Origin of the sequence: Planococcus wigleyi (genome assembly GCF_014836985.1) — a bacterium.
Classification (GTDB): domain Bacteria; phylum Bacillota; class Bacilli; order Bacillales_A; family Planococcaceae; genus Planococcus; species Planococcus notacanthi.
In genome coordinates this window covers 172,720-230,390 of the sequence record NZ_JACSPU010000005.1, presented here as the reverse complement: position 1 = coordinate 230,390, position 57,671 = coordinate 172,720, and the positions used below count along the sequence as shown (strand labels likewise).

The 57,671-nt window shown below is 45.9% G+C and carries 48 protein-coding genes and 1 pseudogene (2 of these 49 only partly in view); 36 read left to right on the top strand and 13 right to left on the bottom strand.

Annotation, left to right across the window (positions count from 1 at the left end):
* Positions 1 to 664, bottom strand: partial view of a YitT family protein gene (locus H9630_RS14860; protein WP_191716281.1) — the 5' portion only. 212 nt of this gene lie to the left of the window's left edge; 664 of the gene's 876 nt are visible here — the first part of the coding sequence; the start codon lies at positions 662 to 664; the stop codon falls past the left edge of the window.
* 397 nt (positions 665 to 1,061) lie between these two features.
* Here H9630_RS14860 and H9630_RS14855 point away from each other — a divergent pair, with 397 nt between their 5' ends.
* A complete protein-coding gene (locus tag H9630_RS14855; RefSeq protein ID WP_191716280.1) occupies positions 1,062 to 1,610 on the top strand; it encodes a flavodoxin family protein in 549 nt (182 codons plus the stop codon).
* 306 nt (positions 1,611 to 1,916) lie between these two features.
* The gene (nadX, locus tag H9630_RS14850) at positions 1,917 to 2,696 is read left to right on the top strand and encodes an aspartate dehydrogenase (RefSeq protein ID WP_191716279.1); all 780 of its coding nucleotides are present in this window, start codon (positions 1,917 to 1,919) and stop codon (positions 2,694 to 2,696) included.
* Positions 2,697 to 2,819: 123 nt separating this feature from the next.
* Here the strand turns inward: nadX and H9630_RS14845 are convergent, their stop codons facing one another.
* Entirely contained in the window at positions 2,820 to 3,524 is a 705-nt protein-coding gene (locus tag H9630_RS14845; protein WP_191716278.1) for an IclR family transcriptional regulator, read from the bottom strand.
* A gap of 105 nt (positions 3,525 to 3,629) precedes the next feature.
* On the opposite strand from H9630_RS14845, the gene H9630_RS14840 reads away from it, so the two are divergent.
* From H9630_RS14840 to H9630_RS14825, 4 genes are all read left to right on the top strand, one after another.
* Positions 3,630 to 5,042 carry a sodium:solute symporter family protein gene (locus H9630_RS14840; protein ID WP_191716276.1) on the top strand — a complete coding sequence of 471 codons (1,413 nt, stop codon included), beginning with the start codon at positions 3,630 to 3,632 and terminating at the stop codon, positions 5,040 to 5,042.
* Position 5,043: 1 nt separating this feature from the next.
* The gene (locus tag H9630_RS14835; protein WP_191716275.1) at positions 5,044 to 6,396 is read left to right on the top strand and encodes a dihydroorotase; all 1,353 of its coding nucleotides are present in this window, start codon (positions 5,044 to 5,046) and stop codon (positions 6,394 to 6,396) included.
* 18 nt (positions 6,397 to 6,414) lie between these two features.
* The gene (locus H9630_RS14830; RefSeq protein WP_191716274.1) at positions 6,415 to 7,596 is read left to right on the top strand and encodes a Zn-dependent hydrolase; all 1,182 of its coding nucleotides are present in this window, start codon (positions 6,415 to 6,417) and stop codon (positions 7,594 to 7,596) included.
* 143 nt (positions 7,597 to 7,739) lie between these two features.
* Positions 7,740 to 8,714: an alpha/beta hydrolase gene (locus H9630_RS14825; RefSeq protein WP_191716273.1), complete on the top strand. Its 975-nt coding sequence runs from the start codon at positions 7,740 to 7,742 to the stop codon at positions 8,712 to 8,714.
* A gap of 73 nt (positions 8,715 to 8,787) precedes the next feature.
* Here H9630_RS14825 and H9630_RS14820 read toward each other — a convergent pair whose 3' ends face one another.
* Positions 8,788 to 10,092: an acetamidase/formamidase family protein gene (locus H9630_RS14820; RefSeq protein WP_191716272.1), complete on the bottom strand. Its 1,305-nt coding sequence runs from the start codon at positions 10,090 to 10,092 to the stop codon at positions 8,788 to 8,790.
* A gap of 126 nt (positions 10,093 to 10,218) precedes the next feature.
* Here H9630_RS14820 and H9630_RS14815 point away from each other — a divergent pair, with 126 nt between their 5' ends.
* Positions 10,219 to 10,419 (top strand): hypothetical protein, encoded by a 201-nt coding sequence (locus tag H9630_RS14815; RefSeq protein ID WP_191716271.1) that lies wholly within the window; start codon positions 10,219 to 10,221, stop codon positions 10,417 to 10,419.
* A 220-nt stretch (positions 10,420 to 10,639) separates the two neighbouring features.
* Positions 10,640 to 12,172 carry a glycine betaine uptake BCCT transporter gene (locus tag H9630_RS14810; RefSeq protein WP_191716269.1) on the top strand — a complete coding sequence of 511 codons (1,533 nt, stop codon included), beginning with the start codon at positions 10,640 to 10,642 and terminating at the stop codon, positions 12,170 to 12,172.
* A 223-nt stretch (positions 12,173 to 12,395) separates the two neighbouring features.
* Here the strand turns inward: H9630_RS14810 and H9630_RS14805 are convergent, their stop codons facing one another.
* Both H9630_RS14805 and H9630_RS14800 read right to left on the bottom strand, forming a co-directional pair.
* The gene (locus tag H9630_RS14805; RefSeq protein WP_191716268.1) at positions 12,396 to 12,635 is read right to left on the bottom strand and encodes a hypothetical protein; all 240 of its coding nucleotides are present in this window, start codon (positions 12,633 to 12,635) and stop codon (positions 12,396 to 12,398) included.
* 15 nt (positions 12,636 to 12,650) lie between these two features.
* Entirely contained in the window at positions 12,651 to 13,160 is a 510-nt protein-coding gene (locus H9630_RS14800; RefSeq protein ID WP_191716266.1) for a glycine/sarcosine/betaine reductase selenoprotein B family protein, read from the bottom strand.
* A gap of 288 nt (positions 13,161 to 13,448) precedes the next feature.
* Between H9630_RS14800 and H9630_RS18925 the strand changes: the two genes are divergently transcribed.
* Positions 13,449 to 13,967 (top strand): YcxB family protein, encoded by a 519-nt coding sequence (locus H9630_RS18925; RefSeq protein WP_191716265.1) that lies wholly within the window; start codon positions 13,449 to 13,451, stop codon positions 13,965 to 13,967.
* 122 nt (positions 13,968 to 14,089) lie between these two features.
* Here the strand turns inward: H9630_RS18925 and H9630_RS14790 are convergent, their stop codons facing one another.
* Positions 14,090 to 15,166, bottom strand: coding sequence for a CdaR family transcriptional regulator (locus H9630_RS14790; RefSeq protein WP_191716263.1), 1,077 nt, complete (start codon positions 15,164 to 15,166; stop codon positions 14,090 to 14,092).
* Between the two features lie 131 nt (positions 15,167 to 15,297).
* Here H9630_RS14790 and H9630_RS14785 point away from each other — a divergent pair, with 131 nt between their 5' ends.
* The 7 genes and pseudogenes from H9630_RS14785 (at position 15,298) to H9630_RS14755 (ending at position 24,728) form a co-directional block, all read left to right on the top strand.
* Complete coding sequence (locus H9630_RS14785) at positions 15,298 to 16,428, top strand: glycerate kinase (protein ID WP_191716261.1); 1,131 nt, start codon at positions 15,298 to 15,300, stop codon at positions 16,426 to 16,428.
* A gap of 13 nt (positions 16,429 to 16,441) precedes the next feature.
* The gene (locus H9630_RS14780) at positions 16,442 to 17,791 is read left to right on the top strand and encodes a GntP family permease (RefSeq protein WP_191716260.1); all 1,350 of its coding nucleotides are present in this window, start codon (positions 16,442 to 16,444) and stop codon (positions 17,789 to 17,791) included.
* A 232-nt stretch (positions 17,792 to 18,023) separates the two neighbouring features.
* Complete coding sequence (locus H9630_RS14775) at positions 18,024 to 19,220, top strand: M14 family zinc carboxypeptidase (protein ID WP_225218577.1); 1,197 nt, start codon at positions 18,024 to 18,026, stop codon at positions 19,218 to 19,220.
* A 316-nt stretch (positions 19,221 to 19,536) separates the two neighbouring features.
* Positions 19,537 to 21,039, top strand: a complete 1,503-nt coding sequence (locus H9630_RS14770) for a phytoene desaturase family protein (protein ID WP_191716259.1) — start codon at positions 19,537 to 19,539, stop codon at positions 21,037 to 21,039.
* A 347-nt stretch (positions 21,040 to 21,386) separates the two neighbouring features.
* On the top strand, positions 21,387 to 22,733 hold the full coding sequence (locus H9630_RS18920; protein WP_450091384.1) for a M20/M25/M40 family metallo-hydrolase: 1,347 nt from the start codon (positions 21,387 to 21,389) through the stop codon (positions 22,731 to 22,733).
* A gap of 24 nt (positions 22,734 to 22,757) precedes the next feature.
* Positions 22,758 to 24,203: pseudogene (locus tag H9630_RS14760) on the top strand (M28 family metallopeptidase).
* Between the two features lie 291 nt (positions 24,204 to 24,494).
* Positions 24,495 to 24,728, top strand: a complete 234-nt coding sequence (locus H9630_RS14755) for a hypothetical protein (protein WP_191716258.1) — start codon at positions 24,495 to 24,497, stop codon at positions 24,726 to 24,728.
* A gap of 96 nt (positions 24,729 to 24,824) precedes the next feature.
* On the opposite strand, the gene H9630_RS14750 is transcribed toward H9630_RS14755, so the two are convergent.
* Both H9630_RS14750 and H9630_RS14745 read right to left on the bottom strand, forming a co-directional pair.
* Positions 24,825 to 25,310, bottom strand: a complete 486-nt coding sequence (locus H9630_RS14750) for an SRPBCC domain-containing protein (protein WP_191716257.1) — start codon at positions 25,308 to 25,310, stop codon at positions 24,825 to 24,827.
* A gap of 148 nt (positions 25,311 to 25,458) precedes the next feature.
* Positions 25,459 to 26,043, bottom strand: a complete 585-nt coding sequence (locus tag H9630_RS14745) for a helix-turn-helix domain-containing protein (RefSeq protein WP_191716254.1) — start codon at positions 26,041 to 26,043, stop codon at positions 25,459 to 25,461.
* A 304-nt stretch (positions 26,044 to 26,347) separates the two neighbouring features.
* Between H9630_RS14745 and H9630_RS14740 the strand changes: the two genes are divergently transcribed.
* The 7 genes from H9630_RS14740 (at position 26,348) to H9630_RS14710 (ending at position 35,924) form a co-directional block, all read left to right on the top strand.
* Positions 26,348 to 30,121 (top strand): AAA domain-containing protein, encoded by a 3,774-nt coding sequence (locus H9630_RS14740; protein WP_191716252.1) that lies wholly within the window; start codon positions 26,348 to 26,350, stop codon positions 30,119 to 30,121.
* Between the two features lie 4 nt (positions 30,122 to 30,125).
* Positions 30,126 to 30,893 (top strand): hypothetical protein, encoded by a 768-nt coding sequence (locus H9630_RS14735; protein WP_191716251.1) that lies wholly within the window; start codon positions 30,126 to 30,128, stop codon positions 30,891 to 30,893.
* Between the two features lie 163 nt (positions 30,894 to 31,056).
* A complete protein-coding gene (locus H9630_RS14730; protein WP_191716250.1) occupies positions 31,057 to 31,419 on the top strand; it encodes a hypothetical protein in 363 nt (120 codons plus the stop codon).
* A gap of 95 nt (positions 31,420 to 31,514) precedes the next feature.
* Complete coding sequence (locus H9630_RS14725; protein WP_191716249.1) at positions 31,515 to 32,030, top strand: hypothetical protein; 516 nt, start codon at positions 31,515 to 31,517, stop codon at positions 32,028 to 32,030.
* Between the two features lie 298 nt (positions 32,031 to 32,328).
* Positions 32,329 to 32,691 carry a hypothetical protein gene (locus H9630_RS14720; protein WP_191716248.1) on the top strand — a complete coding sequence of 121 codons (363 nt, stop codon included), beginning with the start codon at positions 32,329 to 32,331 and terminating at the stop codon, positions 32,689 to 32,691.
* A 320-nt stretch (positions 32,692 to 33,011) separates the two neighbouring features.
* The gene (locus H9630_RS14715; RefSeq protein ID WP_191716247.1) at positions 33,012 to 34,964 is read left to right on the top strand and encodes an LTA synthase family protein; all 1,953 of its coding nucleotides are present in this window, start codon (positions 33,012 to 33,014) and stop codon (positions 34,962 to 34,964) included.
* A 153-nt stretch (positions 34,965 to 35,117) separates the two neighbouring features.
* The gene (locus H9630_RS14710; protein WP_191716246.1) at positions 35,118 to 35,924 is read left to right on the top strand and encodes an alpha/beta hydrolase; all 807 of its coding nucleotides are present in this window, start codon (positions 35,118 to 35,120) and stop codon (positions 35,922 to 35,924) included.
* 64 nt (positions 35,925 to 35,988) lie between these two features.
* Here H9630_RS14710 and H9630_RS14705 read toward each other — a convergent pair whose 3' ends face one another.
* From H9630_RS14705 to H9630_RS14685, 5 genes are all read right to left on the bottom strand, one after another.
* Positions 35,989 to 36,552, bottom strand: coding sequence for a DUF4256 domain-containing protein (locus H9630_RS14705; RefSeq protein ID WP_191716245.1), 564 nt, complete (start codon positions 36,550 to 36,552; stop codon positions 35,989 to 35,991).
* Between the two features lie 240 nt (positions 36,553 to 36,792).
* Entirely contained in the window at positions 36,793 to 37,890 is a 1,098-nt protein-coding gene (locus H9630_RS14700) for an ABC transporter ATP-binding protein (RefSeq protein ID WP_191716244.1), read from the bottom strand.
* A 147-nt stretch (positions 37,891 to 38,037) separates the two neighbouring features.
* Positions 38,038 to 39,516: a UDP-glucose--hexose-1-phosphate uridylyltransferase gene (locus H9630_RS14695; RefSeq protein WP_191716243.1), complete on the bottom strand. Its 1,479-nt coding sequence runs from the start codon at positions 39,514 to 39,516 to the stop codon at positions 38,038 to 38,040.
* Positions 39,513 to 40,514: a UDP-glucose 4-epimerase GalE gene (galE, locus tag H9630_RS14690; RefSeq protein ID WP_191716242.1), complete on the bottom strand. Its 1,002-nt coding sequence runs from the start codon at positions 40,512 to 40,514 to the stop codon at positions 39,513 to 39,515. Before galE ends, H9630_RS14695 begins: the two co-directional genes overlap by 4 nt.
* A gap of 2 nt (positions 40,515 to 40,516) precedes the next feature.
* On the bottom strand, positions 40,517 to 41,698 hold the full coding sequence (locus H9630_RS14685; RefSeq protein WP_191716241.1) for a galactokinase: 1,182 nt from the start codon (positions 41,696 to 41,698) through the stop codon (positions 40,517 to 40,519).
* A gap of 128 nt (positions 41,699 to 41,826) precedes the next feature.
* On the opposite strand from H9630_RS14685, the gene H9630_RS14680 reads away from it, so the two are divergent.
* The 13 genes from H9630_RS14680 to H9630_RS14620 form a co-directional block, all read left to right on the top strand.
* Positions 41,827 to 42,981 carry an ROK family transcriptional regulator gene (locus H9630_RS14680; RefSeq protein WP_191716240.1) on the top strand — a complete coding sequence of 385 codons (1,155 nt, stop codon included), beginning with the start codon at positions 41,827 to 41,829 and terminating at the stop codon, positions 42,979 to 42,981.
* A gap of 281 nt (positions 42,982 to 43,262) precedes the next feature.
* Positions 43,263 to 44,315, top strand: coding sequence for an aldose epimerase family protein (locus H9630_RS14675; RefSeq protein WP_191716239.1), 1,053 nt, complete (start codon positions 43,263 to 43,265; stop codon positions 44,313 to 44,315).
* 48 nt (positions 44,316 to 44,363) lie between these two features.
* A complete protein-coding gene (locus H9630_RS14670) occupies positions 44,364 to 45,260 on the top strand; it encodes a PucR family transcriptional regulator (RefSeq protein ID WP_191716237.1) in 897 nt (298 codons plus the stop codon).
* Positions 45,261 to 45,410: 150 nt separating this feature from the next.
* Positions 45,411 to 47,636: an MMPL family transporter gene (locus H9630_RS14665; RefSeq protein WP_191716236.1), complete on the top strand. Its 2,226-nt coding sequence runs from the start codon at positions 45,411 to 45,413 to the stop codon at positions 47,634 to 47,636.
* Between the two features lie 640 nt (positions 47,637 to 48,276).
* The gene (locus H9630_RS14660) at positions 48,277 to 49,248 is read left to right on the top strand and encodes a formylglycine-generating enzyme family protein (protein ID WP_191716235.1); all 972 of its coding nucleotides are present in this window, start codon (positions 48,277 to 48,279) and stop codon (positions 49,246 to 49,248) included.
* Between the two features lie 36 nt (positions 49,249 to 49,284).
* Positions 49,285 to 51,582, top strand: a complete 2,298-nt coding sequence (locus tag H9630_RS14655; protein ID WP_191716234.1) for an arylsulfatase — start codon at positions 49,285 to 49,287, stop codon at positions 51,580 to 51,582.
* A gap of 79 nt (positions 51,583 to 51,661) precedes the next feature.
* Positions 51,662 to 51,895, top strand: coding sequence for a hypothetical protein (locus H9630_RS14650; protein WP_191716233.1), 234 nt, complete (start codon positions 51,662 to 51,664; stop codon positions 51,893 to 51,895).
* Between the two features lie 160 nt (positions 51,896 to 52,055).
* Positions 52,056 to 53,555, top strand: a complete 1,500-nt coding sequence (locus H9630_RS14645; protein ID WP_191716232.1) for a 4-hydroxyphenylacetate 3-hydroxylase family protein — start codon at positions 52,056 to 52,058, stop codon at positions 53,553 to 53,555.
* Between the two features lie 12 nt (positions 53,556 to 53,567).
* Positions 53,568 to 54,044, top strand: a complete 477-nt coding sequence (locus tag H9630_RS14640) for a flavin reductase family protein (protein ID WP_191716231.1) — start codon at positions 53,568 to 53,570, stop codon at positions 54,042 to 54,044.
* 19 nt (positions 54,045 to 54,063) lie between these two features.
* Positions 54,064 to 55,068, top strand: coding sequence for a catechol 2,3-dioxygenase (locus H9630_RS14635; RefSeq protein ID WP_191716230.1), 1,005 nt, complete (start codon positions 54,064 to 54,066; stop codon positions 55,066 to 55,068).
* Between the two features lie 12 nt (positions 55,069 to 55,080).
* A complete protein-coding gene (locus H9630_RS14630; RefSeq protein WP_191716229.1) occupies positions 55,081 to 55,992 on the top strand; it encodes an acetaldehyde dehydrogenase (acetylating) in 912 nt (303 codons plus the stop codon).
* On the top strand, positions 55,989 to 56,999 hold the full coding sequence (gene dmpG, locus H9630_RS14625) for a 4-hydroxy-2-oxovalerate aldolase (protein ID WP_191716228.1): 1,011 nt from the start codon (positions 55,989 to 55,991) through the stop codon (positions 56,997 to 56,999). The genes H9630_RS14630 and dmpG overlap by 4 nt, the downstream gene beginning before the upstream one ends.
* A 60-nt stretch (positions 57,000 to 57,059) precedes the next feature.
* A protein-coding gene (locus tag H9630_RS14620; protein ID WP_191716227.1) for a 2-keto-4-pentenoate hydratase crosses the window boundary here: on the top strand, positions 57,060 to 57,671 show its 5' portion. 183 nt of this gene lie beyond the right edge of the window; only the first 612 of its 795 coding nucleotides appear in the window; the start codon lies at positions 57,060 to 57,062; its stop codon lies off the right edge, out of view.

The following is a 57,671-nucleotide window of genomic DNA, read 5'->3' as shown; positions in this document are numbered from 1 at the left end:
TAGTCTGGACAAGCAATTCCGGTTCTTGCGAAATGATTTTATACGTCTTGGATCCGCTGAAACCTTCTTCAACCAGATGAATCACTTTAGAAGCAATGAAATAGGCGATTCCTGAAAGGAACGCGCCTTGCAGGCCGAACACAAAGGAGACGACAATAAAGACAAAGATATTCAGGAACAAGATCATGTCACTTGTCCCGAATGGCAATTTGCGTGAAAGCAGCACGGCCAGCATATCGATGCCGTCGAGCGCCCCGCCGTTGCGGAGTGCAAGGCCCATGCCGAAACCGATGATGATCCCGCCGATCACCGTAACCAATAAAGTGTCTCCTTCAATGATGGTCGGGATGTGGTGCATAATGGTTGTTGCGTAAGCAAGGGAAGCGATGCCGATGATGGAGTAGATGGCAAAGCTTTTTCCAATTTGCTTATAACCTAAATAGACGAATGGGATGTTCAGTACAGCAATCAGCAAGCCAAGCGGCAAGCCGAATAATTGGGAGCCGACGATACTGAGGCCTGTGATTCCGCCGTCTGAGACATTGTTCGGAATCAAGACAGCTTCAAGGCCGTATGCGGTGATGAACGCACCGATGATGATGGGCAAGGCCCGTAATATCACTTTCGCTTTGTTCGCTTTTCGTTTCGTGTCTGGTGCAGTCATTTTAATCCTCTTTCCTATCGTTTCATGATGGTAGTTTTTCACTCTAACTATTAAATATAATCCTTTTATTGCTATTTTAGTAGGATGAATTTAAAAAAATGCAATCTGGTATAGATAAAATCTCGACGAATCTTCGCTCAATAGGGAAGGGGAAATTCTGAACGATGCCGATCGAATATGGTTTTTGCCTTCGTATTTAATTGGTTTGTATTGTGAAGGCGTTAGATTGACAGAGTCTTGGAATTGTACTATTATGACTTTGAATTTTATAAGAGATTACCGGTTTTATTAGGAATAAATGCACTCTGCCCAAAAACCTTAAAGCCAAATTTTCGAAAGAAACCCAACCGCCAGCCAGCCATGGTTCCTCAATGCTAAATACTTAGGAGGTTCTTCCATGAAACCGTTGATCGTCTATTATTCCCACTCAGGAAATAATGAAAAATTGGCAATCGAACTGCGCGACAGAATCGGCTGTGACATGTATGAAATCAAAGAGAAAAAGAAACGGAAAGATTTGGCCATCCTTATGGATTTCATGGTGAAGCGCAATTCGCGCTTGGTTCCGTTGGATTTTGATGTCAGCGACTATGGACCGATTATTCTCTTGGCACCTGTGTGGGCAGGAAAAGTTGCCGCACCGATGCGGACATTCTTCCAAATGGAAAAAGACAAGTTAACGGATTATTCCTTTATCACCTTATGCAGTGGTGCAGCTGGACAGCGTGAAAAAATAGCAGCCGAACTATCCGCTCTGACGCCGCAAAAACCAATAGCAGTTGCTGAACTGTGGATCAACAACCTGCTTCCGGAAGAGCAGCGTAATAAGATCAAGTACGCCACCAACTTCCGCGTTGAAAAGCAGCATCTGCAGCAATTTAATGAAGAAATTCAATTTTTTATTGAAATGGCCTTGCATACCCAAAAAGAAAAGGTGCTCCTGTAAAGCAACAGACTGTAGACCCGCGTCGTTTAATCGAGTGGGTATACAGTCTTTTTTGGCTATAGAGAGAAGCAGATAGATAATGGAGATTGACCGCAAAGTTATAGGTGAAAATGAAAAAACGCTTTCTGTGAATGAAGGAATTCGGTTACGGTAAGAATAGAATAGAATATAAGAAAAATGCCATCTTTAAATCAATAAAGATGGCATTTCACTGTTTAAGGGTATAGGGAAGTATGCACAGTTTTATGGAGCAGCGAGAAGGGTGAGGCAGAAAGTTTTCGCCCATTTACGTAAGGAGGGCCAATCATGGATATTGGAATCATCGGAACCGGCAATATTGCTACGTATTTATTGGAACAAGTGAACCATAACGGGCTGGCGAACGGAAGAATAACCGCAGTTTTCGGGCGCAACGAAGAAGCAGGCCATCGGTTGAGTGAACAGTTTCAAGTCGATTTCTATACAGATCTTCAAGCATTCTTGAAATTGCCGCTTGATATCGTAGTGGAAGCAGCTACTGTGGAAGCGGCCAGCCTCTACTTGAAAGACGTGGTGGCTCAAAAGAAAGACCTCGTTGTCAGCAGCATCGGGGTGTTTAAAGAAGCTGCTTTTTTTGAAGAATTGAAAAGTCTGGCGGAGTCTTCGGGTACGTATATCTATCTGCCGTCCGGTGCCATCGGTGGGCTGGACGTCCTGCAATCGGCGAAAGCGTCTGGTGGCTTGGAGCGGGTCCGAATCACAACCAGAAAATCACCCGCCTCGCTTGGCATGGAAGCAGATGTAGAAAAAGTGATATTCGAAGGTTCTGCATACGAAGCCGTCGGGAAATTTCCGAAGAACGTCAATGTGGCACTGGTGCTTGCGATTGCTGGAATTGGTGTCGACAAGACAAAAGTGCGCATCGTCGTCGACCCGTCCATTGAACAAAACACCCACACCATCGAAGCGGAAGGTGAATTCGGGAAGATGCAGCTGCAAGTCGAAAACAACCCGATGCCTAGCAATCCGAAAACGAGTCTTCTCGCGGCATTGAGCATTCTGGCCGTTCTGCAGAATAAAGATTCCGCGTTGAAGATTGGGAACTGAAGATAAGCAGATGGGCAGTGAAGGCAGATTTCCTACGGATCGTCTTACTTTGCCATTCATTGAATTCATAGCAAAAGACGTTTCCAGCATAGCCATAATTGGCTTTGCAGGAAACGTCTTTTGTTATTCCATCATCAAAGAAATGTCTGCAGCCGCTTCTTTCAAACGATGGATATACTCTTCTATTTTGTCTTCGTTTATCCGGAAATCCGGTCCCGCAATAGATAGGCCACCAAGTATATATTTACCTCCCCGAAGAATTGGGGCAGAGATGCCGATGGCGCTCTCGTCGACTTCGGAATTAGTCAGCGAGTATCCATTCTTTCTGATTTCAGCCAATTCCCGCTCCATCGTTTCTTTATCTGATGGGGAAGAGGCGGAGTTGATGAGGAATTGCTGGTGTTCTTCAGCTAAATAGGCCAGCAGGATTTTGGAAGAAGCTCCTCTGAAAATATCGAGAATTTGCCCTTCTTCGTAGGAGTATCTTAGGTTGTGCTTGCTTTCCAAATGTGCCAACACGACTACTTTAGAACCTTTGACTGCGGTCAGGTTGATGGATTCGCCTAAATCGTCACTGAGTTCCTGCATGATCGGCAATGCTGCCTCAATTAGCGAGGAGAAGGAATCTTCTTTTACGCGTGAAATTTCATCGACCAGCCAACCTGGTGCATAAAGGCCCTTTCCTACTGTTTCCAGAAGTCCTGCTTGAAGCAGTCCTTTGATTTGGCGGTATAAGGAACTTCTGGGGATATTCGTTTCAGCCAAAATCTTATCGATATGAAGTGGCGAACTGTTTGTATGGAAAAGCTGCAAAATTTGAAAGCTCATCTACCCACTCCTAATAGTCCCATAATTCGAGACATTTTATTTGTCTTAATATTCTTTATAATATACGATTCCACATAATAAATCAAAGCACAAAGGGGTTAATTTATGAGTACAAATGTAGTTTTGTTTCTGACTATCGGCATTGTGTTGTTTGGGATTGTTCTTTTTTCTTATTTTTTGGGACGAAAAAAACAAGGGATTGAAAATTGGTACGTAGGAGGCCGTTCACTTCCGCTTTATGTTCAAATCGGCACTCAGTTTGCGACGGTCATGGGAGGCGCTGTAATTGTTGGTCTGGTGGGAACGGCCTATTCGAGCGGTTGGTCGACGTTAACGTATGGATTATTGACCATGATTGGTTTTATTCCGTTCCTGTTTATGGCGAAATGGCTTCGAAATAGTGAGTTTGAAACAATGCCGGATATCATCAAAACAATTTATGGAAACCATCCGGTTTTATCTGTCTTGACGATTTTGAGTACCTTGATTGTTCCGTTCGGGTGGATGATTACACAGCTCGTCGGTTTCGGAAAGATCTTCTCGACCATTACTGGGGTGGATGCTTCACTGATGGTAACGATTTTTGCGGTCATCAGTTTGGCATTTGTCTTGCCTGCTGGAATGACTTCAGTGGCTTGGACAGATTTTATCTTCGGTTGTGCGATGGCTGTCGGAGCTATCGTTGCTTTCTTCATGGCGATGGATATGGGCGGCGGGTTCCAAACCATCATGACAAATACACCAAACGAGATTTCGGATTTTCCTAGCGGGCTTGTCGGTGTGGGAATGGGGACAGTGCTGTTTTGGGTATTTGGAGTCATGCCAGGAAATTTGACCAATCAGCAATTATACCAGCGTATATTCTCTGCAGATAACTCAAGAAACGCGACCATTTCCATTGGTGTAACCGCTCTATTGTTTGCGCTTGCAACATTTTGGTCGTCTACAATTGGTTTGACTGTACGTTCTCTTAATCCTTCTTTGGATAACCCTGAAAATGCGACTGGTTGGTTTTTGACACAGACACCAAGTTGGTTTTTGATTATGTTTGCTGTATTCATCGTGGCCACAATCATGTCTACGTTGAGCAGTGCGGTCCAATCAGTCGTTGTGACTATCACGAAAGACATTTACACAAATTACGTTAATCCAAAAGTGGAAGAAAAGAAACTGGTTTCGGTATCACGAATCGTATCAGTAGTTGTCTTGGCATTGGCTGTTTCGCTGGCAAACTTTTATCCCCAGGCACTCAGTTGGATCGTCGCGTCATTCGCCTATTCGGTATCGGCATTGCTCGTTCCCATTCTGGGAGGGTTTATCCTGAGAGATAAGAACGTCTTGGATCATCGTGCCGGAATCGCCAGTATTGTCATGGGAATAGCAGGTTCTGGAATTGCCCATTTCCTTGGTTCAGACTTGTATGTCCTGTATGGCTTGATTGCATCAATGGTGGGGTTAATCGCATCGTATATCGTTTTATCGGTCGCGAACACATCCACGAAAGTGAAGGAGAATTAAAATGAAATTCGAAAAAGTAATCAAAGGACATATTGTGGCACCTAATGAAGATTTCTTAGGTGAAATTGGAATAAATAGTGGAAAGATAAGCGAAATTTCAAAGACAACAGGTGTGCTTGAAGGGGAAGATGTTCATGATTACGGAGAAAACTTCGTATTCCCTGGATTTATCGATGCCCACGTCCATTGCTACAGCAATCCAAATGAAGGAATCAAACAGGCTTCTTTTGCAGCGGCGAAAGGCGGAATCACAACTTTCCTGGATATGCCGTATGATTTGCCGGTCCCAGTAGCGAATGCCGAAGTGCTGAACAAGAAAATCGCAATCATCAATAAAGAGTCCGTAGTCGATATCGCCTTATGGGGAACAATTCCAAAAGAAAATGGCACAAAAGTAATCGATGAGTTGGCGGATGCCGGAGTGGCAGCCTTTAAGTTATCGACCTTTGAAACCGATCCATATCGTTTTCCGAGAATCGCGGACGCAGATATTTTGGAAGCAATGAAGAAAACGGCGGAGCGAGATTTGGTCATCGCTTTCCATGCAGAAAATGATGAATTGCTGACACGGTATATCGAAGAAGCCCAAACGAACAATCAGTTGAAACCGATTTACCACAATTTGACCCGACCACCAGTGACAGAAACGACTGCGGTCATCAAGTTGCTGGATATGGCTTCCTGGACAAATGCAAAACTGCATATCGTCCACGTCAGCCATGGGAGAAGCTTGGATTACATCAATTGGTTCAAGCAGCAGGGAACCAATGTCACAGCGGAAACTTGCTACAATTACTTATTATTGACTACGGAGGATCTGAAGAAACACGGTCCTAAAGCAAAAATTAATCCACCTCTGCGACAGCCTCAGGAAGTGGCGGAACTTGAAGGCTATTTGCTCGATGACAGCATTGACTTTATTACATCTGACCATGCACCGTGGCAAAAAGCGGATAAGTCAATCGGTGATGACGATATCTTCAAAGCGAAATCAGGAACTCCGGGTCTGGAAATTATGATTCCGTTGCTGTTTGATTATTTAATACGGAGCAAGGAGTTGTCTGTAAGCCACTTTGCTGATTTGCTGGCACTCGCTCCTGCCAAGCGTTTCAATCTACTCCACAAAGGATCAATTGAGTTGGGGAAAGATGCTGATATTACGGTTATTAACAATAATACAGCATGGGAAATAGATGAAAACAACTTTCTCTCCGTATCTGATATTTCGCCTTACCATGGCCATCAAGTAAACAATCAAATTGAAGCGACATTTGTCAGAGGACAAATGGTGTACTCCGCTGAAGTGGGTGTGAATGAGCGTGCAACTGGCCGTTTTGTTAAACCAAACGAATGATTGGAGATGTAGCAGGAAATGAAAGTGAACAATCAACGATTAATGGAACTCTTAGCTGAGGTGAATCAAATCAGCTCAGACGGTGAAGGCATTACTCGTCTGGCTTATACGGAACAAGAACAAACAGCTTTGGACTGGTTCATTGAAAAATGCCGGCAGTATGCTATCCGAACGCATCGCGACGCCATCGGTAATGTATTTGGAACTATAGGGCCGGAAAGTGGGAACGGTATTCTGATCGGTTCGCATTTGGATTCGGTCAGAAATGGAGGCGAATACGATGGGGCATTGGGTGTGGTTGCGGGATTGGAAGTGTTAATCACATTGGCGGAGAGCGGAGAACCATTGGACAGACCTGTAACAGTTGTGGCTTTCCGTGGTGAAGAAGCCAATATTCTGGGCGGCACATTTGGAAGCCGTGCATTTTGTGGACAAATTCAGTTTGACGATGATTTTATCCAAAGGCTGGCCAATACACCATTTACTCTTCAGCAAGTGAAAGAAACAGCAGGTACGGAACATTACAGTAATTATTTAGAGCTTCATATCGAACAGGGTAAAAAATTGGAAGCCAGCAGTACGGATATCGGAATCGTCCACGCGATTGCTGGAATCAAGCGGCTTGACGTCACGGTTCATGGAGAAGCTGCGCATTCGGGTACTATGGGGATGAATGAACGGGATGATGCGTTGATCAGCACAGCGAAGATTCTATTGGAGTTTGAACGAATCGTTAAAACATTCGGCGAGCCGAACGTTGGAACAGTGGGAGAATTGGCTGTTCACCCGAATTTAGCCAATGTGGTGCCGGGACAAGTTGATTTCACGCTCGAAATCAGAGGCACAGACATCAAAATGATGCGTGAAATTGCGGACCGGTTTTCAAGTTACGCATCTGTCCATCACAAGGTGACGATCAATCCGAATATCGAAAAAGCCCCTTCTGACCTATCGGAAAAATTAATTGCGACAACCAAACAGGTCTGCAAGGAAACTGGAGTGGATTACCAGGTAATGATGAGCGGAGCCAACCATGATGCCAACTCATTGGCAGCGGTTATGGATTCAGGCCTCATCTTTATTCCTTGCCTTCATGGCATCAGCCACAACCCCAAAGAATATGCAGCTCCCAGTAATATTGAAAAAGGTGCCAATGTACTACTGGGAAGTGTTTTGAAGTTGGCTGCGGAATTAAACTAGTGGATCTCATGTCTCAGCATCCTACCACATTCGAAGCGGACTTCGAATGTGGTTTTTATTTTTCAAACTTTTTAATTTGGAAAATTTGGCTTACTATTTAAGAAATATGAAAGAAATGCAGATTGTTTGAAAGGGGAGAAAACATGAAATTTTCGTGCGCAATGGTCAATAAGCAATTGAGGTTCAAAGGGATGCTGCTGGATAAGTTGGTAACGAAATCGTCGGAAGAGGCGTTTATCCAGTCGATGCACAATTCGAAAAACCAGATGGATAAACGGTTTAAAGGGAGAGACAAGGAAGGCTTGGCGTGCAGCGAAGAGTGGGTGAGCCGCGGAGATGGTTCTTCTATTCGTGTACGAATCTATAAACCGCTCCGTCGGGTGAAGAATATACCCGGAGTCTTATGGATTCACGGCGGCGGTTACGCGCAAGGAGTTCCGGAGATGAGCGACGACTTGTACAAGCGTTTGATCGACACAAGCGATTGTGTCATTGTGGCACCGGATTACCGGCTGTCGATCGACGCGCCTTATCCGGCAGCGCTGGATGATTGTTACAAAGTCCTGTTATGGATGAAAGCCCATGCAAAAGAACTGGGAATTCGCGACGATCAGCTGATGGCGGGAGGCGAAAGTGCGGGTGGTGGATTGACGGTTGCACTGGCATTGCTTGCGCGTGATAGAGGAACTGCAAATCTGGCATTCCAGATGCCTCTTTATCCAATGCTCGATGACCGGATGCTGTCGGAATCTGCACGGGACAACAACGCCTATGTGTGGAATTCAGACACGAACCGGTGGGGCTGGAAATTGTATCTTGGTGAATTGTTCAACAAAGATGTGCCCATCTATGCCGCTCCTGGCCGTGCAGCGGATTACCGTAACTTGCCGCCAGCTGTCACGTTTGTCGGAGACATCGAGCCGTTCCGTGATGAGACGATCCAGTATGTCACTGATTTGAAAGCTGCCGGTGTTCCTGTCGACTTCAGGATGTACAAAGGCGCTTACCATGGCTTTGACATCATCAGTCCAAAAGCAGACATCAGCAAGGCGGCAAGGGACTTTTTGATGGAATCTTTCAAGTATGCGGCTGTACATTACTTTGCGCCTCAACGTTAATCAACTAGGGGAGATTGTGGCTATCTTATAATAAAAATAAACCGCCATTCCTTTTCCGGAATGGCGGTTGTTTCTATTGTCCGTATTGGGTTTTTACCAGCTCCAGCAGATCGGTTTTGCTGAGGTATTTTTCGGGAGCCAGGAAGGTTACGGTGACGACGCCCGGATGGCGGCCGATTTCGATAGCGCCGGTGATGGTTGAGCGGTTCATGATTTCAGGAACAGTGACGCCGAAGAAATCTGCAGCTCGCTGGAGTCCATTTTCCGTAGCATCGTTCAAGTTCGGCCCGGATCCGATAAAAGACACCGGATAGGATTCTTCGATTTTGGTGACGTTCCAGGTGTCTGCAATCTGCTGGGCGGATTGTTTTTCCACTGCGGTGAAAGGTTTCGCCGTGTACGGCAAGTCTTCAACGTTCGGCAGCAAGATCGGTCCTTTTATGTTCAAGCCTTTCAGCACATGAACCTGGAGGTGGGCGATGCCCGAAACGTCTGCAGTGTGGCCAGCGATTTCACCGTCACCTTGCATGGCGTGCATATCGCCGAGGTAAACACCGCCGCCGGGAACTTTCACTGGACAAATCAATACAGCGCCGGCACGCACCCGGTTGACGTCCAGATGGCCATCTGTCCGGTGGGTTTCCAACTCTTCCTGTGTGCTCTTGTAATCATGTGCAGCACCTACCAGAAAAGAACCGAAATCGCCGGCGTTGTGGGAATCGGGGGTCGGGCGTGATGGTGTGGTCCCTAATTGGCCAAGAAATGGCCGCATGCGTGCCATCGTGCCGACTAAGTCGTGCGGTGCGAACGTCACCACTGGGTTCTGGACGGAGGCTTCCGGTGTTTTCATAAAAGCACGTCCATCTTTTGCGATGGTTTCGGCAGCTTCCTGAGGCAAGGTCAAGCCGACATCGCCTTTTTCACCGAAAAAGATGGTATAGCCATTGGTGAAGACAAAAGGAGTCGCATCCGCTCCGCAGTTAGCACAGCGTATGGCTTCCATGCCGATGCCTTTGATGACTGTTTCGGGATTTTTTGTGCCGCATTCCGGACACTTGGCTGCTACGTAGCCATCGCCGTCTGCACGGTCTTCGATCATTTGGTCGTTGCCGGAAGCCGTGGCTTGTGAAGTTACGGTAATGGATTGAATCCGGATGGCAATGGCATCTCCGGGTTCAGCCCCTTCTACGTAGACGGGCTTGGTCACTTCGTGGCCGCCTTTAATGCTTGGCGTAATCATCGGTCCCCAACAGCCCGGCGCCGTATTGGCGATGATCGTTCCGCCGTCTTTTACTGGTCCCAGCATTTCTTTTCCGGGATCCAGAATGCCATCTACAAAATGATTCACGAATAATGTCTCAACCGCTGTTTTATTCACAAAAATCCTCCTCTTTCCTTAAATTGTCTGACTACTTGAATTATAGTATGTGGAAAACATCTTTAATAGTTTTCAGCTTCGGCATGTACCGTTTTCTGAAAAGAGCTATAAAGGAGGTGCTGCCTAATGATGAAAATATTCGTACTGTGTTTAGCTTGTTTCTTTGGAATTTCAGGTCTGTGGTTAGCGTGGATTAATCTACATCTAGTGGGTGGGGGTGAAAGTGAGGCGGAAATCATGTATAATGGTCTGATGGCTCGTTACAAAAACATGGGAAAGATCACGGGAAGAGTGGTTTTGGCTGACAAATGCCGTTCGCTTCCGTGATGAAAAAGCAGGAAGATAGACCGATTTAACAGGCGTTAGGAACATCTAGTTAAGTGGAAAACTGTCCGGTCCGTTAGCTGGCCGAAACGGTTTACAAGGGTTAAATACGATTGCTTCTTCAAAAAAAATAAGAGTTATATTGGTTTTTGCATGTATACATATGTTGTCCAATGGAAGTAAACCCGCCGCTAATAATTTAAGACGGGAGCTATACACTAAGATGAAAAAAGTTTCAGGAGTATTTTTTAGTTCAGTGGCTATCATGTTGGTGCTTGTTTTGTTCGGTATCACCATGCCGGATACACTGGAAAAAGTAACAGGCAATATGCAGGCGTTTATCACGACGCATTTTGGCTGGTATTATTTATTGGTTGTCACGTTTTTTGTAGCAGTTTGTGCTTATTTCTTATTCAGCCCGGTTGGCCGGATCAGACTTGGAAAACAAGATGAAAAGCCTGAGTTTTCACGCCCAACTTGGGTCGCAATGATTTTTAGCGCCGGTGTCGGCATTGGATTGATTTTTTACGGAACAGCTGAACCACTCAGCCATTTTGCCATCAGTTCACCAACCGGAATCACAGGAACTGAAGAAGCCGCAAAAGACGCCATGCGGTACACGTTTTTCCATTGGGGCATCCACGCGTGGGCGATTTATGGGATTGTCGGACTGACTGTCGCTTACTTTACGTTCAGAAAAGGCGAACTCGGTTTAATCAGCAAGACATTGCGCCCGCTATTAGGCGATCGTGTTGACGGATTCGTCGGAAAAGCGATCGATGTCATCGCTGTGGTGTCAACCGTAATTGGGGTAGCGACTACCCTTGGCTTCGGTACCGCGCAAATCAACGGGGGCTTGACCTACTTGTTTGGCATTCCAGCAAGTTTCTTGATGCAGCTTGTCATCGTACTTGTGCTGACGGTTTTGTTTTTGGTTTCAGCATCAACCGGTCTGAGCAAAGGAATCAAGATTCTAAGCAACGCCAATATGGGATTGACGGCTGTCCTGTTTGTTTTTGTATTGATTTTTGGGCCGACTTTATTAATTATGAATTTATTCACAGACACGCTTGGTGCGTATGTCCAGACATTCGTCAATATGAGTTTCCGCTTGGCTCCGTTCAATGAAGAAGGCCGCGAGTGGATCAATGGCTGGACCATCTTCTATTGGTCTTGGTGGATTGCATGGTCACCGTTTGTCGGTATTTTCATTGCCCGGGTTTCAAGAGGCAGAACCATCCGGGAATTTGTCGTTTACGTCTTGTTGATTCCTTCGCTTATCGGGTTTATTTGGTTCTCGACATTTGGGACAGCAGCAATTTCAGGAGAAAATACGGGTGCTGTGGCTCTTTCCTCATTACCGACTGAAGCTTCGCTCTTCGGTTTGCTGGAGCAGTATCCATTCAGTTTAGCGTTGTCGATTTTGACCATTCTGATCATCATCACTTTCTTCGTCACATCTGCCGATTCAGGCACTTATGTTCTGGGAATGATGACGTCGAATGGATCACTTTTCCCGAGCGTACGAATCAAATTGATTTGGGGCTTTTTCCTTTCTACTACAGCGCTTGTCCTTCTCTATTCGGGAGGGCTGCAGGCATTGCAGAATACGATGATTATCGTGGCTTTCCCATTCTCCATGGTTATTGTTTTGATGACTTTCAGTCTGATCAAAGCAGTCAACCTGGAAGCGAGAGAAATGGGCATTGGCCAGTTGAAAAAGAAAGAATCCAAAAAAGAAGTAAAAGTTCGATAAGAAAGAAGGAGTTTGCAGTGTACGATTTCCCAAAAGACACGTTGACGAGCTGAACATTTGGTCTGTTGTCTCTCTTCCTGCTTATTACTCTTTCATTGGTGAAAATTGAATCATAAAAAAGGGGATACCAACGACTTAACGAGTTGTGGGTATCGCCTTTTTTGTTGAAACGTATTTGGAAGAGGAGACGAAGTTCATCAACTGGAACTGCATCTCCTTTTCTTTATGATTTGTCCTGATAGATGGCTCTTGTACCTGGAGGCAGAGTCAACAATTCCAGCAATTGATCCACCACTTTTTTTCTTGTCTCAAAGTCGAAAGGCTCGCCGCATGGACGGCCCATTTTAAAGGGAACATGGAGCGTGCGCGGAGCTCCGACTTTGTCCGTGATTTCCGGGAACAAGGTGACCATCGCTGTTGGAATATGTGAAACTTCTAAAGCCCGGGCATACAGCCCAAGCACGTTATGGCAAGATCCTCAGCCAGGCACCAGAAGCGCTGCATCAATGCCTTCGTTATTGAACAGTTCGACCACTTTTGGAATGAAATCTTTTTCGGCTATGGCCGTATCCAGAATGCCGCCGTTCAATCCAATGTTCACATTGGAAGCCACGCCAATCTTTCCATCCGCCGCTGCTTTTTTCAGCTGCTGGAGCGGAAACACGATGGACGGATCGGTTTTGGCGAACTTTGTATCGATATAGATATGCGTCACTGTCAGTTCCTGTTCGGTGACGTCATTGGGGATGAGCCGAAACGAAGGGTCTCCGGCCGGGTTGTCCACGTCAAACGGTTCGTCCGATTTCAAGTGGACGCCAGCAGTCGAAACAAGTGCCACTTTACACTGAGACAACGGCTTTTGCAAAAAGGCTTCGGGCAGACTTTTGTTTTCTTTCATATGGTTCATGGTGAACTTCTGGTAGGCCTTCGTGAAATTACTTGAAAATGTCCGTGACAGCTTCGATTTGACTTGTGTCTTCATTTTCATGATCAGCCATTCCTCCAGTTCCATTCGTTTACTGGATAGTATTCGCTGGCTTCTCGGAAATTCCTTTAAGATTTTTGTGATTTTATTGCGTGGCCATACAGCTGTTTTTTCTTCACCGTTTAGATCTATTTTCATGAAATGAGAAGAGTGGAAATAACATAAAAAAGTAACTGGAAATGTGTTAGGAATTATTTCCTGCTATGTTACTATTAGACTATGTAAACGAGTCAGCTGGTGTTGAGGTGAAGGCTTGGAAGCAGATTTGAAAACTGGAAGGGAGCCGGACAGGTGGAGTTCAACTACAATATATCCGAAGAGGCATATCTGCAATTTAACGACTACTATGCAAAGAATTCAGAGACAGTGAAGAAATCGTTGATGATTCAACGAATAACAGTACCGATCATGTATTTGGTGATGGCCGTTTTTTTGTCTTTTGTATTGGATATGCCGGTTCTCTTTTTATTGATTCCGTTCTTTATTCTTGGAGTTTTATGGGCTGTTTTTTATCCTGCTTATTTCTATCGCCTGATCCGGCGCAATGCCCGGAAGATGGTTCGAGAAGGGAAAGGTGAAGGGATATTGGGAGACCATACAATGATTTTTACCGAAGAGGGCCTTCGGGAAATCAGTTCTACAGGTGAAAAAATGCAGTCTTGGTCAGGAATCGAAAAAATAGGCGAAGACCCATCCAACTTTTATTTATTCAATAGTGGAATGTCTGCTTATATTGTATCTAAAAATAAGATGGATGACGTTGATGGCGTCAGAAGATTATTGCATAGCAAGATTACTAAAAAAGTGTAAGTCCTATGCTTATCCACTAAATGCATGTATCGGTACAGTGGCAGCTCCCCCAACAAAGCAGCGCGGCAGATGATTCCATCCGCCGCGCTGCTTTTGCATTTAAAAGAAATCGATAACCCGCTTTAGCTTCTTAGCGCCAATGCCAAATACATAGCGACCGCGTCTTTGAACTCCGACGGGTCCAACCCGGTAATGTCCCGGATCTTTTTCAGGCGATAGCCCAAGGTATGGCGGTGGATTTTTAAGCGGTCAGCGGTTTCACCCTGGCTTTGATTAGCGGCGAAGTAGGTAGTCAGTGTCTGGCACAGGGATTCGTTCAATCCTGTAAGAATTCTGCCGGTGAATTTGGCGACTTCATCTTCGGGATTCCGTTTCAACAGCGCCAACAATTCCACATCTTCGTAATAAATCAATTGCTGGCCCGGGGTTCCGAAATCCAGGGCATTCCGTGCTGCCAGGTAAGAAGTCCGGACATCGAATATGCTGTCGACCATAATGCCGACGCCGATTCTGCCCGGTGCGTTCTTTTGCAGAAAATGAAGCATATTGTATAGTTTGGCTTCCAACTCGGATGGATTGTCATTTGCCACCAACAGGAAAATTTCATTGAGTTGAGAATGGCCAGCGACAACGGCATGTCCTGAAAATTGTTCTTCCAGCTGTTCGATAATCCGATGGGAAAGGGAAGGCATTTTCTTCAGTTCAATCAGCAATGTGACAAATGAAATCTTGCCTTCCAAGCCCATTTGGAAAATCCGTTCATGCACAGCGGCGGACAAGGGCTTGCCGCTGGTCAGTTCATCGAATATCAACTCGTTGCGTTTTCGGTTCCATTCGACATGGGAAGTGATGAGGGATTGGTGGACCATCATTTCCGTCGTCAATTGGACCAGCGTTGAAATCTCCTGGAGTTCTTCCGGCTTGCCGGTGATGCCGATGACCCCGACTAATTTTCCTTGGAAGTGGATTGGCATATTGATGCCCGGTTTCACGCCGTGCCAATTGTTTAAATCCTCTTCTGCGATGGATAATGTCTCACCGCTTTTGGCTACATGCGCGGCGCCTTCGTGAATCTTTTCGATTCGTTCGGCTTCGCCTGAAGCCAAGATCATGCCATTGGGGTCCATGACGTTCAAATTGCGGTTCAGGCGAATCATGGTTTGTTCGACGATTTCTTCGGCTAACTGTTTTGTGATCATAACTTCTCCTCTACGTATATTTATTCTAACTATTCCGCCAAAAATATATACATCAAGTATAATGTATCTCCCTGACCTTTTCATTATAATTTTATGTAAGCGCTTTAACAGAATAGCAAGGAGGTTTTGCAGTGAAAATCATAGTAGCACCCGATTCATTTAAAGGCAGCTTGTCTGCAACAGGCGCGGCTCAGGCAATGGCGGCAGGAATCCATGAACTGGACAGTGGAGTAGACGTGGTTCTGCTGCCTGCAGCTGATGGCGGTGAAGGGACGATGAACACGATGGTGGAAGCGACTGGCGGAAAATTGGTCGCTAAGCAAGTCGAAGATCCGATTGGAACAACAATTTCTGCAAGCTATGGGATTTTGGGCGACGGCAAAACCTGTGTAATTGAAATTGCGGAAGCGTCCGGATTGCCCTTGCTTAAAAAACATGAACGGAATCCGCTCATCGCTTCTTCTTATGGCACGGGCGAATTGATTCGGCATGCATTGGACGCTGGTTTTAGGAGCTTCATCATCGGACTCGGCGGCAGTGCCACAAACGATGGCGGTGCCGGGATGCTCGAGGCCCTCGGCATGAAACTGTTGGACGAGAACGGCAAGGCATTGGCACGCGGCGGAGGGGAACTTGGGCGACTGGTGACACTGGATCGTTCTGGATTTGACTCGCGCATTGCAAAAAGCAAATTTCTGATTGCTTCTGATGTGGAAAATCCATTGGTAGGTGAACACGGAGCTTCTGCGGTATTCGGACCGCAAAAAGGAGCGACTTCTGAAAATGTTCGGCAACTCGATGGCAACCTGCGAAATTTTGCAGACATCACCGAAAGGCTCACCGGCGTGAAACTCCATGATAAAAAAGGATCGGGTGCAGCAGGAGGTGCCGGTGGTGCGATGCAGGCGTTTTTCGCAGGGGAGATGAGGCGCGGCGTTGATGTGGTGTTGGAGGCAATTTCGTTTCAGCGCTATGTGGAAACGGCCGACTTGATCATCACAGGAGAAGGCAGAACAGACAGCCAGACCTTATCCGGCAAAACACCTTTTGGTATTGCAGAAGCTGCGAAAACAGGGGGCAAGCCCGTAATCTTAATTTCCGGGATGGTCGACCGCCGAAGCCTTGTCTTGCTGAAACCGTATTTTACTGAAATCCACTCGGTGGTGGGCGGTGACATAACGGCGGAACAATCGAAAAAAGATGCTTTCCGCCAGTTGAAACACAAAACACACAAGGTCGTTGAAACGTACCTGAAAAAATAAAAGGGGTGTTGAGATGTTATTCGTGATTATTGCTATAAGTGTTGTATTGGTTGTGTTGTTGACAGCCGTATTGAAACTCCATCCTTTCCTGTCCTTATTGATCGGCGCATTCTTCATGGGAATCGCCTCCGGCATGCCGCTTGCGGATGTCGTACTCAGCGTCAACGAAGGCTTTGGCGGATTGATGACCAGCATCGGGATCGTTATCGTCGCCGGTACCATCATCGGTGTCATTTTGGAAAAATCCGGTGCTGCTTACCGGATGGCGGAAGTGGTTTTGCGCCTGATCGGAGAAAAGCGGCCGCAGCTGGCTATGTCGATCATCGGCTTTATCGTTTCAATTCCTGTTTTTTGCGATTCTGGATTCATTATTTTATCAAGCTTGAAAAAAGCCTTGGCGAAACGTGCGAAAGTGTCGATCGCTTCCATGTCAGTAGCGCTTGCCACCGGTTTGTATGCGACGCATACATTGGTGCCGCCTACACCTGGGCCGATTGCAGCTGCCGGCAACATCGGTGCTGAAAATTACTTGGGAACAATTATTCTGATCGGTTTGGTTACCGCCATTCCTGCAGCAATTGTCGGTTATTTCTGGGCAGTCAAAGTCGCTTCGAAAATCGAAGTGCCGGAAGACACCGTCAAAAGCGGCGATTTGAGCTATGAAGAAGTCATCAAATCCTTTGGGGAAATGCCTTCTACATTTAAAGCCTTCCTGCCGATTGTGCTTCCTGTCGTATTGATTGGAGCAGGTTCGATTGCCAGTGTCCTTGGCGGAGAAGATTTGTTGACCAATATTTTGAAGTTTTTAGGATCACCAACTGTAGCTTTATTGCTTGGTGTATTTGCGGCTTTCTTCTTGCTTCCGAAATGGAACGAAGAAACCTTGTCTGGTTTGGTTGGACAAGGACTGGTCAGCGCAGCACCGATCTTGTTGATTACAGGAGCTGGTGGAGCATTCGGCCGTGTCATCACGAATTCGGGCGTGGCAGACGTCATTTCAGGAATGGACCTGTCTGCACTGGCAGGCGGTTCGGTGTTCCTGCTGATTCCCTTCTTCATTGCTGCAGCATTGAAGACAGCTCAAGGGTCTTCAACGGCAGCACTTGTCATCACGTCGACTTTGGTTGCGCCTCTTTTGCCTTCGCTTGGCGTTGAAGGGGCAGTGCCGCTTGCGCTTGTCGTCATGGCTATCGGAGCCGGTGCGATGACGGTGAGCCATGTAAACGACAGCTTCTTCTGGGTCGTTACACAGTTCAGCGGAATGAAAGTGACGGATGCGTATAAAGCCCAAACTGCCGCTACGTTGCTGCAAGGGGTAACAACAATCGTCTTCACGATGATTTTATGGACGATTCTTGTGTAAATAATAGTAAGTGTATGCGAAACCATCTTTCTTTGGAAAGGTGGTTTTTGTGTGGCATTATTTAGTGGTCCGAAGTATTTACCTTGTTCTGTGCCTATTGATACAGAAATATGGAAGCGGATAAAGCTTAAATGATACTAAAGAATTGAATATTCTAAATATATTTACTATTATTTCTTTTATTGCTATGCTATTTTCCAGTTAAGTAAAACAAAAGAAGGAGTGGGTGTTTTTGAAGAGAAGATGGGCGAGTACGGTTGGGGTATTAGGGTTATGTACGGCATTGGCGATGCCGGTGTATGCGGTTGAAAATGAGGCGAAGCCTGCACAGCATCACCATGATAACAGCATCTCTGGATTTATCGACTATCAGGAGCTGCAAAAAAGCTTGAAGCAGATTGAATCCAATAGTAAAGGGACCGTCCAAGTGAATGTAGCCGGACAATCGCATGAAGGCCTGGACATCTATACCGCGCGCGTTGGAACCGGGGACAAGGTTCTTTTAATGCAAAGTGAAATCCACGGCAATGAAAAAACGGGTACGGTCGCTATTCTTAACTTGCTGAAAACCTTGTCCAACAACTCGAAACAGTCAAAGGCAATCCGCGAAGAAGTGACGATCGTCTTCATGCCGATGATGAATCCCGATGCGTCGGAAGCGGATAAACGCCGCAACAGCATGACGTGGAACGAAACGCTTGAAAACTTCCCGCAGCTTGCAGGGGCATCGCCTTCATGGAATTATTTGGACCGCGGCATCAGCCAAAGTTATGATTACGGTGCGAATCCCGGGTTTGACGTAAACCGTGACTTCAACCCGGACCTTGATTACGTGCCGCAAGCACAGGATTTCCCGGGAGCATCAAACCAACCCGGCTGGTTCATCACACCCGAAGCGCAAACTTCCCGTGACGTCTATAAATCCCTCCAAGATGAATTCGGCAACGTAGATGTCTTTGTCGATTTGCACCATCAAGGGCTTTACTATGTCGATGGCACTGCCGATCCTGTAACGCTTTCCCTGTCGGCTCAATTCGTACCGGATCCATCCACTCCGGAAGGCGCGAAGTATGCCGAGTATGCGGATAGCTACGATTACGACTTTTCAAGACAATTGAACTTGCTGGCATACAACGAACTTCAGTCTTACGGCCAGTCGAAATTCACCAACATCTCGCTTTATTCGCAAGGCTTGGATCTGCCAGGAACAGCGCTTGGCACCTATGCATTGAATGGCAGCGGAACGGTGCTCTTTGAAGTAAGAGGACAGACGCAAAGCCTCGGGCAAAAGGAAAAAGGCCAACTGGTCAAATCAGTTGAACGCGGCTTATCCGGAATTATTGAAGGCGTCGCAGACGGGTCAGTTGATCAACTGGATCCGGAAGCGTACGAAGACATTCCGCTGACAGCTTACCAGCCGGCATTTTAATCTTGGCGCCACCCACCTGTTCTTCCTTTGGGGAAAAATAGGTGGGTTTTTGTGTGCGGTGATTTTCTGTACGGGCTATTAAAGGAAATAAATGACCCGATATGCTATCTTGAAAGTAGCGTATAATTATTATACAAAGTCTATACAAAACAGGTTTTTAAAGCATGAAGTCAGGGAAATAGAAGGATTATGACTATATTTTGAAGAACTTTAATCTAAGGGCATCATGAGGAACATAAAGGCTCGTATGCGTAAGTGAATCTGCTGTTATGCAGATCTGTTAAAAAATACAGTGGAACAGAAGGGCGGCACATGTATGATGAATCCTGGTAAATCCGTAATCGTGATCGGCGGCGGCCTCGGCGGCTTGTCCGCAGCGATTTCCCTGGCACAAAAAGGGTACGCGGTTTCTTTATATGAGAAGAATGAACACATCGGCGGAAAAGTAAATCGCTTAGAGCAGGATGGCTTTGGTTTTGACTTAGGACCGTCGATTTTAACCATGCCCCATATTTTTGATAAATTATTCCAAGGCAGCGGCAAGCGGATGGAGGATTATGTGCCGATCCAGCGCCTTGAACGGGAATGGCGTTCTTTCTTCCCAGATGGCACAGTGCTTGATTTGTATCATGACCTGCGCTTGATGGAACGGGAGAATCCGGCCCTGTCGAAAAAGGATATGAAAGAGTATTATGCGCTGTTGAAATACGCGCAACGCATCTATAAAACAACGGAACACAGCTATTTGAAGGAAGGCTTTGAGTCGCCGCGAGAGGCAGTTGCGCAAAACGGAATCCTCGCGACTTTGACCGGCTTCGACTTGACGTCGACCATGTACAGCGCCATTTCCAAACGCATCAGCAATCCGCATCTGCGCGACATGCTGTCCTACTACGTCAAATACGTCGGTTCATCTCCGTACAGTGCGCCGGCAGTGCTTAACATGATGATTTACATGCAGCATGCACAGGGCTGCTGGTACGTCAAAGGCGGAACGCATAAACTGGCAGAAGGCCTTGAGCGTTTGGCAAGAGAAGAAGGCGTCCAAATTCACACAGGGGTGGGCGTGGTCCGGGCCCATACCAATCAAAACAAACAAATCGCAGGCGTTGAATTGGCGGATGGTTCATTTAAGACTGCCGATTATTATGTGTCGAACATGGAAGTCATTCCGTTCTATCAAAAGATGGTGGATGCAGACAAGAAGTTTGTTGCGAAACTGGTGGATAAATATGAACCTTCAAGTTCGGGTCTGGTCCTGCATCTCGGCGTCAAGAAAACCTATCCATTCCTGAATCACCACAATTTCTTCTTTTCGGAGAACCTGCATGAACAGATGGACAAAGTGTTTGAGAAGCACGAACTTCCGGACGACCCGACAATTTACTTGGTCAACGTCAACAAGACCGATCCAACACAGGCGCCCCCTGGGCATGAAAACATCAAAATCCTGCCGCATATCCCGTATATCCAGGACAAGCCTTTTACACCGGAACAGTACCGGCAGTTTGAAGAACGCGTGCTCGATAAATTGGAACGCATGGGACTGGAAGGATTAAGGGAGAATACTGTTACGCGCGATGCCTGGACACCGCATGATATTGAACGCGTTTACGGTTCGGATCGCGGAGCCATTTACGGCACCGTTTCCGATAAAAACAAGAACGGCGGCTTCAAACACAAAAAACAAAGCGAACTCTACGACAACCTGTATTTTGTCGGGGGTACTGTCAACCCAGGAGGCGGCATGCCGATGGTGACACTCAGTGGCCAGCAAGTAAGCGATAAGATTGTGAAGCGGGATTTGGGGAAAAAGTAGAAAGATTTCAATGTCCGGGCAATTGACATGCTCATTGATTTGCGAAGAAAAAAATAAAGGCAAAAGCAGCACTTTGGAGATCATTCCACAGCGCCGCTTTTGTCTTTTTTTGTTTTAATGAAGCCTTCATGCAAAGAAAGGCCGACAGGAATCCATGGTATTTTTGTAGGTGTTTTAAAAGAAAATTACTGAAAATACAAGATTCGATACAGTTCTTTTGGTTTGTTTATCAGAAAATTCAGGTACTTTATTCCTTATTTGTTTTTTAAGGAAGGATTTATCCAAGATGGAAAGGAATAACTGTTATGGCTTAATAAGAGCCGACCATCACAAAGGGGGAAGGGAATTTGAAAAATGTGAAGTTGAAAACCACGTTTTTATCCGCTCTACTTGTTACATCGAGCCTTTACATGGCTCCTGCCGGTGTTTTCGAACCGGCAAAAGCGGTAGCAGCACCCGGACAAAGCGCGGCAGCGTTTGATCAGAAAGTCATTAACCGAATCAGTGCAGACCGGATGTATGAAGATGTCTATCATCTGACAGAAACGATAGGGCCGCGTGTGGCAGGTACGCCGGCAGAGAAAGAAACAACTGATTTTATTAAAGAGCGTTTGTTGTCCTACGGATACGACGTCGAGATTCAGGAGTTTGCCATCGGCGACACGGTACTTGGCCATTTACAGACTGATGCAGGAAATGAAGTGCTTGTGAATGTTCCAGCTGGATCCGCAGCGACAGCCGATACCGGATTGACTGCCTCTTTATATGATGGCGGCCTGGGGTATCCGGAAGATTTCAGCACAGAAGCTGTTGGGAAAATTGCCCTCATTTCGCGTGGCGGAATCCCATTTGCAGAAAAAGTGAATAATGCTTACGCAGCTGGAGCAGTTGGTGTATTGATCTACAATAACATCGAACAGCCTGGGCCAATTAATCCATCACTGGGTTCTGCAGCTGTGCAGATTCCTGTTGGAGGCATTACAAAAGCGAGTGGAGAAGCATTGCTTGCCGATGTTGAAGCTGTTGGAGGCAATGTGACACTGACCGTTTCGGCGATTGAAAATGCCACGTCCCAGAATATCATTGCGACCCGTACTCCGAAGAAAGGTGGAGGGGATGGGATTGTCCATGTGACCGCACATTATGACAGTGTTCCTTTTGCGGCTGGAGCAAGTGACAATGCCTCTGGCACAGCCACAGCCCTGGAAATTGCACGGGTCTTGAAAAGCTATCCGATTGATGAGGAAGTCAGATTTGCTTTTGTAGGGGCTGAAGAAATCGGGCTTGTCGGTTCACGCTATTATGTGTCGCAGCTGAGCCAAGATGAAATCTCCAGAAGCATCGGGAATTTCAATATGGATATGGTCGGAACTTCGTGGGAAAATGCAACCGCTATCTACATGAATACTTTGGATGGCCAACCGAACATTGTTTCAGAAACAGCGGCGGCCACTGGTAAACGAATCGGTACCCCTTCTGAACTCATTCTTTATCAACGAGGGGCATCAGATCATGTTCCATTTTATGAAGCGGGCATCGCGGCTGTAAACTTTATTCGTCGGGAACCTGGAACCGCCAATTTAGAGCCTTATTATCATACACCGCTCGATACGATTGAATTTGTCAGTGCAGAACGGCTGAAAGAAGCAGGAGATTTGGTGGGGGCTTCTGTCTACCAGCTAATCAAAAAATAAAACCGTGAAATGGAGCGATGATTGATGAAAAAAAGTTCATATTCTGCAGAAGCTAAACCGAAAAAAATGAAAAAGGCATTGTTGAGTTATACACTTGCAGGGGCTATGGTGCTCAGCCTATCGCCGTTCGCATCGCCGGTTGCTGATTTCAGTGCCGGTACAACTGCCTATGCGGCAAACGGAAATTCCGGAGCGGCGCAGGACCAGAAAATTATTAACCGCGTCGATGCGGAACGGGCAATTGACCACATCCGCTATTTATCGGAAGAAATCGGTTCAAGGCCAGGCGGAATGGAAGCTGAGAAACAAGCGGCGGACTATATTGCAAATACATTGAAGGGCCTCGGTTTTGGCGTGGAGTATCAGTATTTCCCGGTGGCAGATCAGTATATCGCGGATGTGAAGTTCGCTGATGGAACGCTTTGGGAAATGGGAGCTTCCAGCAATGGAAAAGTCAGCAATGAAGCCGTAGAAGCGGAAGTGGTTTATGTAGAAGGGGGACTCAATCCTGCTGATTTCCCGGCAGATACTGCGGGGAAAATTGTTGCGTTGACGCGTGAAGCCTCCACTGCTGCTTATCGGACACAAGTCGACAATGCAGTGAATGCAGGTGCAGCAGGTGTCATCTTGCAGAGTGTTGTGGGAAGCCGCGGTAATTATGGCTCCACCTTTAATCCGAGCCTCACGAAGAAGTACGATGTTCCTGTATACGGAGCAGCGTTTATCCAAGTGGAGTGGCTGAAAGAGCAGCTTGCAGAAGGACCGGTCACATTAAATCTGACGGCAACTCATTATTCAAATCTTCAATCAGTCAATGTCATCGGAACGAAAAAAGCAAAAACAAAGACTGCTTCCAGTAAAGAGGTACTTCTAACTTCTCATATGGACAGTGTTGTGGGGGCGCCAGGTGCAAGTGATAATGCTTCCGGAGTTGCATTAATGCTTGAGTTGGCTCGTGTATTCAAAAGCTACAACACCGACAAAGATTTGAAGTTTGTGGCATTCGGTTCTGAGGAAAGGGGATTATTGGGATCACGCTATTACGTGGACCAATTGTCTTAGTCTGAACGCGATAACATCGAAGCCGTATTCAATCCGGATATGGTGGCAACAAGCTATGAAAAAGCTGAAAACCTCTATGCGATGACTGTGGATGGCAGCACGAATATCATCACAGATTCCACCGTTGCCGCAGGAGCACGTCTCGGTAATTCAGATATTTTACCAGGTAAATTCGGATCCAGCGACCACGTACCTTTCCATAATGCCGGCATCCCTGCTGCGTTATTCATCTGGATGGGCATCGATAGCTGGGATCCGCTCGTTTACCATATCGAGAAAGTCTACCACACACCTGAAGATACAATTGAAAACAACATCTCATCTGAAAGAATGCAATCGGCTTTGGAAATCATAGGTTCGGGGCTATTTGATGTTGTGCGGAAAGATGTGCCAGCTGTAAAACCTTAATTAGGACAACTACAGCGGTAGTCAATTCTTCTTAAAATGCATATTTTTTAAACATCTCTAACGATCTTTCCAGGTAATAACTAAAAACCAGCCGCCTCCATCTAAGGAATGACAGATGAAGGTGGCTGGTTTTTATCTGTCTTAATGATAGGATCACATTAATTAGTTAAATCAATTTGAACTAAGTCCCTTGATTTACCATAATTAAATATACCTTATATTGTCTATATGCTAGTCTTAAAGTTATAGGTATAATAGTCTTATTGGTCTTGGCAAAAGGAGGAAATCGCAGTGAATAAATCATTGAAGGCAACTCTAATTGCTAGTTTATGTATCTGTGCAGTATTAGCAGGTTGTTCATCAAATATGCATGGACTGTCAAATGAAGAGTACAGGCTTGTTGATAAATACATTGACGCAGACGAAATGGTAGAGGAACTCCAATTATCTGGATACAGTGAGGAAGAAATTGAAAAAGAGTTACGAGCTGCCTTGGATCAAATCAATTACGAAATGGAAGAATAGGATAAAAATAGTATTTTCCGTATTTAGTTTGATGAAATACTCATTAAAAATTTATAAATGAGTTTGAGAAACAATAATTTATTCAAGAAAAAAAACTCACCCAGTCTGTACTTCTATAAACTGGGCAAGATTTTCAAGTGTGGAACCGAGTCCTTCGTCATGATCTTCTTTCCGAATTCCTTCAGGCACATTTTCGCAAACGATGGTGACTTTTGTGCCTTCTAAAACGGCTTCCAAATACCAGGTCTGAATCATTTCGCCGGCAAATGCAGGATCTTCAGAATCGAATTGTCCGGCCAGTACGATTTTCGTGTCAGGCACCAATTCCAGAAATCTTCCTTGGGAAACGTCGGTATGGTCCGAGGTCTTTCCAGGGTTTGAATGGTCGGCTTCATACACTAGCGTCAACTTGTAGGAGCCGCCTTGGCGAGGCTCGAACATATCAATACGTGCCGACATACCTTTAGGCGGCAGCCAGGAACTTAATGCTTCCGGATCCAGAAATGCCTGGTAAATGGCTTTTGGCGATGCCAAGATCACGCGTGAAGCCGAATCGATTCTGTTGTTGGATGGATGTGGCATGATCAACAACCTCCTGAAGTATAGTTGATATACTATACCCGCCTTGAATCAAAATCTACCTGTCTACACGCTGCAAATAGATCAAATGCAATATTTTATATTAACGAGTTATTCTTTATTCATAATATTTCTGCTTAATCAATGATTTTCACACAAGCTGATAGTACAATCCAAACTGCGTGTCATACCATAATAATTTCCCGTGTTTGCGTTTCGGAATGCGGGATTGCATACTCCATTCGGGAAACTGTTTGATCAGCTGGACTTGGTCGCCTGTTGCAAAAGCGAGGAACGAGATGTAATGGTCTTTTGTCATCGGGTGGTTACTCGAAATGAACCATTCCTGATCGCTTTCAGTCATAATCAGCTTTTCATCTTCTGTTGCTTTTTTCGCTTCCAAAGGCTCTAATTTTCTGCCGCAGCACGACAAGGTAATATCGCCGGTTGCAAGGACGATGTTGGTACATGACGGACAAACAAAATAATTCGATTTTTTCATATTTCCTCCTATGAATTCATTCGACGGCAAATCGCCCCCGAGAATATTTTCGATATTTACCCCAAACACCGCAGACAAGCGGGGAAGGAGAGAAACGTCCGGACAGCCATGTCCGCGCTCCCATTTTGAAATTGTGCGGTCCGAGAGATTCAGCTGATCCGCCAATTGTTTTTGTGTGAGTTCTTTTTCTTTTCGCAAACGATAAATTAATTCTCCGACTTTACGAGTATCCATTGTTTTCCCCTCCTGCACTCTTCTCATCTTATGAAATTGAAATGCCAATCGCAACAAACGCTTCGTGGAGTTTCTAAGGAAATGCTTATAGGGTCAGATCATACTATAAAAAAACAGCATATTTACGGAATGTGTCAAACGCGGCTGTATTTGCCTTGCAAGAAATAAGAGCGAACGTATATTCCTATAAAATTTACAACTTTCAAGCTCTTATCCGTCAATTGATGATATGATTAGATGAAAACAGATCAGGTGGACAGAACCGGTTTGAAATTTCTTCAGCTTTAAAAGAACAGGTGATTAGATGGTTAAAGCACATACAGCAACAATCAGAACGTCAATACGGTTGACCAAGACGGCTATGGAAAAAATGGGAGGGTTCGGCATCAGCGAACGCTCGTTTTTTGTTGCGGACAAAGTGTTTAAAGTCTTTATTGAACGCTACCCATCCAATGCGGAAGGTGAGCTTTCAGTGGCGCTGATTTTGGACAGCGCGGAGAACGTCCCGCTGGCCGGCAAAGACCTGCAGGGATCAATCGTCCTTCACGGCGTCTTTACCAATCACAATTTGCTGATTACCAACCTGACTCTCCGAAAATCCTATCAGGCGCTCGGAACCAACTGGCAGCGCGAGGAATACATGGTGTTCGACCGCTCCCGTGATCCGGCTCCGGTATCGTTAATCAATCTCGTCAACCGCATGACGCCGGCCAAAGACAGTTCAGATTATGTCAAAAAGCGAATCGGCAGCTGGGAAGGCTATTTGAAGATCCAGGAACGCGGCATGGATATTCCGGACATTAAGACTGGATACTCCAGTTTGTCGTTCAGCCATGATTTCAGCCGCATTACATTAAAGGGCTGCCAATTGAAAGACACGGAATGGAAATCGCTGAAAAATTTGACCGTCCGGCTCACGGGAATCTCGGGAGACATCGGCACAGTCATCAAAGCGGCAAACCGCATAGTCGAAGTGGAACTTCAAAGTTACATCGTCAAACAACTCCGTGAAAAAGGGCTGGCACTCGATAAAAAAGAAGTTGTTTTCAGCAATTTCGCAGCGTTAAGCCAAATCAGACGGCTGCGGCAGGGCTTTGCCAATTTGGAGAAAGGCCTTGCAGTCAATCCGAATCTCGACCGGATTCTGTTCGAGGAAAAACCGCCGGTTAAGCCGCTCCAAACTATAGGAAAACTGACTTTCCATAACCGGCTGAACGAATTTCAGCAAAAAGCGGTATCGGGGGCGATGGCAGCAGAGGATCTGTACGTCATCCAAGGGCCGCCGGGAACCGGGAAAACTACGGTCATCTCGGAAATTTGCCTGCAGAATGCCCGGAAAGGTTTGCGGACGCTGGTTGCGTCACAATCCAATCTGGCAGTCGATAATGCACTCGGACGCCTGCTTGCCAATAAGGACATCCGCATTTTGCGCGTCGGGCGGACCGAAAGCATCGAAGAAGAAGGCAAGAAATTCATTGAAGAAAATGTCGGGCAGTATTGGAAAGACCATACACTGGCAGAAATTACCGATCAATACGAAATGCGCGAGAAGCGGGAACCGGAACTAAAACGGGAACTGACAGCCAATGAGCAGGCGACGCTAAATCTGCAGCCGGTTTATGAGAGTTTGAAAGTGGCCGTGGAAGAGAAGAAAGCAGCACAAGGCAAACATCAGTCAATTCAAAAACTGCTTGAACAAGAGCAGGTGAAACTGTCAGCATTTGAGTTCGAGAAAGGCAAAGCGATAAATGTAAGCCGTGAACTGGCTTACCGGCTGCATGAACTCGAGGATCTGATCGATGAGGCTTCCATTGTTATTGCCGGCAAACAAGACAGCGCATGGTTTCAGGAACAGCAACAGCCCATAAGAAATCAGCTCAGATTACTCGAGCGGGCACTCGGCCTTCCGCGTCTTGAACAGGACCTGGCGGAAAAAAGACAGGAAATCGCTGCCACTGTAGAACGGCGCGATCAAATGGCCGCGATCATCGAACAGAAAGAAGCCCTTATCCAAAACATGGACAGCGTCAAGAAAATTGACGGCTTGCTTCAAGTGATCAAAGATCAGCGTGTTGAAGAAACCCCTTCTTTGACTTATTTGATCAACCGTTTGGAAGCAAACCGTGAAAACATGGCGGAATGGGGCAAACTCAATGAATACAACGAGCTTGTCAGCGCTGCGATTTCGTATCTGGAAAAATTATTGACACCGACTGGCTTGTCGTTTGCCGATTTTAAACAGCAAGCATTGGTGCAGGTGGAAGCCTACACGTCTGCAGAAATCGATGAGTATTTGGAGAAGCTGCGGACACTGTTGAAAAGTTCTCAGCGTACCGATGCAGCTGTGCTGAAAAAAGCACTTGCCGGATTGTACAGGCGTCAAAATAACCTGTGGAGCAGAGGCGCCAAACTCAAGTCTTTCGATGTCTATGCCGCAGAGTCGAAGCGGGCCTTCCAGGACTTGAAGCGCGTGTTGTGCGAGCAGCTCGTCAAACAGCAAAACCAATACCGCGTTTGGGACGAAAAATGGTTCGACAAACTGGAAAAACAGCAGGAAGAGATTGCGCCGCTTGAACAGCGCTACCGGGAAATGCCGGATCCAGCTAGTTTGCCGGACGACATCGAAAGCGCGATCCGTGAGCAAAAAGCAGAACTCGCAAGACTGGAAAAAGAAAAAGCTTCCTATGAAGAGATGCAAAAACGCATCAACGAACATCAAACTGAACAGGTCGTCAAAACAGCAGAACTGGAAACCAGTGATGCCCGGATCGCTGGGTTGAATAGTAAAATCACACAAGTTGAACAGACGATAGCCGGTTACGGACAAGAGCTGCTCGCGTTAAATGAAATCCTGTCAGCAGATCCGGAAGGACAGCTTGAACAGGCGGCGAGAGAACTTGCCAGCCTGTCGTTTACCAAGGAATCGCTCAAGCAGGAAATGAGGAACCTTCCTTTATTGCAGTTGGTACAGAAAAAATGGCTGGATTTATTGGCAGGGGCGAACGAGCACGATTTGGACGAGATCCGAAAACTGTATATCAAGCACGCCAATGTTATCGGAACGACGTGCGTCGCTTCGGCGCGCAAGGATTTCATCGACAACTATCCGGAATTTGATGTGGTCATCATTGATGAAGTATCAAAAGCCACGCCGCCGGAATTGTTATTGCCGATGCTGAAAGGCAAGAAAATCATTTTGGTTGGCGACCACCATCAATTGCCGCCGCTTCTGGGGAACGATACATTGGAAGAAACGCTGCAGGAAATGATCGAGGAAGACAATGGCTTTGAAGAAAAGAAAGAGTTGGAAAAGCTGTTGGAAGAGTCGTTATTTGAGCGGCTTTACAAAAACCTGCCGGCTGCCAACAAGACGATGCTGGCGATTCAGTACCGCATGCACGAAGACATCATGGAAACCATTGCGCCGTTCTATAGAATGGAAAAAGACCAGCTGCAATGCGGCATCGGGGATTCGGATCGGGAGCGCGACCATCTGCTTGAATCAACAGCAGTGACCCGCAGCAATCACCTCATGTGGCTGGACCTGCCGAACGAATCGGCTTATTTTGAAGAACGGATGAGCGGTGGCAAGAGCCTTTACAATGCAGCGGAGCTTCAGGAAATTCGTACCTTACTGGTTGATTTGAATGAAGCGGCTGGTGAAGCGAAGCGCGCTGGAAGAATCCATCCGGATCAGCAGAAGAGCATTGGCGTCATCAGCTTTTACGGTGAACAGGTCAAACGGCTTCAGCGGATGATCGATCAGGAGTTGCGCCTGCCGCATCTGACAGTGCGTACCGGAACGGTTGACCGTTTCCAGGGAAGCGAACGGGACATCATCGTCTTGAGCATGGTGCGCAATAACCAGAATAAGCATGGCGACATCGGCTTTGCGAAAGATTACCGGCGCTTGAACGTGGCGCTGTCGCGTGCCAAGGAGTTGCTGGTATTGGTCGGCAGTTCCAAGATGTTCACAGAACGCGCCAAGCAGCCGGACACCAGAACAATGTACCGGCATGTATTGGAAGTCGTGAAACAGAAAAATGGCTTGAAAGTGTTAGAAAAGAGCAGGGGGTGAGAAAGTGGACAAGCTGATTGAAGAGTTGCGGGCAAGTGTGGCGGAAGATCCGGATCGAACCATTATCAACGAAGAGGTGTGGCAGCTGCCTGTCGTCTTGTACGATGTCAGCTTTGACCGGGTCAAGCGGCTGAAGATGGATATTTTGATGAAGATGCTGCTGCTGACTTTTCAGGAAGCCGATATCCGCCGGGCTGCCACTTTATCCGATATGCTGTTTGTCGAGGAGCTGTTCATCAGCGATTTGATCGACAAGATGCAGCGTACCGGCTTGATTGGATTGGAAAAGTCAGGGTATAAACTGACGCCCAAAGGACATGAGTACCTGGGCAAAGGGATTTTTGAAGAAGAAATGGAAGGTAGCAAAACGGTCATTGCCTATAGTGCAGTTCACGATGATTACCGTCTAGCAGCAAGTGAAGCGCATCCGGAAGCAGAAGATACAATGCCGTTGTATCGCTATCCCGTCAAAGGCAGTTTGAACAAGGACCGCATGTATCAGCTCTTGTTGAAGGAAGGGGCTGATCTTGGAGAAGAAACCTTTCAAACGGTCATCACCGGGATCACTGCCTGCATCGAACACGACACGATCCATATTCCGTGCATCGAGTTTCAATTATACGACCAGAAGCAGGATCTTTTTTATGCCCGCATCTGGAATACCTGGACCTCGAGCTGGGACGAAACGTTGGAAAAGCATATTGAAGCACGGGAACTGGTGAAATGGCGCAAGGCAATGGAAGAGCAGGAAGCGGCTTTGATTAAAATATAATTAGACAAGGAATCTATTTGGCTTATCAGCAGATGGATTCCTTTTTATTTAGGGAAAGATAAATAGTTATCAAAAACGACTTAAAAAATCAGAAAGTTTAGAATTGACATTTCTGTACAGGGTTTTATCATTAAGGAAAGGATAATAGGGAAGGGTGAATGCGTTGAAGAAGACCATTTACATACACGATATTTCTTCTATTAAACATAATCATTTTTCGTTTAAAGATGTGCAGGGAATAATCAGGGATAATCCTTTTGTTCTTAAGAAAGCTCCAGATGGAAGTCATTACCATTTCGATGAAGAGGAACTGGTGGCCATGAGCCAGTACGAAAAGGACCTTGCACCGCATGATGACAGCAGCAAATTGAGCAGGAAGGAATACATCGAAGAGATGAAAAAAGAATTCTATCATCAAATCCGTTCCGGAAACATGGATGATTTATTAACCCGCCTATACAAATTGAAAGAGGGAGACATTGAACTGAAATGGGGAGGCCCTGTGGATCATGTCTTTAAAGTATAAGGAAGACAGTATAACTTTCTCTAGTGCTTTATTGTATAAAATTAGGTGGTCTGTGTTCATCAGAAGAACGATTACGAATTAGAGGAGACCGGATCATGTCGAATTTATCATTGGCAGAAGCTGTGAAATTGAAGTCCGTTTTGGCAAAGCGCATTCATGAATTGGAAGAAGAGATGGACCGGGTGGCATTTGTGGAAATGGAAAAAGGCAGCAAAAAGCCGAAACAAGCCCGTTCGCTGTCACAGGTCGAAGAAGAAATCGATGATATCCGTAAAGATTTTCGGCTTTTGGATAAACTGATGTACCGTGCCAACTTCGAAAACGAAGTAAGCTTTAATGGAGAAGAACTGGCGATTGTCGAGGCAATCGAACTGGCCACACAACTCCGTGCCAAAGCAAGGAAGTTCAAGGAGTTTGGTGCTGCGGCAAAAGAAGAGATCCAATACGGATATGGAGAAGGCACGCCAATCGTCAGACGGGCGATGTTCGATCCGGAAGAATACCGCGTAAAAGCGGTTGAACTGGAGCGGCTCGCCAATCGGCTGTCCAATGCGGTCAACACCAAAAACTATTCCATCGTGTTGGATTTCGACAGCGACAAGTATTTCTGATCCTTGGAGTGGTGAGACTCCACTCCAAGGCATGGAAGGAAACCTCTTTTGTACTTCGGTGCAATTAACTCTAATGGCTGCTGGCAAACCAATGACCCATGCCCCATTACGATTTCACCTGTTACCGATAACCAACCAAGAGCAAACGACGGTCGATGACCACAGTCCTGTTTTCACGTTCCTTCCATGAATCCTCCTGCTTTTGTGCAGGAGGATTTTTATTTGGTTATTATAGAAGAAAACGGCTGATAGCATAAAAACGGCATTCATGTACAAGACCAGAAAGGGGGGATCGGCTTTGGACAAGGTATCTGCTGACATCCGGTTGGAATCGCTCAAATCCTTCCAATCAACCATCCGCAAAACTGAAAAGGCTGTCGTTCAAATGAAAGTAAAAGGCGCACAGACAGTTTTTGTGGAAAAGCGGCTCCACGCACTTCACATCGGACTTGCTGTACTGGAAACGGTTTGGAATGGAAAACCGAATTCTTTTGGCATAGAAGAACTGGTGCAAGCCCGCACTGTGCTGGCGGGTTTATTGCCAACTATAGAAAATCAGTATGCCAAGTCGAAGGCAGGCAGCTCTCAACGGACGCTGCTCGAGAGGCGGATTCAATCGCTGGAGTTGGCTATCATGGCAATTGATGATCTTTCCAACTGAATCAAAAATAAATACCGCTACCAGCAAAGATTCTTTGCTGGCGGCGGTATCTTCTATTGTTTTCTTCTGTTAAACCTTCAGAAATTTGCGGATATGAATAAAGGCTTGATTTTCTTTACAAATTTTAATAGCTGGCCTTTGTTGGTTAAACGCTCCTTAAATTATCTGAAAAGAACTTAAACTGTAATTTTCTAGGGTATTAGCGTATAATAGAGATTGTGATTCTTTTTACATGAAATTTACTTGAGCTTAACACGCCGAGTCCTTGAAACTTTATGTCCCTTAAATCCTCGTGAATACCCAATATGAGAAGGTGCAATATGAAAAAAAGTAAACTGACGAATAATGAAAAGATAAATAAATTTATTCCGATTTTCCTCCTGGCCGTTTTCATGCTATGGATGAAAACCTATGTTTCCCAAAATACACAATTTAAATTAGATGTCGATGGAGCGCTTCAGGAGTTCCTGCTGTTCCTCAATCCGCTTGGTTCCGCTTTGCTGCTGTTGAGCTTGTCGCTGTTCTTTAAAGGATTCCGGAAATACATAACACTTTTGTTCATTTATGCCGGAATGTCTGTCATGCTGTATGCGAATGTCGTGTATTACCGGTTTTTCAGTGATTTCATCACCTTGCCGACTTTGTTCCAGACTCAGAACTTCGGTGATTTGGGAGGCAGTGTCGCAAGTCTGATCCAGCCGACCGACTTCCTTTTCTTTGTGGATGTGTTGGTGCTGGGTGCTTTGATTTTCTCCAAACGAATTAAAAAAGACCGTGGAAGTTTCAAAACCAAAGCAGTTCTTCCCGTCATCACCATTGCGCTCGCCATTTCGTTCTTCAACTTGGCATTGGCCGAAGCGGATCGCCCGGAATTATTGACACGCGGTTTCGACCGCAATTACATCGTCAAATATTTAGGCATGTACAATTACGCGCTTTATGACTCTGTTGAGACTTTGAAATCTTCTTCACAGCGAGTGCTTGCTGACAGCGATGACGGCACGGAAGTACTGAACTACACCAAATCCAATTACGCCAATCCGAATGAAGCTTATTTCGGAGCAGCAGAAGGCATGAATGTCGTTTACCTGCATTTGGAATCATTCCAGACATTTTTGATGGATTATAAATTGAATGGGGAAGAAGTGACGCCGTTCCTGAATTCCATGATTGATGACGAGGAAACACTGTATTTCGATAATTTCTTCCATCAAACGGCACAAGGCAAAACGTCGGATGCCGAGTTTATGTTGGAGAACTCCTTATTCGGACTTCCGAAAGGTTCTGCATTCATTACCAAAGGCCAGAACACTTATCAGGCTGCGCCTGCTATGTTGAAAGATAAAGGCTATACTTCGGCCGTGTTCCATGGCAATAACGGAACGTTCTGGAACCGTTCAGAAATCTATAAATCTTTCGGCTATGACCATTTCTTTGATATTGAATCCTATACGAACCTTGAAGAAGGCGATATGGCGGAGTACGGCGTTATGGACAAGCCATTCTTTGAGCAATCGGCACCTCTTTTGGAATCATTGCCTGAGCCGTTCTACACGAAGTTCATCACCGTTGCCCACCATTTCCCTTATAAAATGGACCAGAACTTGACTACGATTGGAAAAGGCACAACCGGCGATTCAAGTGTTGATGATTACTTCCAAACGGCCCGTTATGCGGATGAAGCGATTGAGCAGTTCTTCACGCAGCTGGAAGAATCCGGCTTGGCTGACAATACGATGGTTGTCATGTATGGCGATCATTACGGGATTTCCGATAACCATAACCAGGCGATGGAGCAGGTGCTTTCAAAAGAAATCACACCGGTGGAAAATGCCAAGCTTCAGCGTGTGCCGTTGTTCATCCATGTACCAGGTGTTGAAGGCGGTATAAATCATACGTATGGCGGCCAGATTGACTTGTTGCCGACTGTGATGCATTTGTTGGGCGTTGAAACCCAAAACTATATCCAACTGGGGACGGACCTGTTGTCTGAAGAGCACGAAGAACTTGTAACGTTCAGAAACGGCGATTTCGCAAGCCCTGAAATCTACTCGATCGGCGATGTCTTCTATGATCCGGAAAGCGGTTTGCCGCTGGAAGAAGACCAGTTGGAACAAGCGAAAGTGCTGCAAGAGCACGGCAATTACGAATTGTATTTGTCGGATCAGGTAGTCAATGGAGATTTACTGAGATTCTATACACCGAACGGCTTTACGCCAGTCGATCCAACAGATTACAATTACCAGGCAAATCCAGCTGGAGCAGTAGAATAAAAGACAAATGAAAGAGCTATCCTAAAAAGCGGATTTTCCGTCTTATAGGATAGTTCTTTTCTATTTATTTCTCTATTCCAATAAGAAGGTGGTTTTCATTTGATGGAGAATACTATCAGTAGAATAAAGCATAAATCGAATGGAGGATGTTGAATGAGCGAAGACAAAATGATGCCATCGTTTGATGGAACGCAATTATTTACCCGCAAAGATCAGGCAGAAAAGCAAAAAGCAGCAATAGTGATCGCCCATGGGTTGGCTGAGCATTTGGAACGCTACGATGTGTTGGCCAAAACTTTAGTGGACCATGGCTTTACCGTTTATCGCTACGAACAACGAGGTCATGCACGTTCAGAAGGGAAGCGAACGTTCTTCAATGATTTTAATGAAATGCCCGACGATTTGAAAACCATTATGGATTGGGCAAAGGAAGAAAATCCGGAGCAGCCGGTCTTTTTGATCGGCCACAGCATGGGGGGATTTACTGCAGCTGCCTACGCCACAAAATATCCGGGAAAAACGGGCGGTGTCATTTTATCCGGTGCGTTGACTCGTTACAACAATGAACTTTTCGGTCCACTGCCGCTGGATTTGCCGGCAGATACTTATTTGGATAATGAATTGGGGGAAGGCGTGTGCAGTGATCCGGAAGTAGTCAAAGCTTACGAAGCAGATCCGTTGGTGGAAAAGAAAATATCGGTGGGGCTTATCAATGAGTTTGCTCCAGGCATTGCCTGGTTGAAAGAAAAAGCAGCAAACTTTACGGACCCTGTACTGGTGCTGCATGGCAATGAAGATGGGTTGGTTGCTGAAAAAGACTCAAGGGATTTTTATGGGGAAATCGGTTCGAAAGATAAAACCTTGAAAATTTATGCTTCCCTGATGCACGAAATTTTCAATGAACCATCCAAGGACAAAATCTATGAAGAGATGATTGCGTGGATGGAAGAGCGCCTCTAGAGAGGAGAAAAGGCATTGCCGAAACCAGAATAGGTTTCGGCAATGCCTTTTAGATTGGAAAGTTTTACACTCTTACCAATCCGCGGAATCCTCTGGCTGCGTAATACGAGTCGGCTCCGTTATGGTAAAGAAAGACATGGCCATAGCGGGAATCACAGAACAGGGCGCCGCCTTTATCCCGGATATCGGGAGGCGTTTGCACCCAGCTGGATGTTTTGACATCGAATGTGCCGTGCTGCTGCATGAGGCGGTATTGTTCTTCCGACAGCAATTCGATGCCCATTTCCTCGGCCATCGCCATGGCACTGTTCTCGGGTTTGTTTTTCTTCCGGGAATCAAGCGCTTTTTGATCGAAGCAAACACTTCTTCGGCCGCTTGGGCTTTCGGGGGAACAGTCATAAAAGATGTATTCATTATTGGCTTCATCAAACTCCAGGACATCCGGTTCTCCGCCAGTCCGTTCCATTTCATGGAGCGACCACAGCTTTTCGGGATTAGCTTCCAACCGTTCTTGAATCTTATCCCACTGCATCCATTCGTGGCGCTCAATCGTCTTCTCAAAGCGTTCCTTCAATGTAATAAGCAATTCTTGACGTTGTTCGGCAGTTAATTCATGTTTAGGGGTCATGGCGTTTTCCTCCTCTTTGTAATAAATGCTACTCGTCATGGCTTAAGTATAGTAAAAAATCAGGAGGAATACGACTACGGTTTAACGGGCTGTGCTTGATCGAATCGAATGCTACTCAATGAACTTTTAAAAAAACAGCAGAAAATAGATACAACAGACTACAGAAAAAAACCAGTAAACAAGAAAAATTCCAGACGAAGGCTCGTCTGGAATTTCTTATTGATATGAGAAGCTGACATCTTATTTGATGCGCAACTCTGATTCAAGGTCGAAGAAATGAGCTTTGTTCATGTCGAATGCCATGTCGATGGTTTGGCCAGCTTCTACATTGAAGCGGGAATCCACACGGGCGACGAAATCCTGTTCGTTCACTTTTGAATAAAGAACGATTTCCGATCCCATCAATTCAGCGACTTCCACAAATGCTCTGATCTTCGTATGAGGCGAATGCTCAAGGAATAACGGTTCATCGTGAATATCTTCCGGGCGAATTCCCAATGCGATTTCCTTACCTGTATATCCTTGGTCACGCAGCATAGAGAGTTTGCCCTCTGGAACACGGACTTTGATGCCTTCCATCACAAATGAATCGTCAACGATTTGTCCGCGCAGAAAGTTCATGGAAGGAGAGCCGATAAAGCCGCCGACAAACATATTATCCGGTTGGTCATATACTTCTTTTGGTGAACCGACTTGTTGGATAAAGCCATCTTTCATAACAACAAGGCGAGTAGCCATTGTCATCGCTTCGGTTTGGTCATGCGTTACATAAACCGTAGTCGTCTGCAGGCGGCGGTGAAGTTTCTGGATTTCCGTACGCATCTGTACACGCAATTTAGCATCCAAGTTGGATAACGGCTCATCCATCAAAAATACTTCAGCATCGCGGACAATCGCACGTCCTAGAGCAACACGCTGGCGCTGACCGCCTGATAGCGCTTTCGGTTTACGGTTCAAATATTCATCCAAACCAAGGATTTTAGAAGCATTTGCGACACGTGCTTTGATGTCGTCTTTTTTCATCTTGCGCAATTTTAAACTGAACGCCATGTTGTCATAGACACTCATGTGCGGATAAAGTGCGTAGTTTTGGAATACCATTGCGATGTCGCGGTCTTTCGGCGATACATCGTTGACTCTTCTGTCACCGATAAACAAGTCGCCTTCTGTGATGTCTTCCAGACCTGCGATCATGCGAAGCGTCGTAGATTTCCCGCATCCTGAAGGGCCAACAAGTACGAGGAACTCTTTGTCGCGTATTTCAAGGTTGAAATCCTGTACGGATACCACACCTTTTTCATATTCTTTTCTGATATTCACTAAGTTCAAGCCTGCCATTTGATTCCCTCCAATTTGTGTAAGTGCTTTCATTGATTAGTAAAAGCATACCGTGTAGTCAGAATTTTATGAATGGCAAGTATGCACAAAATTAGGAACACTCTTCGTGCATATTTGCCAATCAACATCAAAGCTCGGTATTTCCGTTCACTTATTCAGCGTATTGATAAAGCGCTTGAATGCTTCGCCGTCTTTCAAGACGCCTGCATCTTCTAGGACTCGGACGAATTTTTTCCCCACTTCTTTACGCAGGAGAACTTCCGCTTCTTCCCGTCGTGAAACTGGACCATACTGAGCTTTTAATTGTTCGGCCCATACGAGGTGGGAGGAGGCGACATCATGAGCATTGCCCAGCAAAAACTCTTGGATTTCAGCCAGTTCCTCTTTTAAGCGTGGCGGCAAAACGGCAAGCCCCATCACTTCAATTAAACCGATGTTTTCTTTCTTAATGTGATGGACATCTTCATGCGGATGAAAGATTCCCGACGGATATTCCGCGGTTGTCCGGTTGTTCCGCAGCACCAAATCGATTTCGAACAGCCCATTGCGGTTTCTCGCGATCGGGGTGATGGTGTTGTGGGGCGTCTCACCGGTAAAAGCGAGAACGTCCACGGAAGGATCGGAATAATTTCGCCAAGTCTGCAAAATGTCATCAGCCGCATCGACCAAGGCGACGATTTCCTTTCCTTTCAAACGGATAACCGACAGCGGCCATTTTACGACAGATGCCACAATGTCAGGGTAGGCACTCAAACGGAATGAAAACAGATCCTCCGCTTTGGTCATGGCGAATTCATAGCGGCCGGCCTGGTAATGGTCATGGCTCAAAATGGATCCGCCGACAATCGGCAAGTCGGCATTTGAACCGACAAAATAATGAGGGAAAAGTGCCGTAAACGTCAGCAGCCGCTCAAATCCATTGCGGTCAATTTTCATGTCCCGGTGTTCTTCGGAGAGCAGGATGCTGTGCTCGTTATAGTAGACATAAGGTGAATATTGCAGGTACCAGTTTTCTCCGGTAAGTGGGACGTTGATGACGCGGTGGTTTGCCCGCGCCGGATAGCCGACACGTCCTGCATAGCCTTCATTTTCCTTACATAACAGACATTTAGGGTAGCTGAGCGTTTGCTTCATCTCGCGTTCTCTTTTGATTTGTTCCGGATCTTTTTCAGGTTTGGACAGATTGATCGTAATGTCCATCTGTCCGTATGGCGTATTGGTTTTATAAGAAATGTTTTTCTGGATACGGTTCATCTGGATGTAATTGCTGTTTTTGCTTAATTCGTAAAAGTAGTCAGTAGCGGCTACCGGCGATTCAACGTATTTCTCATTAAAGACAGCATTGATGACAGAAGGCCTGGCGACAAAACAATTCATGATAGTTGCGGACAGCATTTCCTTGTCATCAAAAATATCCTCGATAATGCCTTGTTCCACAGCATACGCAACCATATTTTCCAGCAGGTTTGGAATGGTGTCATCTGCCGGTTTGATTTCCTCTTCAGGAAAAGAGGCCAGACCAAGCAGACTCATCACTTGGTTGCGGACGTAATCGGTATCTGCTCCTTCTATCAAATGGGTGTCGAGTGCTTTTTGGATAAGCCCTGCAAGAGTTTGGTGGATCATCGTTCCACTTCCTTTTCATAGCCTGTCGGATGTGCAGAATGCCATTTCCATGCATCGCCAATGATTTTAGCCACTGATGTATGGCGGGGATCCCAGCCCAAGATTTGTCTGGCTTTCTCTGAACCGGCAATCAAAATGCTGGGGTCTCCTGCCCGGCGTGGACCTGTTTTTACAGGAATGTCTTTTCCGGTGACAGAACGGGCAGCCGCAATCATTTCATTCACTGAAAATCCTTGGCTGCTGCCAAGATTAAAGACATCACTGTCGCCATCATTCCTTAAATAATCCAGTGCCAACAGGTGTGCAGAAATCAAGTCCTCCACATGGACATAATCGCGGATGCAGGTTCCGTCCGGCGTGTCATAATCATCGCCGAAAACCGTAATTTCCTTTCGCTGCCCAAGTGCTGTCTGCAGGATGAGCGGAACCAGATGGGATTCAGGGCGATGGTCTTCTCCAATTTCAGCTGTTTCGCGTGCACCCGCCACATTAAAATAGCGCAAGGAAACGAATTTCAACCGATGGGCTAATTCCGTCCATTTCATCATTTTTTCCATTGTCAGCTTTGTTTCGCCATAGGTGCTGGTCGGATTGGTCGGCATCGTTTCAGTGATCGGTACAGCTTCCGGTTCGCCATAAGTGGCGGCAGTGGAAGAAAAGACGATTTTCTTTACATCATGATCGACCATGGCTTTCAACAGAACCTGTGTGCCGTAAACATTGTTGTCGAAATATTTTAGAGGGTTTTCCATCGATTCGCCGACTAAAGAGTTGGCCGCGAAATGAAGAACCTCGTCGATCGTTTCTTTTTCAAAGACGCTGTCCAGAAAATCGGCATTCCGAATATCGCCTTCGTAAAAAACAGCTTCGGGGTGAACGGCTTGTCGATGTCCTGTTTCTAAGTTATCAACCACAACGACGTTTGTCCCTCGATCGATCAATTGATGGACTGCGTGGGAACCGATGTATCCGGCCCCACCTAATACTAAGACGCTCATGTTCAAAACTCCTCTGCAAGTTCTTTGGCCCCATCCGAAATTTTTGCTTTGTAAAAGGAAGGAGGGTATCCGAATTCTTCGCTGTAGGTTTCCGACAGCTTCTCCTTAAAATGTTCAATTTGCGTCTGATGAACGATGGCAATGGCGCATCCGCCGAATCCAGCTCCCGTCATTCGTGCACCAATAACTCCGGGGTGGTTCCAGGCGGTTTCTGCAATCTGATCGAGCTCCGCGCCAGTGACTTCATAATCGTCACGAAGCGACACATGCGACGCATTCATCAATTGCCCGAAAGCTTGAATATTGCCTTGCTCCAGTTGCTGGAGCGCGAGCAAGGTCCGTTCATTTTCATAGACTGCGTGCTTGGCCCGTTTGCGGTTGGTATCGTTTGTGATCAAGTGTTTATACTGTTCAAACTTTTCGGATGTCAATTCACCCAAACTGCTGATTGGCAGTTCAGTCCGCAAGTCTTCCAGCGCTTCTTCGCATTCGGCGCGGCGTTCGTTGTATTTTGATGCAGCCAATGTCCGTTGTTTGTTGGAGTTGATGATGACGATTTCATGCTCTTTTAAATCGACAGGAGCATAGTTGAATTCAAGCGTTTGGCAATCCAATAAAATCGCAAAGTCTTTTTTCCCTTTGCCGATCGCAAACTGATCCATGATGCCGCTGTTGACGCCGATATACTGATTTTCAACATGTTGCCCCATTTGAATCATATGCAAGCGATCAATCTCCAAATCGAATAACCCCTCAAGTACCACGCCTGTAGCCATTTCAATTGAAGCGGAGGAGGAGAGGCCGGCACCGTTCGGAATATCTCCGTAGAACAGAATATCCATTCCATGAGAAATTGAATAACCGTTTTTAATAAAATAATAGATCATGCCTTTCGGAAAGTTTGCCCAGTCATGATCCGGATTATAGGACAAGTCAGCCAGATCGCACTCAATTTTGCCGCGTTCCGGAAAATTCATCGAGTAAAACTGCAGTTTTTGGTCTGTGCGTTGTCGGGCAACGGCATAAGTTCCAAAAGAAATGGCGGCGGGAAATACATGGCCGCCATTGTAATCGGTGTGTTCACCGATCAAATTGATGCGGCCAGGTGCAAAAAAGAAACGCGTCTTAGTAGGGGCTGTTCCAAAGATTTCATGGAACGTCCGAGACAAGTCATGCTGATTCATGATATTCCTCCAATACTTTATAAATTAATTTAATTAACACGAGTATAAAGTAATTTGTTAAACTATTCAATAATAAGATTGAAAGCAGTTACAAATGATATCAGCATGATAAAAACGGAGGAGTTACAATGCGCCAAGGTACCTTTCAATGGATGAAATCGGTGAACAAATCGATGATCCTCAATAAAATAAGAAAAGATGGACCGATATCGAGAGCGCAGATTGCACGGGAGACAAATTTGACGCCTCCCACAGTCAGCAGCAACGTTAAAGAATTGATTGAACAGAAAATGGTGGAAGAGAGCGATGTGGGCCAGTCGCTGGGCGGGCGGAAACCGACGATGCTCGTCATCAACAACAACGCATTCTATATTATTGGTGTGGATGCGGGACCCGAAAGCATCGAATGCATTGTGGCAGATCTTGCAGGCAGGAAGCTGAAGCGGTCAGAAACGAAATTGCAGCTGCCGATCAACAACCAGCAATTCATGGATGCCATCAAACAGGGCATTGCCGACTGTTTGCAAGGGATGCCGGAAACGCAAGATAAAGTCATCGGCATCGGTGTGGCCATGCACGGAGTGGTGGATGTTGCAGCAGGTGTTTCCTTATATGCACCGAATCTCGGATTGTCTGATATTCCGATCAAAGAAGAATTGGAAAAGACATTTGGTTTGGAAGTGAAAGTGGAAAATGATGCACGTGCCATGGCTCTAGGAGAATACTGGTTCGGAAATCACGGGGAACTGGAGAGCATGCTGGCCGTCAATATCGGCAGAGGGGTTGGAGCCGGCCTTATCATTGAGGGGAAACTGTATCACGGTTCTTCGGATATAGCAGGAGAAATCGGCCACATGACCATCGATCTGCATGGAGAGATATGCGAGTGTGGAAATCAAGGATGCCTTCAAACATTTGTTACTGGGCCGGCGATCACTCGAAAAGTGGCTGGCAAAAAATCGGAAAACCCTCTTACAGCAGAGGATGTGTATGAACAGGCTATCCAGGGGAACGATGATTTTGCTGCGATCCTCACAGAAGCCGGAAAAGCGATGGGCGTCGGTTTGACCAATTTGATTCATATCGTTAATCCAGAAAAGATTGTGTTGGGTGGCGGTGTCTCCAAAGCGGAGAAGTTCATTTTGCCGGCAATACGTGAAACCATCAGAGCATCTGCTTTGACGCCTTCAGCAAGCCAGACAACAGTGGAGGTCTCCAAATTGGGAAACGACGCCACATTGATCGGCGCCATCACACTGTTGTTGGTGGACGTTTTTGAGTGAACACAAAGAGAGCTTATTGCTCAACTCGATAATTGCCTGGTCCTAAGCCACACTAGCGCTGGAGCACTCTCCAAAGATATGGAGCAAAACAGCGGAGACCATCTCCCTCTCCATAGCGTAGCTTTAAAAACCGTGCTCCTTCGTGCTGCGCACTACGTCGCAAAGACATTGTCCTCGCAAGCTACGGCTAATGTCTTCGCAGCTGTGTTGTGGAATATCGCTAATAGGAATCATTAGTTCAACTTATATACTATAGAAAAAATGAAAAGGCGGAAGATAAAATGGAAGTTACTCAGAAGGTGTTTGGCCATAAAGATAACCAAGAAATTATAATATATACAGTAAAGAATGACCAGGGATTTCAGGTATCCTGCATGAATTACGGCTGCATCATCACTGAAATGCTGGTTCCGGATCGTGATGGAAAGTCGGAAAATGTAGTGTTAGGTTTTGACACATTCGATGAATACGAAAACAATCCGCATTATTTTGGCGCGATGGTTGGACGTTTTGCTGGACGGATAAAAGAAGGAACTTTTACAATTGGAGAAACCGCTTATCAAGTAGCCCAAAATTCCAATGGCCAGCATTTGCATGGAGGCCCGAAAGGCTTTCATTCTGTTGTCTGGAATTCAAAAGTCATCAAAAATGAAGAAGAAGCAATCATTGAATTCACGTATTTCAGCCCGGATGGCGAAGAAGGATTCCCGGGCAATTTATCCATGGCCGTCCGTTATATTCTCAAAAACGACAGCAACCAGCTGACCATTTCCTATTCGGGTAAATCAGACAAGGACACCTTATTGAATGTCACCAACCACTCTTATTTTAATTTGAGCGGGAATTTCAAGCGGACCATTCTGGATCATGAATTGACGATGAACAGTGATCAATACTTGGAATTGGATAAAGCGTTGCTGCCGACGGGGATACTGGTTTCCGTGGATGAGGATGAGCTTTTCGATTTCCGCAACGGGAGAAGCATACGGGCAGCAACAACAGCGGAACATCCGCAGGCCCAACTTGCCGGAAATGGCTATGATCATCCGTTTATGTTGAATAGCGATGACCAGCCTGCAATCGAATTGGCGGATAGAGAAAGCGGCCGGAAACTTCAGGTAGAAACAACTGAACCGGCAGTGGTTTTATACACAGGAAATGGTGTGGGCGGACCCTACTCAATCAAAGGAACGGAAGCACAAGACTATCTGGGGCTGTGCCTTGAAACGCAAGGACCACCGGATTCGGTGCGCCATCCTCATTTTTCATCCGCTATCTTGAAAGCTGATGAAGAGTTCAAATCGGAAACGACGTATACTTTTTCTTCTATATAATTGTTATTCGAACCGTCAATGAATCTTTTTGGAGAAAGAAGTGTTTGTATGATTGAAAACCTGAAGAAAATTTACCCTTCATTGATCCTGAATGAGGAGGGCAACCAGGACTTGGATTTCAGTCATCACTGGTTCATGACAGACAACAGTGAAATCGTCGGGATCCCTAAAAACCAAATGACTTCAAGGGATTTATCGGTAGTAGCTGCCTTTCTGAAGCCGTATCATCATGAATTTCCGGTCCAAACAAGTGAAGAGCAGAAGTGGAGAAAAATGGTCGATTCGGAAGAGCCTGCCGGAGCGGAAAGCGTAGAAGCCGGGAGTCCTTATCGCTTTGTTTATTTTTCAATTAAGAAAAATCAAATCAGTCCGGGTGTCTTCAAAGACGCCATCCACGATTTGTTTCCGGAAAAAGTACCGATTCTTTGGGAGAATGGGCATGAAGGAATTCTTGTGGAATACGGATCCGTGGGGAAAGAAGCGATTCGATATGAAGAAATCATCGATGTCTTGATGAGTGACTTGTATATAAAAATCAACTTTCTGGTCGGACCGTTCAAAGAGACCGTGGAAAATGCGCCTCATTACTATTCATTCATGCTGACGGCTGCAAAATCCATTTTTTCCAATTCCAATAAGGCAGTGGCGAATTTTAGTGACGCTGTTCCTTATTTGCTGATTGACCAAACGGGAACAGAACAAGCCCGAGGGATTCGTGAAATGATTTTGCAAAGTTATGCAGATGATGAAGAAACCTTGAGAATGATTGAAGTGTTTACACGATGCAATTTGAATATATCGGAAACGGCGAAAGCTTTGCATCTTCACCGCAACAGCCTTCAATACCGGCTCGATCGTTTTACAGAAAACACAGGAATCGATATCCGGAAATTCCATAACGCCATGGCTGTTTACCTTGCGCTGCTTGTAAAGCCGACAGTTTAATATGGTGATGATAAACACAAATCAGACTACAGGCTATGTTTTTATTCCGAATTAAGCGGCTGGTTTAATTTGTCATAAAGCTGTCTTTTTTTGGACAATGCTAGACTTCTTCCTGCTTTATAATAGGAGAATTGGAAGGAGTTTTTGTTGATGGCAAAGTATTTATATAGATTGGGCCAATGGTCGATCCGGCACGCAAAGGCTGTTATTTTCGCAGCTGTGGCCTTGCTTCTCGTCATGGGCGGCCTTGTATTGGGGTTTGGATTTGAATTTGATGAGGATTTATCGATCCCTGGTACTTCTTCTCAGGACACCATTGAATTATTGAAAGAAGAATTTCCGGAAGTAGGGAATGCCGGTGGACAGATTCACATGGTCTTTAAGGCACCTGAAGGAAAAACATTGCTGGATCCGGATGTACAGGGAAAGCTTAGCGAAGTAGTCGCGGAAGTTCAGTCAGACAAAGCGGTGGAGATGATTTATACGCCGGAAATGCTGCAGAACTATAACGCCGATCAAACGATTGCATTTGCGATGGTTTCCTACGATTCAGTCGCAGTAGAGGTCTCACAGGATTCGATTGACCGGGTTCAAGAGGCGATCCAAATTACTGAAGACGCTGGAATCCAGACGGAATTATCCGGTGACGTCGAAGTAAATCCATTCAAAATGGAATTTGCGACAGAAGTCCTCGGTGTCATGGCAGCGTTTATTATTTTATTCTTTACTTTCGGTTCACTGCTGGTTGCAGGAATGCCGATCGTGACTGCCGGAGTGGGCTTGGTGATCGGGCTTCTCGGAATTGTCTTCGGGACGAATTTCACATCGATTTCAACGGTCTGTTTGTCGCTTGCAGCGATGCTTGGACTGGCAGTGGGAATCGATTATGCGTTATTCATCCTATCGCGTTTCCGCCAGGAATATGCAAGAGGCTATTCCGTTAACCAGGCGATTGCAATTGCCAACGGTACGGCAGGAAGCGCGGTCGTGTTTGCCGGCTTGACGGTCGTCATTGCACTGATTGGTTTAGCGATTCCGCAAATTCCGTTCCTTGCCATGATGGGCTTTACGGGTGCACTTTGTGTATTCATTGCCATCATCGTGGCCATTACGGTTGTACCGGCTGTTATTTCTTTATTCGGCAGTCGCATGACACCGCCGGTTGACCGCAAGAGAACATTGGGTGAAGGTTTTGCAGAGCGGGTGAAATTATCCGGGAAGTACATGAACGGCTGGGCGAAATTGATCAATAAATTCCCGGTAGTTGTTGCACTTGCAGGTACGCTGGTCCTCGGTGTGATTTCAATTCCGTTTTTCAATATGGAACTGGGCTTGCCGGATGACGGTTTCTACGGTGAAGATACCAACGAACGGCAAGCTTATGATTTATTGAAAGAAGCATATGGTGAAGGCTATCATGCTCAACTCGTTGTTGTGGCGAAAGCGACAGATGAAGACGGCGAAGTGATGTCGAAGCTCGAAACTTTGCAGCAGGACATTTCGGGGATGGACAATGTCAATTACATTGCCAATGTCATTCCGAAAGAAGCCGGTGATATGGCGGTTATCCAGCTGTATCCGGTAACAGGGCCGAATGACTCGGAAACCAAGGATTTGGTGAATGAAATCCGCAGTGCTTCTGCGGAATATGAAAAAGATGGCATGGAATTATTGGTTACGGGAACGACTGCCGCGAATATCGATATTTCCGATAAACTCAGTGAAGCTCTGCCGGTTTTTGCGGCATTGATCATCGGTTTGGCGTTCATCTTATTCATGATCGTCTTCCGTTCGATCCTGGTGCCATTGAAAGCGGTGCTTGGATTTGTGCTGTCACTCGGCGCCACTCTCGGATTTGTGACATGGGTGATTCAAGACGGCAATTACCATGAACTGTTCGGTTTTGCAGCAGCAGGACCGGTGCTGAACTTCCTGCCGATTATTGTAGTGGGTATTTTGTTCGGCCTGGCAATGGACTATGAGATGTTCCTGGTCAGCCGCATGCGTGAAGAATATACCCATTCCGGCAACGCGCGAAAAGCTGTGCTTGCTGGACTGCGGGACAGTGGCGGCGTAGTCACTGCTGCGGGACTGATCATGATTGCCGTATTTACTGGCTTCATGATGGCTTCGGACCCGATGGTCAAAGTGATGGGCATGGCGCTTGCATTCGGTGTATTGTTTGATGCATTTATTGTGCGGATGATGATCGTGCCGGCTGTTATGATCCTTTTGGGAGACGCCGCATGGTACTTGCCGAAATGGCTGGATAAACTTCTTCCGAACATCGACGTTGAAGGCGAAGCTATTATGGAGACTATGGATGAGCCTGAGCGTTTGAATAAGAAGAAGCCGGTTGAAGTGGAGAATATTTAACTTTAACTTCCTGCTTTAGCCAAACAAAATAGTAATAAATTAAGCTGTTCAAAGCGGTTCGCCGCTTTGGACAGCTTTTTTGTTTTGAGTTCACCAATTTATTTCAATCTTCTTAAAAGATTTTTATTGCTATGTAAATTGAAGTAATAATGCAATATAGTCGATATTCCGCAAAATAACTGTGAAGACATTATCCGTAGCTTGCAAGGACAATGTCTTTGCGACGTAGTGCGCGGCACGAAGGAGCACGGTTTTTAAGGCTAGGCTGTGATAGCGAGATGGTCTACGCTATTTTGCTCCATATCTTTAGAGATTTCTCTCAACGCCGGCGCGGCCGTTTTGTTTATATGCTAGTTCACTATTTAAACTTTGGTAGGAATTAAGTACTGAATCATAGTTAAGGAAAAATTTAAAGAGCTTATATTGTCTGAATTTTCATGTAAATTAGCCAGTGTAGTCGGTGTTATTTATACGCTGAAAAATTAACATGGATTATTAATAAGAGTAATAACTATATAACGGTCTGGAGGGAGATGTACATAAGCGAAAAAAAGTCTTTACGGCAGGCTCAGGATCAACTCGACTTCTTTAAATGGATTCTGGATTAAAATGTAAGCGTTAACATTCGGAGGTGCATCCAATGCAGGCAGAACAGGCCAAAAGCTGCTGTGCAGCAAAAAGAATGGCAGTAGAGAAAAATTCAAATCAAAAAACTGAAGATATCGAAGTACCTTCGATGACTGGAAAAACGGTATCAAAAGAAGACATGGCCTTTATACCTGGCGGACAGTTTCTTATGGGAACTGAAGATACGGACGGGTTTCCAGCCGACGGTGAAGGACCCATCCACAAAGTATCGCTAAAGCCTTTTTACATGGACAAATATGCTGTCAGCAACCAGGACTTTAAAGAGTTTGTTGAGGATACCGCTTACGTTACAGAAGCAGAAAGGTATGGCTGGTCATTCGTTTTCCATCTTTTTCTTCCTGAAGCCATACTGAAAAAAACAAGTCAAAAAGTGCAGCAGACGCCGTGGTGGATTGTTGTAGAAGGGGCAAATTGGAGATCTCCGGAAGGGCCAGGAACAGGTATAGAAAATCGGCTGGACCACCCCGTCATCCAGATTTCGTGGAACGACGCCAAAGCATATTGCAAGTGGGCAAACAAGCGGCTGCCGACTGAAGCAGAATGGGAATTCGCTGCAAGGGGCGGCATGGAACAGAAAAAATATGTGTGGGGGGACGAACTGACACCTGAAGGAAAACATCGCTGCAATATTTGGCAAGGTGACTTCCCAAAATCCAATACTGCAGAAGACGGTTATTCAGGAACTGCGCCAGTCAGTTCTTATGAACCAAACGGTTACGGTCTTTTTAATATGTCCGGAAACGTCTGGGAATGGTGTTCGGATTGGTTCGTCAAAAACGTCAACAAAAGAGGAGGGCGATACAATCCGACCGGACCAGATAAAGGACTTGAGAAAGTCATGCGGGGAGGCTCTTATTTATGTCATGAATTTTACTGCAATCGTTATCGAGTCGCTGCGCGTACCTCAAATACGCCAGATAGTTCGACTGGAAATATTGGATTCCGATGCGTAACAGAAGCTTAACTTATTTTTAAAAAGATATATTTGAGGAGGAGTACAATGGGAGAGAAAAAAGTGTTTTCCAGCTACCTCACAAAACTTTCTGTATTTAGCACAGTGGCTCTAATGGCTTCTGCGTTCACTCTTGCCGGCTGTTCTACGGAAACGATCGTTCAATCATCTTCGACGAAACAAAAGGTCCAGCCTGTTTCGGCCAGCAAGGCGGATACAAATGTCATTTATATTGTAATGGATGATACAGGATACTCGGATTTCGGAAGTTATGGTTCGGAAATAAATACACCGAATATCGATCGGTTGGCTGAAAATGGCTTGCGATATAACAATTTTCATGCCACACCTGTCTGTTCTCCTTCAAGGGCATCGATGCTCACTGGACGGAACAATCATGCCGTAGGGATGGGGCAAGTGGCGAACTTTGATTTTGGAGAGGAATATCCAAATCGCAGAGGAGCGATTGTGCCCGAAGCCGGAACAATCGCCGAAGTTCTTGGAGAGAACGGATACATCAATTATGGCCTTGGAAAATGGCATCTCGCGCCTACTACTGAGCTGACACCAGCCGGACCTTTTGATAACTGGCCTCTTGGCAAAGGATTCGACCGGTATTATGGAAATCTGGAAGATTCTTCGGATCAATACAGACCGGAGATGACAGAGGACAACAGTTTACTGCCATGGATTGAAGAAGAGGGTTACCATTACTCCGAAGACATTGTAGAAAAAGCTCAGCAGTATATAGTGGACCAAGTATCGGTCAGACCCGATCAGCCCTTTTTCCTAAACTTGGCTTTTGGTGCTCAACATATGCCTCACCAGGTGCCGCAGGAATACATTGACGCTTATGATGGTGCATACGATGAAGGATGGGATGTTATTCGGGAACAGCGTTTTGAAAAGCAGAAAGAACTGGGAATCATTCCGGAAGAGGCAAAATTAGCTCCTTCCAATCTTGGTGTAATTCCATGGGATGAATTGACTGAAGAAAAGAAAGCTGTATACACACGCTTTCAAGAAACATATGCTGGATTTTTAACTCATACTGACGAACAAATCGGCAAACTACTGGACACATTGGAAGAAACAGAGAAATTGGATAATACCCTTATAGTGTTGATTTCTGATAATGGGGCCAGTTCTATTGGCGGTGAAAATGGCTCGACGAATCAATCAATTGCTTATAACACTTTAACAGAGAGTTTTGAAGATGTTGAAAAAAAAGTTGACCTTATAGGTGGAGAATACACCAGCAGTGATTATCCAGCAGGGTGGGCTCAAGTCAGCAATACTCCATTTGGAAAGTATAAAAACAGCACTTATGCCGGTGGAATCCGCACACCTATGATTGTTCATTGGCCGAATGAAATAACTGCAAAAGGCGAAATCCGTGATCAATTTGTGCATATTAGTGATATCACTGCTTCAGTTTATGATGCGTTGGAAATAACGCCGCCGAAAACATTAAATGGAGTAAAACAAATGCCGGTGACAGGAACGAGCTTTGTCGAAACGTTTAATGATGCCAAGGCCGTTACGAAAAAGAAAACACAGTATTTTGAAATGAGTGGAAATCGGATGATTTATCATGAAGGCTGGAAAGCCATAGCCGTTCACACAAAAGGCCAGCCATTCGAGGATGATGTATGGGAATTGTATGAGATGGAAAAAGATTTTACTGAATTGAATAGTGTAGCAGACAAGCACCCGAAGAAAGTGAAGCAGCTTGTTAAGCTATGGGAAAAAGAAGCCAAGGAGAATAATGTTTATCCGTTAACAGATCATTTCTTAAATGCCATAGCAAATTTGCCACCCGATAATTTAAGAGCGCGGAAAACATTTGTTTTCTATCCGGAAATGAGCCATTTAAGTGAGTCGGCTGCTCCGCTTACTACCAATCGTTCATACGATATCACCATTCCGATTACGCATTCTGCTGAAGATGAAGGAGTCCTCCTTGCACTCGGCAATGACAAGAGTGGATATACGCTTTACATCAAAGACAACAAACTTGTATACGAATACAATGCTGGAACCGTGCGTTATCAAATTGTCTCTGAAAAAGAGCTGGTAGCTGGAGAAATAGAGGTGCAGTTTAGTTACGAAAAGACTGGAAACAATCAAGGAATCGGAAACTTATTGGTTAATAAAGAATCGGCAGGTCAAGCAGAAATGACAACTCTGCCTTTCAAAACTTCTTTCGAAGGCTTGGACATAGGACAAGACTTATATTATCCAGTCAGCGAAGCTTATGCAGAGTTAGAAGAGTTTTCTTATACTGGAGAAATTGATCAAGTGATTTATGAATTTGAGGAAGCAAGCATCAATACATTGCAATAGCAAAGAAGGGGCTGTCCTATAAGTCTCTAAAATAAAACAGCCGGAGAGAAAGAAAGCCTTTTTCTTCGGCTGTTTTTTGATGGGGAATACGTTTTCTGAGAGCAGCTGGCTGATGGGAATGGAGGCGGCGACTCCAGCGGGAACAGCGCGGGCTGGAGCCACTGGACTGAGCGCAGCGAGGGAAGCGGCAGAAGTCGTGCCCGCGGAACGCGTCCGCCGCAATGGGCATTTGCCGGGTCTTTCAGGAACGACAAAAGGGCTGTCACCAAAAGTCATTTTTCATGACCTTTTGGGACAGCCCCTTTTCGTCTAACTCTTTACAATTTAAGAAAATTAATTTTTCAGACAACTCGTGTCAGTCCATTCATTCTTTATCAGCAGTTGGTGTCATTGATAGCGTTTACATTCAGTTGTATAGTTTGAACAAATGTATGGCCTACATTAAGAACCCAAAAATGAATTGGAGTGATTGTATGTTAACGGGAGAACAATATCTTGAAAGTTTGCGTGATGGGCGTGTGGTGTACCTCAATGGAGAAAAGATTGATGATGTAACAACTCATCCAGCTTATCGGAACTCAGCTTTGTCATATGCACGGATGTACGATGCGTTGCACGATCCTGAGAAACAGGATGTGCTGACAACGATTACTGAACACGGCGACCGCACACACAAATTCTTTAAGACTCCACGTACAGCAGAAGATCTGGTCGGTGCCCGGGATGCCATTGTTGAATGGTCGAAACTGAATTTTGGTTTTATGGGAAGAACGCCGGATTACAAGGCCTCCTTTCTGGGCCATCTTGAGGCCTATTCGGATTTTTATGTAGGTTATGAAGAAAACGCTAAGGCCTGGTACAAAAAAGCTTCAAAAGAGCTGCCTTTCGTCAATCACACAGTCATCAATCCGCAGATGGACCGCTCCAAATCATTGCATGAAAACAAGGAAGTGTTCGTTCGGGCAGTTGAAGAACGTGAAGACGGGATTGTTGTAAGCGGTGCCAAAATGGTGGGGACAGCAGCGGCTTTGACAAATTACAACTTCGTGGCCAACTACGGCCCGAAAGAACTTGGAGGCGGAGACATCAGCCATGCGTTGATTTTCCTGGTACCGATGAATGCACCGGGCTTGAAGATGATCAGCCGTCAATCTTACGAACTGCAGGCTAAAACTAATGGTACACCGTTTGATTATCCATTATCCAGCCGATTTGATGAAAACGATGCAGTCATTGTTTTGGACAATGTATTCATTCCATGGGAAAACATCCTGGCGTATAACAACGTTGAAGTATCCAATAGCTTTGTCGCTGAAACGCATTTCGTTAACCGTTTCAGTTTCCATGGCTGTGCCCGCTTAGGGGTCAAGCTCGATTTCATGACAGGTCTGTTGATGAAAGCGACTGAAGCATCAGGAACGCATCAGTTCCGTGGTGTACAAGCAAATATCGGAGAAGTCGTCGCTTTGCGCAACATGATTTGGAGCTTGTCGGACTCAATGGCAATGAATCCGGATATTGGGCGCAACGGTGTCGCCATTCCAAACGGCGTGGCTGCCAGCGCTTACCGTGTACTCGCACCGGAAGTATGGACCAAAGTCAAAAAGATTTTCGAACAGGTGGTTGCCGGCGGTTTGATTCAGCTGCCATCAAGTGCTGCAGATTTCCTGAACCCGGAGATTCGTCCTTATTTGGATCAATACTACAAAGGCACCGGGATTACAGCTGAAGATCGCGTCAAATTATTGAAAATGGTCTGGGATTCAATAGGCAGTGAGTTCGGCGGACGCCATGAATTATATGAAGTGAACTATGCAGGAAATCATGAGAATATTCGCCTGGAAGCCATGTACCACTCGTTCGGTTCAGGCAACGCGGACTCGTTTAAAGCATTGGTGGATGAAGCAATGAGCGATTATGACTTGAACGGTTGGACGAATGCCGTTTGGAAAGAAAAAGTTCCTACAACTTGAGGAGGGGTCTTAATGGATAGTCGAGAATTCCGTAACGCAATGGGCAAATTCGCAACCGGGGTAACCGTGATTTCAACAGACGTGGAAGGTGTCTTCCACGGAATGACAGCCAATGGCTTCATGTCGATTTCTCTTGATCCGGCACTGGTTGCCGTCTCCATCGGCGAAAAAGCACAGACGCTCCAATTGATCAAAGCGAGCGGTCGCTTCGGCGTCAATGTCTTATCTAAAGATCAATTGGATATTTCGAAACAGTTTGCAGGGCAAATTCCAAGTGATGAAGCCTTCCGGTTTGATGTAGCTACTGGCTTTCCGATGATCAAGGATGCACTCGTCCAGATTGTTTGCGAAGTCGAACAGGAAATTTTAGCGGGTGACCATACCATCTTTATCGGCAAAGTCGAAAAAATGGTGACACAAGACGGTGAGCCCTTACTGTTTACATGCGGCAAATATGCAGAACTGGATCCGCAATACGCGGTCCTTTAAAAAAAGGGAGGAAATAAAGATGACAAGCGAATTGACAAACCAGTTTAAAGAACCCATTTTTGATGTTGCACAGATTGCCCATGTGGAAGTGCTATCGCCGACACCAAAAGAAACGGTTGCATTTTACACAGATATGCTCGGGATGGAAATAGTAGATCAAGTAGCGCATAAAACGTATTTAAGAGCCTATGAAGACAATTATAAATATTCCTTAATTGTCACGGAAGGAGAAGAAGCGGGTCTTGGCCACGTAGCTTGGCGCACAACTTCACCGCAGGCTTTGGAACGCCGCGTCAAAGCGTTAGAGGAAAGCGGACAAGGCATTGGGTGGGCAAATGAAGAATATGGCCACGGCCCAGCCTATCAGTTTACAACACCAGATGGCCACAAAATGGAGGTTTTCTGGGAAGTCGAATACTACGATTGCCATGAGGACAAGCATTCGAAACTGATGTCGAGAAGCCAGAAACGGCCAAAACACGGTGTTCCTGTACGCCGCTTGGACCACATCAACTTGATGTCGAGCAATCCAGCAGCGGACACGAACTTCATGGCGGAAACACTTGGCTTTAAGGTCCGTGAACAGATTGTGGACAATGACCACGTTATCGGCACGTGGAACAGCGTTTCCAACCTGGTGCATGAAATCGCCTTTATGCAAGAGCCGACTGGAGCCAAAGGGAAATTGCATCATGTCTGCTATTGGTACGGCATTCCCCAAAATCTTTACGATGTAGCGGATCTGCTTAAGGACCATGATTACTTTATTGAAATTCCGCCGAATAAACACGGCGTCAGCCAGGCTTTCTGTATGTACGTTTACGAGCCAAGCGGAAATCGCGTCGAATTGTTCGGAGATGCCGGTTATTTAATTTTTGATCCGGATTGGAAAACACTTACTTGGGAAATGGAAGACGTTCCCGGCAACGGTGATACGTGGATTGGCGCGGTATTCCCGGATTCGTTCTGGAATTATGGCACGCCCGCACCAGCAACCGTTCCAGTAAAAGTAGCCGCTGAATAATAGGAGGTACTCATGGATAAAATCAAAGTAGCCATATTGGGATCAGGGAATATCGGAACAGATTTGATGTATAAAATCCTCAAGACGGACGGTGCGATGGAATTGGCTTTAATGGCCGGTATCGATCCGGAATCAGAAGGCTTGAAGCGTGCGGAAGAGCTTAATATCCCAACGACTGCCGAAGGCATAGAAGGTGTTCTGAATACTGAAGGCATCCGCATCGTTTTTGATGCCACCAGTGCAAAGGCTCACATAGCCCATGCGCCGCGATTGAAAGAAGCTGGCATCATCGCTGTCGACTTGACGCCGGCAGCAGTCGGACCATATGTGGTTCCAGCAATCAATCTCGGAGACCATTTGGAGCTGGATAATGTCAATATGATTTCCTGCAGCGGCCAGGCGACAACGCCGCTCGTCTGTGCGGTAAACCGGATAGCGCCTGTAAAATACAGCGAAATCATCGCAACGATTTCCAGTGTTTCCGTTGGCCCGGGAACCCGACAGAATCTTGATGAATTTACGATGACTACGGCCAATGCCTGCCAGAAAATCGGTGGAGCGGAAACAGCGCGTGCCATACCGGTCATTAACTCTGCGGAACCGCCGATCATGATGAATAATACGGTCTATGCAGTGCTTCAGGAAGAAACAGACGAAGCGGCAGTGGTTGCTTCGATTAATGAAGTCGTTGCTGAAGTCCAGCGTTATGTACCGGGATACCGGTTGAAAGGAAAACCGTATATCGACGTCCGCCACACGCCATGGGGCGAACTGCCAACTGTCATTATCATGAATGAAGTAGAAGGTGCCGGCGATTTCTTCCCGAACTATGCGGGGAATCTGGATATCATGACGGCAGCAGCCCAGCAGGTCGGGGAACAGTTTGCCAGCCATTTATTGAAGAAAGGAGGCGTGATTGCATGAAGACGCCAATCGTAACTGACACAACATTACGGGACGGCTCCCATGCAGTCAGCCATTCCTTTACTCCGGAGTTTGTAGGCCAAATCGTCAACCGTTTGGCAGAAGCCAAGGTGCCTGTCATTGAAGTCAGCCATGGCTCAGGTCTTGGAGGTTCTACGATCCAGCAGGGATTCTCGACTCATGACGAATGGCTGTTGATAGAACAGGCAGTCGCCAATAAGAAGGGTTCGAAGGTTGCATCGCTATTTGTACCGGGCATTGGCACGCGTCCGGAAATCCTAAAAGCCGCTGAATACGGAGTTGATATTTTGCGTGTCGCTGTGCATTGCACAGAAGCGGATGTTTCCCAACAATATTTTGAACAAGCGAAAAAGAGCGGGCTTGGCACGGTCGGATTTCTGATGATGAGCCATACCCAACCGCCCGAAGCATTGGCTAAGCAGGCAAAACTGATGGAAAGCTATGGCGCAGACTGTGTCTACGTGGTGGATTCCGCAGGAGCCTTGGTTCCCGAAAGCGTCCGTGAACGGGTTTCGGCATTAAAAGATGCTTTGTCCATTAACGTTGGCTTCCATGCCCATAATAACTTAGGGCTGGCTATAGGCAATACGGTTGCTGCATTAGAAGCGGGAGCTGACCAAATAGATGGAACACTGCGCGGGCTTGGCGCCGGCGTGGGCAATGCGCCGACTGAAGTATTGGTCGCGGTATTGAATAAAATGAAAATCGATACAGGCATCAACTTGACGATTCTGATGGATACAGCAGAAGAGCTAGTTGCACCCGTATTTCAATATCCGAACGTCATCGATCGGGATAACCTGGCGTCAGGCTATGCTGGAGTCTACAACAGCTTCCTGCTTCATGTGCGAGAAGCAGCTGCCCATTTCAATATCAATCCAGTAGCAATCATTGAAGAGTTGGGACGCCGCGGTGCAGTTGCTGGCCAGGAAGACTGGATTTTGGATGTAGCGCTTGAATTGCAGCAAAAAGAATTAGTTAAATGAAAAAGCGCCGTTGATGAGTTTTCGTTGACGGCTTTTTCCCTAGAAGAAAGGAGTGCAGATATGGTTGTTGTTGAACAGCTTGCAAATGAATTAATCAGAGCCGAACGAACAAAAACGCCCATTGCACCATTCACTGAACGATTTCCGGCGATTTCCTTGCCGGATGCCTATCAGATTCAACTGAATTATGTAGAACAGAAAAAAGCGCAGGGCGCACGTGTCGTCGGAAAGAAAATCGGTGCCACGAGCAAGGCGATCCAATCCATGTTCGGTGTCAATCAGCCGGATTATGGCCATCTATTCGACACGATGATGTACGCGGATGGGGACACGGTACCGCTCGAAAGCTTGTTGCAGCCAAAAGTGGAATGTGAAATCGCTTTTGTCCTGAAAAAAGATCTTGTTGGTCCGAATATCACAGCACTGGATGTTATCGAAGCGACGGATTACATCGTGCCTGCCATCGAAATCATCGACAGCCGCATTGAGGACTGGAAAATCCGTTTTGAAGACACGGTTTCAGATAACGGCTCTTCAGCTCTGGTGGTGATGGGGACAAAACCGACAAAACTCGAAGGGTTGGACCTCAGCTGTTTGGGAATGAACCTTTACCAGAATGGGAAATACCTTGAATCGGCTACCGGAGCTGCTGTACTCGGCAATCCGATTTAT

Excerpts from the sequence above, each read along its gene's own strand:
- H9630_RS14855 (WP_191716280.1), top strand. The coding sequence starts at position 1,062 with ATGAAACCGTTGATCGTCTATTATTCCCACTCAGGAAATAATGAAAAA.
- nadX (WP_191716279.1), top strand. The coding sequence starts at position 1,917 with ATGGATATTGGAATCATCGGAACCGGCAATATTGCTACGTATTTATTG.
- H9630_RS14845 (WP_191716278.1), bottom strand. The coding sequence starts at position 3,524 with ATGAGCTTTCAAATTTTGCAGCTTTTCCATACAAACAGTTCGCCACTT.
- H9630_RS14840 (WP_191716276.1), top strand. The coding sequence starts at position 3,630 with ATGAGTACAAATGTAGTTTTGTTTCTGACTATCGGCATTGTGTTGTTT.
- H9630_RS14835 (WP_191716275.1), top strand. The coding sequence starts at position 5,044 with ATGAAATTCGAAAAAGTAATCAAAGGACATATTGTGGCACCTAATGAA.
- H9630_RS14830 (WP_191716274.1), top strand. The coding sequence starts at position 6,415 with ATGAAAGTGAACAATCAACGATTAATGGAACTCTTAGCTGAGGTGAAT.
- H9630_RS14825 (WP_191716273.1), top strand. The coding sequence starts at position 7,740 with ATGAAATTTTCGTGCGCAATGGTCAATAAGCAATTGAGGTTCAAAGGG.
- H9630_RS14815 (WP_191716271.1), top strand. The coding sequence starts at position 10,219 with ATGATGAAAATATTCGTACTGTGTTTAGCTTGTTTCTTTGGAATTTCA.
- H9630_RS14810 (WP_191716269.1), top strand. The coding sequence starts at position 10,640 with ATGAAAAAAGTTTCAGGAGTATTTTTTAGTTCAGTGGCTATCATGTTG.
- H9630_RS14800 (WP_191716266.1), bottom strand. The coding sequence starts at position 13,160 with ATGAAAATGAAGACACAAGTCAAATCGAAGCTGTCACGGACATTTTCA.
- H9630_RS14790 (WP_191716263.1), bottom strand. The coding sequence starts at position 15,166 with ATGATCACAAAACAGTTAGCCGAAGAAATCGTCGAACAAACCATGATT.
- H9630_RS14780 (WP_191716260.1), top strand. The coding sequence starts at position 16,442 with ATGTTATTCGTGATTATTGCTATAAGTGTTGTATTGGTTGTGTTGTTG.
- H9630_RS14770 (WP_191716259.1), top strand. The coding sequence starts at position 19,537 with ATGATGAATCCTGGTAAATCCGTAATCGTGATCGGCGGCGGCCTCGGC.
- H9630_RS14750 (WP_191716257.1), bottom strand. The coding sequence starts at position 25,310 with ATGCCACATCCATCCAACAACAGAATCGATTCGGCTTCACGCGTGATC.
- H9630_RS14745 (WP_191716254.1), bottom strand. The coding sequence starts at position 26,043 with ATGGATACTCGTAAAGTCGGAGAATTAATTTATCGTTTGCGAAAAGAA.
- H9630_RS14740 (WP_191716252.1), top strand. The coding sequence starts at position 26,348 with ATGGTTAAAGCACATACAGCAACAATCAGAACGTCAATACGGTTGACC.
- H9630_RS14725 (WP_191716249.1), top strand. The coding sequence starts at position 31,515 with ATGTCGAATTTATCATTGGCAGAAGCTGTGAAATTGAAGTCCGTTTTG.
- H9630_RS14715 (WP_191716247.1), top strand. The coding sequence starts at position 33,012 with ATGAAAAAAAGTAAACTGACGAATAATGAAAAGATAAATAAATTTATT.
- H9630_RS14710 (WP_191716246.1), top strand. The coding sequence starts at position 35,118 with ATGAGCGAAGACAAAATGATGCCATCGTTTGATGGAACGCAATTATTT.
- H9630_RS14705 (WP_191716245.1), bottom strand. The coding sequence starts at position 36,552 with ATGACCCCTAAACATGAATTAACTGCCGAACAACGTCAAGAATTGCTT.
- H9630_RS14700 (WP_191716244.1), bottom strand. The coding sequence starts at position 37,890 with ATGGCAGGCTTGAACTTAGTGAATATCAGAAAAGAATATGAAAAAGGT.
- H9630_RS14695 (WP_191716243.1), bottom strand. The coding sequence starts at position 39,516 with ATGATCCACCAAACTCTTGCAGGGCTTATCCAAAAAGCACTCGACACC.
- galE (WP_191716242.1), bottom strand. The coding sequence starts at position 40,514 with ATGAGCGTCTTAGTATTAGGTGGGGCCGGATACATCGGTTCCCACGCA.
- H9630_RS14685 (WP_191716241.1), bottom strand. The coding sequence starts at position 41,698 with ATGAATCAGCATGACTTGTCTCGGACGTTCCATGAAATCTTTGGAACA.
- H9630_RS14680 (WP_191716240.1), top strand. The coding sequence starts at position 41,827 with ATGCGCCAAGGTACCTTTCAATGGATGAAATCGGTGAACAAATCGATG.
- H9630_RS14675 (WP_191716239.1), top strand. The coding sequence starts at position 43,263 with ATGGAAGTTACTCAGAAGGTGTTTGGCCATAAAGATAACCAAGAAATT.
- H9630_RS14670 (WP_191716237.1), top strand. The coding sequence starts at position 44,364 with ATGATTGAAAACCTGAAGAAAATTTACCCTTCATTGATCCTGAATGAG.
- H9630_RS14665 (WP_191716236.1), top strand. The coding sequence starts at position 45,411 with ATGGCAAAGTATTTATATAGATTGGGCCAATGGTCGATCCGGCACGCA.
- H9630_RS14660 (WP_191716235.1), top strand. The coding sequence starts at position 48,277 with ATGCAGGCAGAACAGGCCAAAAGCTGCTGTGCAGCAAAAAGAATGGCA.
- H9630_RS14655 (WP_191716234.1), top strand. The coding sequence starts at position 49,285 with ATGGGAGAGAAAAAAGTGTTTTCCAGCTACCTCACAAAACTTTCTGTA.
- H9630_RS14650 (WP_191716233.1), top strand. The coding sequence starts at position 51,662 with ATGGGGAATACGTTTTCTGAGAGCAGCTGGCTGATGGGAATGGAGGCG.
- H9630_RS14645 (WP_191716232.1), top strand. The coding sequence starts at position 52,056 with ATGTTAACGGGAGAACAATATCTTGAAAGTTTGCGTGATGGGCGTGTG.
- H9630_RS14640 (WP_191716231.1), top strand. The coding sequence starts at position 53,568 with ATGGATAGTCGAGAATTCCGTAACGCAATGGGCAAATTCGCAACCGGG.
- H9630_RS14635 (WP_191716230.1), top strand. The coding sequence starts at position 54,064 with ATGACAAGCGAATTGACAAACCAGTTTAAAGAACCCATTTTTGATGTT.
- H9630_RS14630 (WP_191716229.1), top strand. The coding sequence starts at position 55,081 with ATGGATAAAATCAAAGTAGCCATATTGGGATCAGGGAATATCGGAACA.
- dmpG (WP_191716228.1), top strand. The coding sequence starts at position 55,989 with ATGAAGACGCCAATCGTAACTGACACAACATTACGGGACGGCTCCCAT.